The following is a 54,165-nucleotide window of genomic DNA, read 5'->3' as shown; positions in this document are numbered from 1 at the left end:
GCTGAGTGAAACGCGCTCATCAGGAGATACATCGGCACCATCCCGTCCATCGACAGCCCGTGTCCGGCGTTGCAGAGCATGTCCGCCGAGCCGCCGCTGAAGACGGCTGTCAACACGGCCATCACCGCGAAGGTCGGCGTGGCCGCCAGACCCAGCCATCGGACGAGATGGGATGCGGCCTCGCGGCCATCGCGGCCGACGCCGGCGGGATGGACGTCGCTCACTGCGCACCCGGCGTGCGGAGCGCGATCTCGCCGGCATCCGAGACCTCGACCCACTTCTTGTCGGGCGCCGCGCCATCCTCGTAGCTGTCGTGCCAGTTCCACCATTTGTAGGTCGGCGTCTGCGGATAGCCGGAGGGCGAATCCTCCCAGACCTCCTGGCGGCCGAGCGGTGTGATGTCGAGATAGTTCCAGGTGCCGCCCATCTGCTCGTCGCCGCGGCTCTTGATCAGATAGGTGCGGAAAATACGCTCCCCATCGCGGAAGAAGACGTTGGTGCCGTGCCACTCGCCGACGCCGAAATCGGCATCGAAACTGTCGGTGATGGTGACCCACGGCATGGTCCAGCCCATCCGCGCCTTCAGCCGTGCGATGTCCGCCTGCGGCGCCCGCGAGGCGAACATCAGCGTGGTGTCGCGGGCGTTCAGATGCGAGACATGGGCGACCTGGTCGGCCACCATGGAGCAGCCGCGGCAGGCATGGTCGGGCCAGCCGAACACGCCGGGCTCGAAGAAGGCGCGGTAAACGATCAGCTGGCGCCGGCCCAGGAACAGATCGAGCAGACTGGCCTTGCCCGAGGGCGTCTCGAATGCGTAGGTTTTGTCCACGGCCATCCACGGCATGCGCCGGCGTTCGGCGGCGAGGGCGTCGCGGGCGCGGGTATGCGCCTTTTCCTTCACGAGCAGCTGCTGGCGGGCTGCTTCCCACTCCTGCGCCGACACCACCGGCGGTGTTTGCATGGCAATCTGTCCATTGGTCGCTGCTTTGTTTACTGAATTCATCATGGCTCTCCAGATCTCTCGCTTACCGCCCATTGTCGGCCGCTGGCGATTTCTGGCACCAAGCGGTGGCGCGGTGGGAGTAACAAGTGTGGCGGGATTTTCATGGAGTCGCTGATCATTGCCGCCGCGCGTGCGCTGGAGGCCGGCGATCCGCTCGGCGCCCTCAACCGCGTCGCCTTGCGCAATGACGCACCCTCGCTGGCGCTGCGCGGCATCGCGATGGCGCAGCTCGGCGATCTCGCCAAAGCCAAGACGCTGCTGCGGAGCGCCGCGCGCGCCTTCGGTCCGCGGGAAGCCGTCGCCCGCGCCAGATGCGTGGTCGCCGAGGCCGAGATCGCACTGGTCTCGCGCGAGCTGAACTGGCCGCCCAAGGCGCTCGCGGCCGCGCGGACGACGCTCGCAAGCCACGGCGATCTCGCCAATGCCGCGCATGCGGGCCATATCGAAGCGCGCCGCCTGCTCCTGCTCGGCCGGATCGACGAGGCCGAGCGCACGCTGGCCGAGATCGGCGCCGCCCCGCTCCCGCCCGCGTCTCTCGTCGTCCGCGAGCTGGTCCTCGCCGGCATCGCGATCAGGCGGCTGAAGACACAGGAGGCGCGCGCCGCGCTCGACCGCGCAGGCAAGGCCGCGCGACAGGCCGGCATCGCAGCACTCGTCGCCGAGGTCGAGAGCGCGAACCTGATCCTGAACACGCCGGCCGCGCGCCTGATCGCGCGCGGCAGCGAGCACCCCCTGCTGCTCGGCGAGGTCGAGCGGCTCGCGACCTCGACCGCGCTCGTCGTCGACACCTTCCATCATGTCGTGCGCAAGCAAGGCGTTGCCATATCGCTGGGCACGCGGCCCGTGCTGTTCGCGCTCGCCCGCCTGCTGGCCCAGGCCTGGCCCGCCGATGTCTCGCGCGAGGCATTGATAGCGGGTGCGTTTCAGGCGAGGCACGCCGATGAATCCCACCGCGCGCGCTTGCGCGTCGAGATCGGGCGGCTCCGCACCCAGCTCGAGCCGCTCGCCAAGATCAGCGCGACCAAGCAGGGGTTTGAGCTCGCGCCGCGCAAGACAAACGACGTCCTGGTGCTGGCCCGCCCGGTCGAGGAGAAGCACGCCGCCGTGCTCGCCATTCTCGCCGATGGCGAGCCGTGGTCGAGCTCGGCGCTCGCGCTCGCGCTTCAAATGAGCGCACGCTCGGTGCAGCGGGCTCTCGACGAGCTGGCGCGATCGAACAAGGTTCAGTCATTCGGACACGGCCGCGCGCGGCGCTGGATGACCCCGCCCGTGCCGGGATTCCCGACAGGCTTGTTACTCCCCACGCCGCTGCTGAAGGCGTAGGCTAAAGCATGATCCGGAAAAGTGCGCAGCGGTTTTCCGAGAAGATCATGCGCAAGCAATGAAGTCGCATCACAGGATCGAGCAGATGAAGCGTTCCGCGGCAGAGATCGTCACCGAGTACGGGCCCTTCCCCGGCGTCGAGGCCGTGCATGGCGTCAGCTATGACGGCACCCATCTCTGGTTCGCATCGGGCGACAGGCTGAACGCCGTCGACCCCGCGAACGGCAAGATCGCGCGCTCGCTCGACGTCGCCGCACATGCGGGCACGGCGTTCGACGGCCGGCACCTGTTCCAGATCGCGGAGGATCGCATCCAGAAGATCGACGCGGCAAGCGGCGCCGTCATCGGCACGATCCCCGCCCCTGGTGGAGGCGGCGACTCCGGATTGGCCTGGGCCGAAGGCTCGCTCTGGGTCGGGCAATATCGCGACCGCAGGATCCATCAGATCGATCCCGACACCGGCAAGATTCTCCGCACCATCGAGAGCAAGCGTTTCGTGACGGGGGTGACCTGGGTCGACGGCGAGCTCTGGCATGGCACCTGGGAAGGCGAGGACAGCGACATCAGGCGAATCGATCCTGACACGGGCAAGGTGCTGGAGCAGCTCGATATGCCTGAGGGCACGATGGTTTCAGGGCTGGAATCCGACGGCGGCGATCGCCTGTTCTGCGGCGGCGGCGCTTCCGGCAAGGTGAGAGCGGTGCGGCGCCCGAAGCGCAGCTAGTTTTGATAAGCTGTTTGACGGCGCCATTCCTCGCCGGGAGAACCAAATGACCGAAACTGGGCTGACCACCTTGCTCGAGGGCGGCAAATATTACGAAGCCCCACGCTGGCATGACGGGCGGCTCTGGTTCGTCGATTGCCTGGCGCGGACGCTGCTGAGCATCGACCCATCCGGCGAATGCCGCACGCATGCGACGTTTGAAGACGATACGCCGTGCGGCACCGGCGTCCTGCCGGACGGCAGGCTGGTGATCCTGACCATGTTCCTCAAGCGTCTATTCGTGTTCGAGGCGAGCAAACTCGTGCCCTACGCCGATCTGTCGCGCGTCGCGGCCGGCGTGATCGATGACATGATCGTCGACGGGCTCGGGCGCGCCTACGTCGGCGATCTCGGCTTCAAACTTCCGCCGCCGCCGGATCGCGGCGCCGACGGGCGCATCATCCTGGTAATGCCGGACGGAACCGCGCGTGTCGTCGCCGAAGGACTGCGCTTTCCCAACGGCATCGCCATTTCGGCCGATCATCGCCGTCTCGTCGTTGCAGAGATGGACGGCGAATGTGTCGCCGACTATGAGATCGCGCCCGATGGCGATCTCAGGCTGCTCCGGAGGCTGCCATGCGGGCGCGAGCCGGATGGTATCTGCCTCGACAGTGAAGGAGCGGTCTGGATTGCGGTCTATGCCGAGGATGCCTTCATTCGGATCGACGCCCATGGGAGGGAAGTAGAGCGCATCCACGTGCCTGGCCGCCGTGCGATTGCGTGCGCGCTCGGGGGAGCCGAGCGGCGCACCTTGTTCTGCCTCAGCGCAGCGACCTCACACGAGGACCTCGGGCGCGGCAAGTCGTCGGCCCGGATCGACGTCGTAACCGTCGTGACACCCGGTGCAGGCTACCCGTGACTTGTCGCAGCCGTTAACCCGTTTGCCGCAATTCCACCCCATCGGTACGCTCTAGCGCCCTGCTCGCCAGCCCTGTAAAATCCGTGCCGGGGCGGCTTGGGGGATTGATGCGTCTGACGCTGAACTTGAAGACTGTGCTGATCGCCGTTGCGGTGCTCGCGGCGTCGTTTTTCATCAGCCTGAAGGTGATGGACTTCCTGTCGCCGCGCGCGACCAATTCGGCACCGCCGGTTGCGGAGCTGCCGCCGCTGCCGCCCGCGTCGAAAAGCTCGATCGTGGTGGCGCCGGTGGCGATCGCACTGTCGGCGATCCGGGAGCAGGCCGAGAAGGCCGCACCGCGCAATTTTGCCGGCAAGGCCGAGAACCCGATCTCGCAGATCCTCGAAAATGCCGATATCGGCTGGACCGCCGCCCGCGGGCCGATGGCGGCGACCGGCGACAAGGACGTGCTGACGCTGTCGATGCCGATCACCGGCAAGCTGAACGTGACGGGATCGTTGTCATCCAAAGCCACCGGCGCGCTCGGCGATGCGCTGAGCAGCGTGCTCGGCGGCGACGCGGCGAAACGGATCGGCGCGGTCAACATCAAGAATCTGAATGCCAGCGCCGAGATCAAGGGCAACGTGGTCGTCACCTCGCGCCCCAAGCTGGCGGCCGCCTGGCATCTCGAGCCCAATCTCGGCGCACAGGTCAATCTCGGCGACACCAACGTCAATGTCGCTGGCGCCAAGGTCAACGTGCCCGCGCAAGTGAAGCCGCTGATCGACAAGACGGTCGGCGATCAGCTCAACATCGTCGCCGAGCGCATCCGCAACGATCCCAGCCTGCGCGAGAACGCGAAGCTGCAATGGGCCAAGGCCTGTCGCTCGATCCCGCTGCAAGGCGGTGCGTCGACAGCGCTGCCCCCGCTCTGGCTCGAGATGAAGCCGACCCGCGCCATCGCGGCGCAGCCGCGCGTCGACGCACAGGCCGTGACGCTGCTGCTCGGCCTCGAGGCCGAGACGCGCGTGACCTCGACGCCGACCAAGCCGGACTGCCCGTTCCCCGACAAGATCTCGATCGTGCCGCCGACCGGCACCGGCGTAAATATCGGCGTTCCCATCGACGTGCCCTTCACCGAGATCAACAAGCTGATCGCGGCGCAAATGGTCGGCCACACCTATCCCGAGGACGGCTCCGGTCCGGTCGAAGTCACCGTGAAGAGCGTCAACGTGGTCCCGTCGGGCGAGCGGCTGCTGATCTCGCTGCTGGTGCGTGCGAAGGAAAAGAAGAGCTGGCTCGGGCTCGGCGCCGAGGCCACCGTGCACATCTGGGGCCGGCCGATGCTCGACCAGGAGCAGCAGACGCTGCGGCTCGCCGACATCCAGCTCGCGGTGGAGTCCGAGGCGGCGTTCGGCCTGCTCGGCGCCGCAGCCCGCGCGGTGGTGCCGCAGATGCAGCAGGCGCTGGTACGGAAGGCGACACTCGATTTGAAGCCGATCGCCGCCAACGCGCGCGAAAAGATCGCAGCCGCGATCGCCGACTACCAGAAGAGCGAGGACGGCCTCAAGGTCGACGCGAATATCAGCAGCCTCACGCTGGCCGACATCGCCTTCGATTCCAAGACGCTGCGCGTGGTCGCGGAGGCTGGCGGCACACTGAACGTATACGTGACCAAGCTGTCGGGGATGTAGCGCGCTTTCATGCACGAAATCCGCGCAGCCTCTTGTGGCTTGCGCTGCTGGCATTCTCGTTGCAGGCTGCTAAGCTGATCGTCGCAACCTCCAACGAGGTGCCGACGGCATCGTAGGGGACACAGCGAGGATAACATGGAAGCCGGCATGGTCACGCCTGCGCCGGCATTGGTGCGCTTTTCCGGCATTCAGAAGACCTATGATGGCGAGCACCTCGTGGTGAAGAACCTCGATCTCGACATCAGAAAGGGCGAGTTCATCACCCTGCTCGGCCCGTCGGGCTCGGGCAAGACCACCACGCTGATGATGCTGGCCGGATTCGAGGTTCCGACCCAGGGCGAGATCTACCTCGCGGACCGTCCGATCAAGAACATGCCGCCGCACAAGCGCGACATCGGCATGGTGTTCCAGAACTACGCCCTGTTTCCGCACCTGACGATCGAGGAGAACGTCGCCTTCCCGCTGTCCGTTCGCAAGACGAGCAAGGCGGAAACGCAGGAGCGCGTCAAGGCGGCGCTGCGAATGATCAAGATGGAGACCCTGGCGCAGCGGCGGCCCGGACAGCTGTCAGGCGGCCAGCAGCAACGTGTGGCGCTGGCCCGCGCGCTGGTCTTCAACCCGCAACTCGTGCTGATGGACGAGCCGCTGGGCGCCCTCGACAAGCGCCTGCGCGAGCAGATGCAGCTCGAGATCAAGCAGCTGCACGAGACCATGGGCATCACGATCGTCTACGTCACCCACGACCAGAGCGAAGCGCTCACCATGTCGGATCGCATCGCCGTGTTCAACGACGGTATCGTGCAGCAGGTCGACAGGCCCGACGCACTGTACGAGCGTCCGGTGAACAGCTTCGTCGCCAATTTCGTCGGCGAGAACAACGTGCTCTCAGGCACCGTGGAGACAGTCGACAAGGATTATTGCCGCGTCGCGCTGGCGGCCGGCGGCACCGTCACGGCGCGGGCGGCGAATGTAGCGGGCGCGGGCGCGGCGACATCCCTGTCGGTGCGGCCGGAGCGGATCGCCATCATCGCGGATGGCAACGCCAGCGACGGTCCGAACCGGCTGCCGGCCAAGGTGCAGAGCACGATCTATCTCGGCGATCACGCACTGGCCGTGCTCGATGTCGCCGGGAATGCCGAATTCATGGTCAAGCTCCAGCCGGGAGCGCATGAAAGCCTGAAGCACGGCGAAAGCGTCTCCATCACCTTCCGCCCCGAGGACTGCCTGGCCCTCGACCCCGCCTGATCCGATCGATCAACCTCAACGCAATGCACATGAAGAAGGAAAAACGACCATGCTGAAGCGCAACATTGCTCTGGGTTTCGCCGCGGCGTTCAGCGCCAGCGCTGCGCTGGTTACGGTGGCGCAGGCGCGTGACCTCACTGTCGTGTCGTGGGGCGGCGCGTATCAGGAGGCCCAGAAGAAGGTCTATTTCGAGCCGTTCAAGAAAGCGACCGGCATCGCCATGAACGACGAGTCCTGGGACGGCGGCATCGGCGTGCTGCGCGCCAAGGTGCAGGGTGGCGCCGCCACCTGGGACGTCGTCCAGGTCGAGAGCGACGAGCTCGCGGTCGGCTGCGACGAAGGCCTGTTCGAGAAGATGGATTATTCCAAGATCGGCGGCGAAGGCGCCTATATCCCGCCGTCGGTCAATCCTTGCGGCGTCGGCGCCATCCTCTACGATTTCGTGCTCGGCTACGACAAGGACAAGCTGAAGGACGCCCCCAAAGGCTGGGCCGACTTCTTCGACACCAAGAAGATTCCGGGCAAGCGCGCCTTGCGCCAGGGCCCGAAGACCACGCTCGAAATCGCGCTGATGGCCGATGGCGTCGCGCCGAAGGACGTCTACAAGGTGCTGGCGACCGACGAGGGCGTCGAGCGCGCCTTCAAGAAGCTCGACACCATCAAGAACGATATCGTCTGGTGGAAGGCCGGCGCCCAGCCCCCGCAACTGCTCGCCTCCGGCGAGGTGGTGATGACATCGGTCTACAATGGCCGCATCGACACCGCGAACAAGAACGAGAAGAAGAATTTCGGCATGGTGTGGGACGGCGCGCTGTTCACCCTCGACAGCTGGGTCATCCTGAAGGGCAGCCCGAACAAGGACGCCGCCTACAAGTTCCTGGACTTCGCCGGCAAGGCGGAGAACCAGGCAAAACTGTCGGAGAACATCGCTTACGGCACCTCGAACAAGGACGCTGCCGGCCTGTTACAGCCCGCCGTCCTGAAGGACCTGCCGACCGCCCCTGACAACATCAAGAACGCGGTCGAGATCAACGTCGCCTTCTGGCTCGAGAACATCGACCGTCTGACCGAGCGCTTCAACAAATGGGCCGCGAAGTAACGCGCGATCAAATCGGTCTATGGCGCGGGCGGACGGGCGAGAGCCCGTCGCCTGTGTCCCGTCTCATACGCGAAGTAGCCGCCCCATGACAGCTGCCTCCCTGACCGGCGCGGATGCCGAGACCAAGATGCCGCTCAAGCGGCGCCTGAAGCAGGCCGAGCGTGCGCGGCAGATCAAGGCTCTGGCGCTGGTTCTGCCGCTTCTGCTGTTTCTGCTGTTCACCTTCGCCGGGCCCATCGCCGGCATGCTGTGGCGCGCGATCGATGACCCGGAGGTACGCCATGTGCTGCCTCAAACCATCACCGCACTTGCCGAGTGGGACGGCAAGGATCTGCCGGACGAGAAGGCCTATGCGGCGCTGGCAAGCGACCTCCAGGCCGCGCGCGCCGCCGGCACCGTTGCCATCGCAGCCAAGCGGCTCAACTATGCCCTGAACGGTTTTCGCACCATCCTCACCAGCACGGCACGCAATCTGAAGACGCTGCCGGAGCCCGGCACGGCCAAGGAGACCTTGGGCAGGATCAACCCCGCCTGGCGCGACCGCACCACCTGGACCACGATCAAGAATGCGAGTGGCCCGGTGACCGGCTTCTACCTGCTGGCGGCGCTCGACCTCGTCAGGAACGCGGACGGCGCGATCGTCGCAGCCGCGCCAGATCAGGCGATCTACCGCGAAATTTTCGCGCGCACCTTCCTCATCAGCCTCGGCGTCACGGCCCTCTGCCTGATCCTGGGCTTTCCGGTCGCCTATCTGCTCGCTTCGTTGCCGCCCGGCCGGTCGAACCTGCTGATGATCTTCGTGCTGCTGCCGTTCTGGACCTCGCTGCTGGTCCGCACCTGCGCCTGGATCGTTCTGCTGCAGAGCAAGGGCGTGGTGAATGACGGCCTGCACTGGCTCGGCATCATCGACGAGCCGTTGCGGCTGATCTACAACCGCTTCGGCGTCTGCGTGGCCATGACCCACGTGCTGCTGCCCTTCATGATCCTGCCGCTGTACAGCAGCATGAAGGCGATCTCGCCGGCCTATATGCGCGCCGCCGCCTCGCTCGGTGCGCCGCCTCTCACCGCCTTCCTGCGCATCTATCTGCCGCAAACCCTGCCCGGCATCGGCGCCGGAAGCCTGCTCGTCTTCATCCTGGCGCTCGGCTACTACATCACGCCGGCCCTCGTCGGCGGCGCCGCCGACCAGATGATCAGCTATTTCATCGCGCTCTACACCACCGAAACAGCCAATTGGGGCCTTGCTTCAGCACTCGGCGCCGTACTGCTGCTGGCGACCGTCCTGCTCGCCCTTGTCTACGGCAAGCTGGTGCAGGGTCAGCAAGTCACCGGAGGGATGAAGAATTGAGCGACGCTCCTTCCCTCCGCACGCCGAGCCAGCGCATCGCCTGGACCACGACCATCGTGATTTCCACGCTGGTGTTCATCTTCCTGATTGCGCCGATCCTTGCGATCATGCCGCTGTCCTTCAGCTCGGGCTCCTACCTCACCTATCCGCTGCCCGGCCTCTCCCTGCGCTGGTACGACGATTTCATCAATTCGCCGCGCTGGATGAACTCGCTCAAGAACAGCATGATCATCGGCGTCGCTTCGACGGCGTTGTCGATGGCGCTCGGCACGCTCGCAGCTCTTGGGCTGGCGCAGTGGAAGAGCCGGTTCAAACCGCTCGTGCTGGCGTTCGTGCTGTCGCCGGTCGTCGTGCCCGGCGTCATCACCGCGGTGGGCCTCTATTTCTTCTTCGCGCCGATTGGCCTCACCGGCAGCTATCTCGGCCTGATCCTGGCTCACACCGCGCTCGCGACGCCCTTCGTTGTCATCACCGTCGGCGCGACGCTGCAAAGCTTCGACACCAATCTCGCGCGCGCCGCCGCTTCCCTCGGCGCCTCGCCGCTTGAAGCGTTCCGCCGCGTGATCCTGCCGCTGATCCTGCCGGGGCTGGCGTCGGGTGCGCTGTTCGCCTTCGCAACCAGCTTCGACGAGGTGGTGATCGTATTGTTCATGGCCGGCCCCGAGCAGCGGACTTTGCCGCGCGAAATGTTCAGCGGCATCCGCGAGAATATCAGCCCGACCATCACGGCAGCCGCAGTGATCCTGACCACGGTCTCGGTCATCCTCCTCGCCACCCTGGAAGCCCTGCGCCGCCGCAACGAGCGGCTCAAGGGCGGCCAAGGCGGATGATCCTCCGTCATTCCGGGGCGCGCATAGCGCGAACCCGGAATCCATCGGTCCGCAGGAAAGATGGATGAATGGATTCCGGGCTCGCGCCCCGGAATGACGATGATAACAGCATGCCTCCTCTGCTTTGCGATCCCGGCTGTTTGTCGCTAGAACAGCGCCGCAACAACACCCAAACAACAACACACAGGGAGAACAACAGCCATGCAGAAATTCATCGCCGCCCTCGCGGCCGGCCTTGCCCTCGCCGCCACGTCAGGCGCGGCGCAGGCGCAGATTTCCGACAATGTCGTCAAGCTCGGCGTGCTCACGGACATGTCGAGCCTGTATGCCGACGCGACCGGCAAGGGCTCGCTCGCCGCCGTCGAGATGGCCGTCGCCGATTACGGCGGCAAGGTTGCCGGCGTCCCGATCCAGGTCGTGTCCGCCGATCACCAGAACAAGCCCGATGTCGGCGTCAACATCGCCCGCAACTGGTACGACAACGAGAAGGTGGACGCGGTCCTCGACGTGCCGACCTCCTCGGTCGCGTTGCCGGTCTCGGCGCTGACGCGCGAGAAGAACAAGATCAACATCAATTCCGGCGGCGGCTCCTCCGACATCACCGGCACCGCCTGCTCGCCCAACACGGTGCACTGGACCTACGACACCTACGCGCTGTCGAATGTCGCCGGCAAGGCGATGGTGAAGCGCGGCGAGGACACCTGGTTCTTCGTCACCGCCGACTACGCCTTCGGCATGGCGCTCGAGCGTGATGCCGCCAACGTGGTCAAGGAGAGCGGCGGCAAGGTGCTCGGCGACGTTCGCCATCCGCTCAACTCGTCGGACTTCTCGTCCTTCCTGCTGCAGGCCCAGGCTTCGAAGGCCAAGGTGGTTGCGCTGGCGAATGCCGGCGGCGATACTACCAATGCGCTGAAGCAGGCGGCCGAGTTCGGCCTGACCCAAGGGGGTCAGAAGATGATCGCGCTGCTCATGGAAATCACCGACGTTCATTCGCTCGGAATCAAGGCGACGCAAGGGCTGATCATCACCGACGCCTTCTATTGGGACTCGAACGACGAGACCCGCGCCTTCTCCAAGCGATTCAACGAGAAGGTCGGCCACATGCCGACCATGATCCAGGCCGGACTCTATTCGGCGACGATGCATTACCTGAAGGCGATCGAGGCCATCAAGACCGACGAGGCGCCGAAGGTGATGGAGCAGATGCGCAAGACGCCGGTCAACGATTTCTTCGCCAAGAACGGCAAGATCCGCATCGACGGCCGCATGGTCCACGACATGCATCTGTTCGAGGTGAAGAAGCCGGAAGAATCCAAGGGGGAATGGGACCTTTACAAGCTGATCGCCACCGTTCCCGGCGACGAAGCCTTCCGCCCGCTCGACAAAGGCGGCTGTCCGCTGGTGAAGTGAGGCTCGCTCTATCCTCCGTCATGGCGGGCGCAGCGAAGCAATGAAGGCTCCCTCGCAATCACAACAGACACGACAGCGCGCCCGGTGAAAACCGGGCGCGCTTCGTTTAGGCACTCACGCGATCCGCATTACTCCGAGTACTTGAACTCGGGCATGCTCTTCAGCTGGTCCTTGGTCGCATTGAACACGGCGTGGTCCGGATACCATTTCGACGAGGACGAGCTGGTCGTGGTCGCTGTCTTGTCGGTGCCGGTCGCAGCGCCGGTCGTCGTGGTCGCGGCGGGCTTGGCGTTCGGATTTGCCGGGTTCGCGCCGGTGCCGGTATAGGCCACGGCTTCGTTGACGAATTTCAGCTTCTCATAGGGCACCGCGACGAGATGCTCGCCCATGCCGAGGAAGCCGCCGACGCCGATCACGGCGATCTTGACCGCGCCGCTCTTGTCCATCAGCAGATCGTTGATCGAGCCGATATTCTCGTTGGCCTCGTTATAGACCTTGACGCCTGCCATCTTCGAGGCGCGCCATTCGCCCGACGCGCTGGTCGTCGTCGCACTAGCCGCAGGCGCCGACTTGTCGGTGGTGGTGGTCGGATTTTGCGCGAACGCAACGGTCGCAAGCAGAGCCGTGCCGGCGAGGCCGGCGGCGATCGATTTCATCAACATTTTCGTCCTCTCCTTCAGCAGAAAACTCGTGCGGAAAGAACCCTTACGTGCAGCTGCAGTTCCTTGCGTGCGGCAATTTCGCTGCGCCATTGCGGCGCTGCAATGCGACGAAGGTTCCTGAGGCGAGGAACGTGCGGGGTGCACCGTTCCCCGCCGACGACCATGCGCCCTGGGATGAAGCACGATCGTGGCGAGGAACGCCGACCTGGCGTCGCCTCAGGTCAGCTCGTAAATCCGAAGGTCCCGATGCGCGCATCGCGCCATTGGCTCCGTAGGACGGATCCGGGCTGTCCCGGCCGAGCCGCTCGTAAGAAGTGTGGTTAACGGGCTTAACGAGATCTTGCCGTAGGAGTACCTGGTCGTTGCGTGGCGTTGCGGACCTGCCTATGGAAACAAATCGAAACAAAAATCTTCGCCTTTTGGCCCGAATCTTGGACAAACAAGGCTCATGGCCATCCCCTCTCCCAACATCCTGGTCGTCGAGGACGACCGCGAAACCCGGACGTTGATTGCGAAATATTTGCGCAACAACTCCTGCAACGTGACCGCTGTGAGCGACGGCCGCGAGATGTCGCGCGCCATGGCCGAGCACCGCGTTGATCTCATCATTCTCGACGTCATGCTGCCCGGCGAGGACGGTCTCAGCCTGTGCCGCAAGGTGCGCTCGGAAGCGCAGACGCCGATCATCATGCTGACCGCGCGCGGCGAGGATGTCGACCGCATCGTCGGGCTCGAGATGGGCGCGGACGATTACCTGCCGAAACCGTTCAACCCGCGCGAGCTGCTCGCCCGCATCAACGCAGTGCTGCGGCGCCAGGCCTCGGCACAGGCCGCAAGCTCGATCGAGGGCGCCTCGACGCTGGCCTTCGACGGCTGGCACATCGATTTGCGCCTGCGCGAGCTGCGCAATCCGGAAGGCGCCCGCGTCGCCGTGACCAGCGCCGAGTTCGACCTGCTCAGGACGTTCTGCGAGCGGCCCGGCCGCGTGCTGTCGCGCGACAGCCTGCTCGACCTCACGCAAGGGCGCAACACCGGCTCGTTCGAGCGCTCCATCGACGTGCTGGTCAGCCGCATCCGGCGCAAGATCGAGCCCAATCCGGCCGATCCGTCCATGATCAAGACGGTGCGCTCCGGCGGTTACCTGTTTACGCCCCGAACGGAAGCGGTTACGACGCCCCTCGGCAACTGACGGGGCTTTCGGGACGATGAGGTCGTTCGGGTTCTTCCACCTCAAGGGCATCGGCGGGCAGATCGCCGCGCTGGTGCTGGCCTCGACCGTCGCGCTGCATCTCGTCGTCACCACCGCCTTCCTGATGAGCCGGCCCGACCGCGTGGATGCGCCCCCGGATGGGGGCCATCAATTGGCGGACGCCGCACTGCTGCTTGGCTCGGCCGGGCCGAACGACCGGCCGCGCCTTCTCGCGGATCTCGCGCGCGCCTTCCCGAAGCTCGACATCGCGATATCGGCGCCCGGCACGGCAGCGATGGTGGAGGTCAGCGACAGCCAGCACCTGCGCGGGATCCGCCGCCACCTCGGTCGCGGCTACAAGGTGGTGCAACTCGCGAGTGAGGGCGACAGCCATCGCCTCGGCGTGGAATTGCCCGACGGCACCGTGATCGCAGGCCATGTCGAAAACGGGCCGCACCCGTGGTTCTGGGGCGCGCCGTGGCTGATCACGCTGATGACCGCCTTCATCTGCATCACCGTGCTCGGCCTGTGGGCGGCGCGCGCGCTGGCGGCACCCTTGTCGTCCTTTGCCAAGGCGGCCGAGAATTTCAGCCTGGACGGCGAGGCGGAGCCGCTGCCGGAGCGAGGCCCGGAGGAGATCCGCTCGGTCGCCCGCGCGCTCAACCGCATGCACGAACGGATCGCGCGGCTGATGTCGGATCGCACCAAGATGCTGGCGGCGATCAGCCACGATCTGCGCACCCCGATCACGCGGCTGCGCCTGCGCGCCGAATTCATCGAGGACGAGGGCAATCGCAAGCGCATGCTGATCGACCTCGACCAGATGCGCTCGATGCTGGAAAGCGTGCTGTCGCTCTTGCGCAACGACCGCAAAATCGAGGCGGTGACGCTGGTCGATATCGCCTCGACGCTGCAGCTCATCGCCGACCAGTTCGGCGACATGGGCCACACCGTGCACTATGAGGGGCCGCTATCTGCGACCGCCGCCGCGCGCCCCGACGATCTGCATCGCGGCGTCACCAATCTGGTCGAGAACGCCGTGCGCTTCGGCGCCGAGGTGACGATCCGCCTCGAAGTCTCAGGCACCCATCTCGTCATCGACGTCGAGGACGACGGCCCCGGCATTTCGGATGCGCGAAAGCAGGAGATGCTGGAGCCGTTCGTGCGCGGCGACGACGCCCGCACCATGGACGAGTCCACCGGCTTCGGCCTCGGCCTGTCGATCGCGCGCGCGATCGCCCTCGCCCATGGCGGCGAGCTGTCGCTGCACGACCGCCAGCCGCACGGCCTGATCGTGCGGATGCAATTGCCGGGGTGGCAGCAGCCCAAGCTGGCGAGGCAAGTCGCCGCTTAAGCCGCCAGCGGGATCGCCGCCTCGTCGTAGATCGCGATCGCCTCGAAGCGATAGCCGCAGGCCGGGCAGCTCCAGAGATAGGACACGCGTCCCTCGCCTGGCTCGATCCAGTCGGGCTGCGCGATCGGCGCCCCGCATTGGGCACACGGATTTTGGGTTGGGATGTCGCCGCTGTGGGTGTTGACCATGGTTGCTTGGGTCATGGCACCTCTCCCGTATCGGAAGGCGCTTCATACGCGCTTTCGCGTCCCTGCGCGAATAGACAGGGCTGCTGTCGCGCGTATCCGCCGTTTTCCGAACTGCTGCGCCGACATTGCGGCGCCACGACGGCTCTGCGCCGCAAAATCGTTAACCGCGTCTTGCCACATCATCGCCGCGTTCGGCAGGCCTAACGGCCGCCGGGTGCAGGTTCCTCAAGGAACATCCGGGATTGCAAATGAAGATTTTACGCATCGCCGCGCTGGTCGCGGCCGGACTGGTGTCGTCGCAGGCCGCCTTCGCGGGGCAGGCGGAATATGCCGAAATGGTCGCGATGCATGCGCGCGCCAACGGCGTGCCGGAAGCGCTGGTGCATCGCGTCATCATGCGCGAGAGCCGCTATCAACCCGGCCTCGTCGGCCATGGCGGCACGATCGGGCTGATGCAGATCAAGCTCGCGACCGCCCGCGGCCTCGGCTACACCGGCGATGCGGCCGGCCTGCGCGACCCCAACACCAACCTCACCTACGCGGTGAAATACCTCGCCGGCGCCTATCATGCCGCGAACGGCGACCACGACCGAGCCGTGCGTTATTTCGCGGGCGGCTATTACTACGTTGCAAAGCAGCAGCGCCAGCAGCAGCAACGGGCGATGCTGCAGGAAGCCAGCAACGAGCCCTGGCTGGAGCCGAACGGCAACCCGCAGCCGATGTTCGGCGCCGCGCCGCATAAAAAGCTGGCCCAGCGCGTCCGCAACGCGCGCGCGCAGGCGCCGCAATAGGCTGCAGTTCCCGCCATCAGCGTTGACCACCCCGTCCCACTCGCCTACATTAGCACCGTTCCGAGGGGTGCTCCGAGGAGGAGCTGAGATACCGCTAAATGGGCAATAACGCCCAGGACCGCGGTGACCCTTTGAACCTGATCCGGGTCATGCCGGCGAAGGGACAGGGATGTCGCAGACGAGCAAACGACCGGATTCACCGGTATCCATCATCGGCGCAGGCATTGCAGGCGCGTGGCAGGCGCTGTTGTTCGCACAGGCCGGCCATGCCGTGACGTTACACGAGCGCGGTGACGCCACCATGACCGATGCCACCAGCCACTGGGCCGGCGGCATGCTCGCGCCCTATTGCGAGGCCGAGGTTGCCGAACCCATCATCTCCCGGCTCGGCCTGCGCTCGCTCGATATCTGGCGGCGCGAGCTGCCCGATACGCCCTTCAACGGCTCGCTGGTCGTGGCCCATCCGCGCGAGCGCAACGACTTCGAGCGCTTTGCGCGCATGACCGAGGAGCACCGCCGGCTCGATGCCGCCGGCCTCGCCGAGCTCGAGCCATCGCTGGAAGGGCGTTTCCGCGATGCGCTGTTCTTCCCGAACGAGGGTCATGTCGAGCCGCGCCGCGTGCTGCCGAAGCTGCATGAGCGCATCATCGCGGCGGGCGGCACCATCAAATTCAACAGCGATGTCGCCAAGGAAGATCTCGACGGCCTCGTGATCGACTGCCGCGGCCTCTCGGCACGCGACGAGCAGCCGGACTTGCGCGGCGTCAAGGGCGAGATGATCCTGATCGAAACCAGCGAGGTGCAGCTTGCGCGCCCTGTGCGCCTGATCCATCCGCGCTGGCCGCTCTACGTGATCCCGCGCGAGGACAATCTGTTCATGCTCGGCGCGACCTCGATCGAGGCCGAGGACACAGGCGTGAGCGTGCGCTCGGCGCTGGAGCTCTTGGGCGCGGCCTACACCGTGCACCCGGCCTTCGGCGAAGCGCGCATCGTCGAGTTCGGCTCCGGCCTGCGTCCCGCCTTTCCGGACAATCTGCCGCGCATCGGCATCCGCGGCGGCAAGATCAGCATCAACGGTCTCTACCGCCACGGCTTCCTGATCGCCCCCGCGCTGGCCGAGCTGACGCTCAATTACGTCGAGCGCGGCCAGATCGACAACGAGGTGATGCAATGCTTGTGATCGTCAACGGCGAGCAGCGCGAGGTGGCTTCAGTCAGCGTGGACGCGCTGCTCTCCGAGCTGGATTACGAAGGCACCCATTTCGCCATCGCGCTCAATTACGACGTCGTGCCGAAGAGCCGCTGGGCCGAAACCCGCCTGAAGGCCGGCGACGAGATCGAGATCATCACGCCGCGGCAGGGAGGGTGATGGTGATGCTCTCACCACAAACTCCGCTGTCATCGCCCGGCTTGACCGGGCGATCCAGTACGCCGCGGCGTCTCGTTTCCAGCCGCGCTGCCGCGGAGTACTGGATCCCCGCTTTCGCGGGGATGACACCGTCATTCAAGGAGACACCTCCCACATGGTGACCTTCTACGGCAAAACCTTCGCCTCCCGCCTCTTGATCGGCAGCGCGCTCTATCCCTCGCCTGCGATCATGCAGTCAGCGATCCGCACCTCAGGCGCCAACATCGTCACGGTGTCGCTGCGGCGGGAATCCGCCGGCGGCAAGACTGGAGACGCGTTCTGGAAGCTGATCCGCGAGCTCGACGTCTCGGTGCTGCCGAACACCGCCGGTTGCCGCAGCGTGCGCGAAGCCGTGACCACGGCCAAGCTCGCGCGCGAATTGTTCGGCACATCCTGGATCAAGCTGGAAGTGATCGCCGACAACGACACGCTGCAGCCCGACGTCGTCGGCCTGGTCGAAGCCGCCGCCATCCTGATCAAGGACGGCTTCGAAGTGTTCCCCTATTGCACCGAGGATCTCTCCGTCGCGAACCGCCTGGTCGACGCCGGCTGCAAGGTGGTGATGCCGTGGGCAGCGCCGATCGGCAGCGCCAAAGGCATCACCAACCGCGACGCCTTGAGGCTGTTGCGCGAGCGGCTGCCCGACATCACGCTGGTGGTCGACGCCGGCCTGGGCGCACCGAGCCATGCCGCCGAAGCGCTCGAGCTCGGCTATGACGCCGTGCTGCTCAACACCGCCATCGCCAAGGCCGCCGATCCCGTCGCGATGGCCAACGCCTTCCGCCTCGGCTGCGAGGCCGGCCGCACCGCATACGAGGCCGGGCTGATGAACGCCCGCGACTTCGCCTCCCCGTCAACCCCTGTCGTTGGGACCCCGTTCTGGCATGCCGTTTCCTGATCGATTCTATCCCGTCGTCGACAGCATCAAGTGGGTCGAACGCCTGACCAAGCTCGGCGTCGGCACCATCCAGCTGCGCGCCAAGGATCTCGACGACGCGCAGGCACTGCAGATCGTCACCGACGCGCTGGCGATCACCAGGGACACGCAAGCCAAGCTGGTCGTGAACGACTACTGGCGCGCGGCCGTCGTCGCCGGCGCGAAATATCTTCATCTCGGCCAGGAGGATCTGGCCGAGGCCGACCTCAAGGCGATCCGCGAGGCGGGCCTTTCCCTCGGCATCTCCACCCATGACGATGCGGAGCTCGCAACCGCGCTCGAAGCCAAGCCTGACTACGTCGCGCTCGGTCCGATCTTCTTCACCACGCTCAAATCGATGCGCTTCGAGCCGCAGGGCATTCCGAAGATCACCGAGTGGAAGAAGCGTATCGGCAACATCCCGCTGGTCGCGATCGGCGGCATCAAGTTCGAGCACGCCGCGGAGATCTTCGCCGCCGGCGCGGATTCGATTGCCGTGGTGTCCGACGTCACACAAAACCCCGATCCCGACGCCCGCGTGCGGCAGTGGCTCGGGCTGTCGAAGGAGGCGGCGTGATGCACACGCTCTCTCCAAACACACCACTGTCATCGCCCGGCTTGACCGGGCGATCCAGTACGCCGCGACTTCACCGTATCTCACCACGGTCTCTGGAATACTGGATCCCCGCCCCCCGTGCGCAATTGCGCACTAGGCGGGGATGACAGCTGTAATCGACGCTCGCGCAGCGAAACTAACGAATTGAAGGAGGATCCCATGAACATCCGCTCCAACCCCGACAAGACCATCCCCGCCGTCACCACCGGCCCGCTGCCCTCCTCGCGCAAGATCTTCGCATCCCCGGATGCCGCGCCCGATCTGCGCGTGCCGCTGCGCGAGATCATGCTGTCCGAAGGCGCCGGCGAGCCGAACCTGCCGGTCTACGACACCTCCGGCCCCTACACCGACCCCAGCGTCACCATCGACGTCAACGCCGGCCTGCCGCGGGGCCGCAAGCAATGGGTGCTGGAGCGCGGCGGCGTCGAGGAATATGAGGGCCGGCAGATCAAGCCGGAGGACAATGGCAGCGTCTCCACCGACAACGCCGCGCGCGCCTTCTCGGCCTATCACAAGCCGCTGCGCGGCCTCGACGGCCACAAGATCACCCAGCTCGAATTCGCCCGCGCCGGCATCATCACCAAGGAGATGATCTACGTCGCCGCGCGCGAAAATCTTGGGCGCAAGCAGCAACTCGAGCGCGCCGAAGCCGCCCTTGCCGACGGCGAGAGCTTCGGCGCCTCCGTCCCCGCCTTCATCACGCCGGAATTCGTCCGCGACGAGATCGCGCGCGGCCGCGCCATCATCCCCTCCAACATCAACCACAGCGAACTCGAGCCGATGATCATCGGCCGCAACTTCCTGACCAAGATCAACGCCAATATCGGCAACTCGGCGGTGACCTCGTCGGTCGAGGAAGAGGTCGAGAAGATGGTGTGGGCGATCCGCTGGGGCGCCGACACCGTGATGGACCTCTCCACAGGGCGCAACATCCACACCACGCGCGAATGGATTTTGCGCAACGCGCCGGTGCCGATCGGCACCGTTCCCATTTATCAGGCGCTGGAGAAGTGCAACGGCGATCCCGTCAAGCTGACCTGGGAGCTCTACAAGGACACCCTGATCGAGCAGTGCGAGCAGGGCGTCGACTATTTCACCATCCACGCCGGCGTGCGCCTGCAATATATCCACCTCACCGCGAGCCGCGTCACCGGCATCGTCTCGCGCGGCGGCTCGATCATGGCGAAGTGGTGCCTGGCGCATCACAAGGAGAGCTTCCTCTACACGCATTTTGACGAGATCTGCGACCTCATGCGCAAATATGACGTCTCGTTCTCGCTCGGCGACGGCCTGCGTCCCGGCTCGATCGCAGATGCCAACGACCGCGCGCAGTTCGCGGAGCTGGAGACGCTCGGCGAACTCACGAAGATCGCGTGGGACAAGGGCTGCCAGGTCATGATCGAGGGCCCCGGCCACGTGCCGATGCACAAGATCAAGATCAACATGGACAAGCAGCTCAAGGAATGTGGCGAAGCGCCGTTCTACACGCTTGGACCGCTGACCACCGACATCGCGCCGGGCTACGACCACATCACCTCAGGCATCGGTGCGGCCATGATCGGCTGGTTCGGCTGCGCCATGCTGTGCTACGTCACGCCGAAGGAGCATCTCGGCCTGCCCGACCGCAACGACGTCAAGACCGGCGTCATCACCTACAAGATCGCCGCCCACGCCGCCGACCTCGCCAAGGGCCACCCCGCCGCGCAACTGCGCGACGACGCCCTCTCGCGCGCGCGGTTCGAATTCCGCTGGACCGACCAGTTCAACCTCGGCCTCGATCCTGATACCGCCAAGAGCTTCCACGACGAGACGCTGCCGAAGGAAGCCCACAAGGTCGCGCATTTCTGCTCGATGTGCGGACCGAAGTTCTGCTCGATGAAGATCACGCAGGACGTGCGGGATTATGCCGCGACGCTGAACGACCCGAACAGCGTGGGCATGTCGATGAGCGGCACCGCCGAGGACGGCATGGCCAGGATGAGCGCGAAGTTCAAGGAGATGGGAAGCAGCGTTTATCTGGATGCGGAGAAGGTGAAGGAGAGTAACCGGGTGTTGTGAGATTCGGGGCCCAGTGTGAATACAAGAAATTCATCGATTGAGAAGTTTGACGCGTTATTCGATCAAAGCGTCGAGCTTCTCGATGATGAGCTGCCGGATTTTCTCTCTTCGATTTTTGCGGGAATAAACTGGAAAGGATCGCACATTTCATTCATATTCCGGAATCTTCTGGGCCTTGACACGCTTTGTTGGATGCTATGAACGCCTTTCCACACTCTACGAGGGCTATATAGCGAGCAAGTCAGATGAATTGTGTTACGAAGCCGCACTAGAAATTGAACATTTCCTGATAAGGCTTAGAGTTTTGATTGATGAGCTCGCGTACGCCCTGCGTAGGTGTATGCCAGACACGATCGGAGGGCTTGTCCAACCTGAGGGGCCCGGGCCACTTGAATATCGACAATTTCGGTCAAGAAGTTTCTGGTCTTCGTCCAAAAAAATCCTGACTTCTCTGTTGCTCTCACGAAGCTCCTTGAGGGCAATCGCGAGGAGATCGAGCGATTTATCTCCCACCGCGACGCCATTGTTCATTTCCGCGCAAAGGCAATAATTTTCAGAGCGGACACAATGCGCGTAGGCTTCCTAGATAGCCGCCTGTCAGCTAACGACAAGCCAGTCCAGCACACGGATGTTCGAGAGTTGATTCAATCGGCTCTCGTCTGGATGTGGCGCTTTATGCAGACTGATCTCGTTCGCTACTTTCGCGAGGAAATATACGCCGGCTCGCTTGAGTTCGGCAGTATCGGCGTAGGTCCACATAAGATCTCGATGCCAGGGGGAGCCCGTCTACAGCAGCTATTGAACGGGAAGCGTGGCCAGACGAACGAATCGAAGGCCGGGATTGATACTTGACTCCGAATGTCGCTACCTTTTGCGAAGCGTCAGCAAGCAAACCAATCGATGAACAGCTAATTCATCCGGGGCCACAACGTCTTCCCATGGCTCTGCTTCAACTCTCGGCCGTCGTGTGAGCGCCAGGGCAGCCCTTCCTGGACATTTAAGCCGTGTCACAACCTGGCAGAATGTATCTACTACCAGGGCCGACTAGTAGGGCTTCTGCGCTAGTGATCAAATCCTAACTATTGTTTTTACCGGCATCGCCGTTATGCTCGCCATGGTTGCGCAAACTGGTGGGGACACGGATGGAACGACAATTGGGACCGCACGAAGTTGACGTCCAGGCAACTCAAGTCTTGAACGGCCTTCAGGAACTGACTCAACTGCTTGAGGAGCCGGAGACAGAGGAAGCGCTTGATCTAGCAAAAAACGCTCGAACAACCGAGCAGTACAATGTGCTCAGAAGACTCACAAAGAGCCTAACTCAATATCTCGAGCGAGAGGGTGACCTGTACTACGTAGGGCTAGTGGGCCACTTTTCGTCAGGCAAGTCGAGCACGATAAATTCAATCCTTGAAATTTGGGAGAGCGACCACGAACGCGCAACAGATCTGAATCCAACGGACACAACCATTACGCTTATAACATCTGAAGAGAACGCTAAATCACTCCTGGGCGTCATAAGAGAAGGCCACGTGACGATCCGGCATGAAGCCGTCGAAAGCGACTTGTTACGGCAAGTAGTTTTGGCCGATACACCGGGCAGCGGCGACACTCAATTCGTCGAAGAGGTTGCACGCGACTTTCTGCCAATTTGCGATGTCATTCTCTTTTTCTTTTCTGCGACGAGTCCCCTAGACAAGACCGACCTTCCACTTCTTACAGAGATCCATAGGCGGCTAGCATTTATTCCGATTAGATTCATTGTAACCCGAGCGGATGAGTTCAGAATCGATCGAGCGAAACCGGTATCGAACTCGAACATCGACAACTTAAGAAAAGATCGATTTCTCGGCGACGTCTTGACGAGGCTGAACAAGCTCCTCTCGCCAATGATGTACACAGATGAGCAATTTATTCTGATCGACAACAAGCCCCCACGATATAACATCGAACAACTGGTAGACCTCATTCGCACAAAATGTGACCCGAGCAATCCCAACGCAAGGATAGTGATGCATGGTCATAAGCTGCGTTATTTCCAGACCGCAGCAAGAGAATTGAGAACGTTCTTCGCCAACTTCATAGACGAAAAACTCAAGCAGTTGAGCAAAGTCGTTGATACGGCAGAACAAAATATTCAGCTGTACAACGAAAATGTAATCATCTCGAACAGCAACTTGACCAAGAGCTGGCTCGATCAACTTACTTCGGTTCGAAGTACGCGCGAACGCACAATAAAGAGTCTGGCTAATGCCGATTTTCTTCCACAGATCGTTGACGGCTTCACTCAGGTGGCTCGGCGACGCTCAGAGGTACGAAAATCTTTGAATAATGACGCCATCTTTATTGCCAGGAACATTGGCCTAAAGGCACGATTAGACATATCACAAAATTTGCGAGCACGAGTCGAACAGCTGAAGCTCTGGGAATTGACGGCGGCCAGTGGCAGCCTTGACGCCCCCTCAAGCTTGATCGACCTAAAACCGGATGTTCTACTGCCAATAACTCCAGCGTCTCTGGCCGCTGACTGGACATCCACGCGAGAAGTCAAGGCCCAAGCTCTTCGTGACGCAGCGGCCGACCTAAGACGATTGACTGCCGAGCTGGCTATTCTGGTCGAAAATCAGACTCCGATCCGAGAATGCGAAATCGAAGTCAACAACGCACAACGCTCTCTCACAATTGACCTAAATCAATTTTTCAAGAACGCTGAACTCTATCGAGACGGCGTGTTCTCTCACACAACCAAAGAATCCATTTCGACGTTAGGAATCGGAGCCCGCTTGGATGCACTAGAATCTGAGTTTACGAAAAACGATACCATGGCGTTCACCAACGAAACAATGCAACTTCTTTTCCCCGACTTCAATGAGGTAAGCACAAAGGGGCTTACCCAACTGGCTGCTCTTCAGGACCAAGTCCGGCCCTTAATCAACGAACTCGGCGAACTTAAGATCCCATCACCAACTTCAGGAGCCAGAGAGATTGCACCACAGATAGAAGCAGAAAAAGCCGATCTCCTTTCACATGTTGCATCAAGATTGAGGGACGACACCCAAAATTTAACTGGACGCCTGTCTATCCGCTTATCAGGGGCCGTCGCCGAAGGACGTCGCCAATACGAAGTTGATATTAGCGCAGCCCGACGCAGACGAATATGGCGCTACATCACGATGATAGTGGGCTCAGCGATACTGGCTTTTCTTGGATACGTCTTCTACAGATTCATTAACAGAGACGTCCCGCAAGATATCGCAAATGCGATTATCTGGAATCTTGTGGCAACGCTTCTATCAGGCTCCGCAGGCGCTTTCTATGCGAAGTGGCGAGATGATTTTCCACGCACGACCAGCCGCATTCAAAGCGACTCACAGGCCATCGTGAGAGAGCGAGTTCTGGGGATTGTTGAGGAAGAATTCAAAGCACATGAATTTACCGCCCTTGATGAGAACATTTTGTCAAAGAAGCTCAGCGAAGCTTACGACCGCGTAGTCGACTTCGACCCCGATGGATGGAATCCAATCGCATCTGAACGGCTCGAGGTTTTGCGAAAGTACGACGCTGAGTTTCGACGCTTGAGAGGAGAGTACGAGCGCACTTCCGAAGATGTCTTTACTCATACTTCGTCTTACTTTAGCGACGCTAGCAAGAATTTGGAGCGCTTAAACGGGGTCGCTGCACGGGTTAAGGCCCGCGCGATAGAACCTTCTTTTAAGCTCCTTGCGGAAACTCGCAATTCGCTTGACGAGGTGAAGAACCAAATTCACAGGGTCGAATTTAGCCACTAGCTGCCAATTTTGAACGAACGCACTATCCGGCAGGCTGTTTCCGCGTATTGCTCCGCTCATACGGCTCTGGCCGCGGATGATTAGCGTGTCGAACACTTCCTTCCACCGCCTCCCCGACCAGCTCCGCCCCAACCTCCGCCTCGTCTTCGTCGGCACCGCCGCCTCGACGCGCTCGGCCGAGCTCGGGCATTACTACGCCCATCCCGGCAACCGCTTCTGGCGTGCGCTGCATGAAGCCGGGATCACGCCGCGGCGCTATCAGCCGGGCGAGTTCGCTTCCCTGATCGAGCTCGGCATCGGCTTCACCGATCTCTCCAAGTCGGGGGCCGGAATGGATCACCAGATCGCGGCGGAGACGATCGACGTGCCCGGCTTCAGGGCGAAGATGGAGAAGTACCGGCCGCGAACGATCGCGTTCACGAGCAAGAAGGCGGCGAGCTTGTTTTATGGCAGGCCGTCGAGCGGGATCGTGCTGGGACGGCAACCAACCGAGAGCGGCTTTCCCCACGTCTTCGTGCTGGCTTCGCCATCGGGAACAGCCTCCGGCAGCTGGACACTGGCGCCGTGGCAGGACCTCGCGCAATGGATCAACAGCGCGTATGATGGCTAGAGCGCATCAAGCAAAACTGGAAATCATGCGGAATTTCGTCATCCTGCTACTCTCCTTCGTCCTCTTCAACACGGGTGTTGTCCAATCGCTGGCACAAAGCCAGCCCACTGCAATGCCGATGCCGGCGAACTATCGCGATTACATCGCGACCTATCTCGGCGAACGCAATCACTACGTGGTGCGCGATGCAAAGATCACGAAGCCTTACGAGCAATGGGGCGGCCTGCTCAGGGGCGGCAGGTTTTCCGTAGTCTGCGTTGCCGTCTTTCGCGACAACCCTCTCGGGATCGTCGTCCAGGACAATTGGGCATTCGAGAACGACGGCGGTCGGGTCAAGCCGGTCGAATTGGGGATGGGCAGCTGCAAGCCGCTCTATCCTTTTCCCGAACTCATGAAGGCCCTGGCAGCCCGACCCACAGGCCGATAAATTCGCAGTCCCGTAGGGTGGGCAAGGGCGCGTCAGCCCCGTGCCCACGATTTCTCCGTGATGGATAGAGAACGTGGGCACGTCGCGCGAGGACGCGCGCCTTTGCCTACCCTACGAGAGCATGCCTAAAGCTACAGATCGAAATTCGTCGGCATCATCACGACGTCGCGGATGGTCATGCCGCGCGGCCGCGTCAGCATGAACATCACGACTTCGGCGACTTGGCTGGCCTCGAGGAGGCTTCCGGAGTCCCTTGCGTCCTGCAGCTTCTCCGCCGGCCAGTCCGCGAGCAGCGCGGTGACGACAGGGCCGGGCGAGATCGAACCGACGCGAATGCCGTGCTTGAAGACCTGGCGCCGTACTGTCTGGACGAAGCAGTTGATCGCCCATTTCGACGAGGCATAGACCGGCTCCCACGGCGTCGGGAAATGCGCCGCCAGCGAGCTCGTGACGATGATGTCGCCGCTGCCGCGCGCGATCATGTGCGGCAGCACGTCGTGCACGTTCTTCATCACGACGTTGACGTTGAGGTTCAGCATCCGGTCGATCGCGGTGGTGTCGGCATCGACCAGGTCGCCGCCGACATAGCTGCCCGCATTCGCATGCAGGATGTCGAGCTGCCCTGCCGTCTGCAGAATACGCGGCAGCAGCGTTGCGCAGTCTTGGGGATCGAGAAGGTCGACGACCAGCGGGATCGCGGCCTCGCCATGCTTGTGGCTGAGCGCCTGCAGCGCGGCCTCGTCGCGGTCGACCAGCACCACGCGCGCGCCGGCGGCCAGCATCGCTTCAGTGCTCGCCAGCCCGATGCCCGAGGCGGCCCCGGTCACGGCAGCCACCTTGCCTTTCAATTCGTTTCCCATGAGATCACCATTTCAGATCACCATTTCGCTGATGTCAGGCAGTATAACGACGGAAAGCAACGTCGCGCAGGGACTATTGCAAGCGCGTGACGGCAGGGATACGACTTTGAGTGGAACAGCTTCGCGCCGGACATCAACCGGCTCACATCAATTCGAGGAAGCCGCCAATTTGAGCGACGATCTCTCCGGTGTCTGGGACGGCACTTACATCCAGCCTGGCACGGGAATGGTCACGTTCACGGCGACCCTGATCGAGGCCGGCGGTGCGCTGAGCGGCAGCATCAGCGAGCCCTGCTCCAATCCGCACTGCCCGATACGAACCCACAGCGCCTCGATCTCGGGCCATCGCGCCGGCAGCGTCGTGTCCTTCGTCAAACGCTACGAGCCGCCGGGCTACGGCTTCGACACCGTCCAGTACGACGGCATCATGAACGGCGAGGCGACCGAGATCGACGGGCGCTGGCGGCTGCCTGGCGCCTCGGGATCGTTCCTGATGATCCGCTCGGGAAAACGCGCGCAGGCGAGCATGACTGACGACAAGGCCAAGCAGCCGGCACGCCTTACGGGCGGGTGCATGCGATGGTGAGTGGGTAATCCTTCTCGTCATTGCGAGCCAACGGGTCCGCGCAAAGCGCGGCCCGATGACAGGCTCCGCGAAGCAATCCAGGAGTTGTTCCGCGGAGGGATTCCGGATTGCTTTGCTGCGCTCGCAATGACGGTGTTGATGCAGCGTGCCTTACCGCATCGTGATCGCAAGTCCGCTCAGATCCGCGTTCGCCATCAGGCCGACCTGGGTGCCGGTCAGCTCCAGCACCGCGCCCTTCTGGTTGGTCAGCACGATGGCGCGCGCGCCGCGGCCGACGGCAAGGCCCGCACCGGCGGCACCGTAGACGCCGGCGACGTCCGAGGGACGATAGATGTTGGAGACGCGGCCGCGAAGCACGGTCTTGGAGCCGCCGAAGACGAGACCGTAATCGAGCCCGCCGGTCGAGAGGCCATAGGAGCGGCCGTGGAAGTTCAGAACGCCCGAGCCGCCGGAGCCGCCGATGATCCAGCCCGCCTTGTAGATCGTCAGCACCACGGTGCCGTCGTCGGCCCGCGCCGCGGTCGAGAGGCCGGCCAGCGCGGCAAGGACGACGAGCGCGGCACGCAAGGTGGAAGCAATCTTCATGGGGCGTCTCCGAGGGCTATTTTTCAAGGGAGGGAAAACGAATCCGACGCCGCAATTTATCCGATCGAACGCGGCGGCAACATGATGAGGGTACGGGTGCGAGGGGCAAGATGCAGCTCCGCATTCAACTGTCATCGCCCGGCTCGACCGGGCGATCCAGTACGCCGAGACGGCTATGATTGAACCGACAGGCCGCGGCGTACTGGATGCCCCGGTCAAGCCGGGGCATGACAGCGGCGTTCGACGCTGCATGGGTCGCACCCGCACTTTACAACCATGCCATCCTGCACCTGTTTTGCCCGACGGGTCAACAAAAATTTCCGACTTCCCGAATTCGAATTTTGCCAATCGTTTCTACTGTGCATGGGGTTGTTTTCACGATTTCCGTTGCTGATGACCGTCGCGGCATTGCCGATGCTGACGAATGAGCCTGTGTGTCCTGCGGGGCACGCAAGCAAACCAAGTGGCCGCGCCGGTCTGACATGTCCGTGAAAGCCGGCGCGCCGGCTTGCAAAGGGGCTGTTTTTACCGCACGAATTTTCCGCTCACCCTTCCCCACCAGGAGATATTTCATGCGTCGCGTTCTCGCCCTTTGTGCCGTTGCCGGCATCGCCAGTTCCGTCTTCGCCGTGCCCGCGTCCGCGAAGACAGGCTATTACGTGATCCGCTGGGACAACACGGGGATCTGCCAGGTCTGGAACGAGGACCTGAAGTACAAGCCGTTCCAGTGGGGCGCCTCGACCTACAAGGTCGTCAGCAAGCCGCTCCCGACCTTCACGCAGGCGTCCGACCTGCAGATCAAGATGCGCGCCGAGCACCGCTGCACGCTCTGAGCTGTCACGACGATCCACTGCCGGAGGGCGGGCCTGCGCGAGCAGCCCGCCTTTTTCTTTTGCATCGGCCCACAGGCGCGATTTGAACCTGATCGGCGCATGGAACTACTCACCCCTTGTCCGGGGCGCACGCTTAAGGAGCGTCCCGCACTCCCCTCCCCGCATTGCCGGGAGGCGCATCACATCTTTCAATTTGAGGAGCTGATCCATGCGTCGTATTTCCATGCTCTGCGCGGCCGCCGGTCTCGCCGCCGCCGCCTTCGTCGCCGCGAGCCCGGCCGAAGCCGGCTATCACCTGATCCGCTGGCACGACAGCGGCGTGTGCCAGATCTGGGACGAGAGCATCCCGACCACGCCGTGGCCGGCCGGCTATCACCGCGCCAGCGCCTCGGTGCCGACCTTCCTCGACGCGCTCGCGCTGAAGGACCACGCGCTGAAGGCCGGTCACTGCAGCTGGTAACAATTCGATCGGCGGACGACAGGGCCGGGCAAGGATGCGGTGCTAGCATCCTTGCCCGGTCGTTTTTCATTTCGCGGATTGGAGCCGGTCGATGCGCGTGATCACAGCCTCAGCCCTCGCGGCTTCGCTCCTGCTCGCGGTGGCGGCGCAGGCCCAGGCGCCGCAATCCTTCCGCGTGATCTCGCCGATCTTCGGCCAGCTCGTCTCTTTCGCGATGCCATCGAATTTCACCGTGGTGTTCGAGAACACCAAGGGCGGTCATTACATCCGCGAAGCCGTGCTGAGCGGCGAGACGCCCGAGCGCTGGACGCAGATGATCACGGTCAGCGGCGAGAAGGGCATGGCCTTGACGCCAGGCCACTCGCCGCAAGTTTTTGCGAGCACGATCGCCGCCGGCTTCAAGTCGGCCTGTCCCGACAGTTTCGCGGCGAGGGCTGTGGGCGAGACGACATTCGGCCGCTTCGAGGGCTTCGTCGCGGTGATCGGTTGCGGCCGCATCGACAGCGGCCCGACCCGGCACAGCGAGACGACGCTCCTGATCACGCTCAAGGGCGCGACCGATTATTACACCATCCAATGGGCTGAGCGCGGCCCCGAAAGCGACGAGCCGCCCATCCACGACACCAGCTGGGACGCGCGCCTCCGCGATCTCGGCCCGATCGATCTCTGTCCGATCGTCGCGGGCGAAGATGCGCCCTATCCGAGCTGCGTCGACAAGAGCTGAGCGCCCTCAAGCGTCCTTGTGCGCGCCGGGATGAATCAACACATCGCGCGCGGCGGAGAGGTCGATGAAGGCCTGCGCGCTGCCGCCCTGGTCGGGATGCATCCCCTTGGCGGCGCGGCGATAGGCCTGGTTGATGTCGTCGCAGGTGAGCTGCACCGCGAGCGGCAGGCCCAGCATCTTGCGGGCGCGATCCTCGCTGGACAGCTTCTTCGGCGTCGCATTGCGTCGGCCGAAGCGCGGCGCGGTCAGATCATGGACGACATCGAGGATCACGCCGACGCGGCGCCGGGCGGCCAGCGTGACGCCGTGATCGTCATTGTCCGCGGCCTGGCGGAGGACGGGCAGCGCCTGCTCGGCGGCCTGCCGCAACGTGGCATCCGTGCTCATCCTGACGATTTCGGCCACGAGCCGGCCGGCCTCGGCCCAATCGGCATCAACCGCCGACCGCAGGCGCTCCAGCGCCAGTTTCCAGGATTCAAGTCGTTCCATCATGCGCGCAACGTTTAGCAATGAAGACGAGTATGCCAAGGCGGCCGTTTCCGACCCCTTAATTTCGGGTTAGCCTTTCATGAAACTTAGAAACGAATCCGGAAGGAAACCGTCATGGCATTGCTCGCAAACCACGTCGCCGTCGTCACGGGCGCAGGCTCCGGCATCGGCCGGGCGATCGCCGCCGGCTACGCCCGCGAGGGCGCGCAAGTGGTGCTGCTGGACGTCAATGCCGAGACGGTCGCGGAGGCCGCCCGAGAGATCCGAAAATCGGGCGGCAAGGCCGAGAGCTTTGCGCTCGACGTGACCAGGCGCGAGGATTGCTTCGCGCTGGCCAAACAGGTGGCCGACAAGGTCGGGCAGGTCTCGATCCTCGTCAACAACGCCGGTATCACCCGCCGCAACGCCTTCACCGCGGAAACGGAAACCGTGGCGAAGGACTGGAACGACATCATCTCGCTGAACCTCAACGGCGTCTTCAACATGACGCAGGCGTTCCTCGCGCCCTTGCGCGCAAGCAAGGGCCGGATCGTCAATATCGGCTCGATCCAGTCTTTCGTGCATCTGCGCACGCCGAGCTCGGCGGCGTACACCACGTCAAAACACGGCGTGCTCGGCTTCACCAAAGCGCTCGCGGTCGAGCTCGGCAAGGAGGGCGTGCGCGTCAACGCGATCGGGCCAGGCTTCATCGAGACCAACATCAACGCCAATGTACGCGCCACCAATCCCGCATTGGTGCAGGCCTTCGTCGACCACACTCCGCTCGCGCGCACCGGCAAGCCCGAGGACATCGTGGGCCCCGCGATCTTCCTCGCCTCGGACCTGTCGTCTTACGTCACAGGAACGATCGTGATGGTGGACGGCGGATATCGCACGGTGTGAGCAAGTTAGGCCCGCTTCACGACGCATCTCGTGCCAATCGCGGCAACGCGGCGGCATTCCCAAGGTCAATTCGTGCGCTCGCGCGGAATTAACCTTTCATTAACCAAATCCGCCGACCGTAGATCTACGGCTTGGGGTCGTTTGTTCTCGATCCGCTTCCAACGATGGAAGCGGGCGTTGATCGGGGAGTGTGTTGATGACCACTGTTCATGTCGCGGCGCCCGAGCGGGGCGCGCAGTTCCTTGCACCCAACGAGATCGTTCCACTGCTGATCGGCGCAACTGTCGGCGAGGTCGAGCGCGAGCTCGTGCTGCAGACCCTCGCACGCTGCGACGGCAACCGCACGCGCGCCTCGCGCGTGCTCGGCCTGTCAGTGCGGACGCTGCGCAACAAGATCAGGCTCTATGCGGCTTCCGGCATCGAGGTGCCGGCCTATCATGACTAGCGCGTGACGGTGCGATCGTTCCGCGCGCTATCTGCGCGGAAGACCATCTGATGAAGCTTGCTGCCGACGAGCACCGACAACGTGATGATCGCGACCCAGGCTGCGGTCAGCGCGATTGCGCGTAGCGCAAAGGCCGTCAGGATCGCCCATGAGGCCTGCGGCTCTTCGGCGTAGCCGACCGGCACGACATCCGGCACGAGCAGATGAGCGAGGCCGATCGCCGCCGCGAGCACGATTGCCGCCAGACAAAAGACTTTCCACGCCGCGCGCATCGGTCGCTCCTCGCAAGGATTGTGGCCGCGACATCAATCACACGGCGCACCCTGTCGCGGATTGATGTTGATCAAGCCCGGCATGATGTGCGGGCGGAATTGCTGCTGTCGCCAAACGCCGCTAAGTAGCTTGCGTGCGCAGAAGGAGCAGCGGCGTGGCAGACGAACAGGGACGGCCGGGACCTCAGGGTCCGCGCGGACGACAGGGCGAGCCGGGACGGCCGGGACCGCAGGGGCATCCCGGCAAGCGCGGCCCGGATGGCGCACGCGGCAAGCCGGGACCGCAGGGCAAGCCAGGTCCGGCCGGAAAGGCTGGCCCGCAGGGTAAGCCTGGCGTGCCGGGCAAGCCAGGGGAAGCAGGTCCGCGGGGAGCAGCGGGACCACAGGGCCCCGCCGGTCCGCAAGGACCCGTTGGTCCGCAGGGACCCGCCGGTCCTCAAGGCCCGCGCGGCGAAGCGGGTCCGCCGGGCCAATTGCCGTCGATCGAGCAGGTGCTGCCGTGGCTCGAGCAGTTGTTCGATGCCTGGGACGAACGCCGCCGCCGGCGTGAGCAGGAGGCCGCCGAACGCGCGGCACTCGAAGCCGCCGTGCACGAGGCCGGCGATGCCTCCTCCGATGAAGGTGGCGAGAGCGACGAAGGCGAAGGCGGCGAGCGCAAGAAGAAGAAAAAGAAGAAGCACGGCCACAAAGACTAGCCGGTCTACTTGGCCTGATCCTCAGGCCCCGGCAACATGCCCATGCGCTCGAATTGCCAGCGCATGGCGCGATACCAGAGATAGCCGACCGCTGTCCCGCAGAAGGCGAGGATCACGACATTCGCGCTCGAGAACGAGCCGCTCCACCACATCATCCACGCGGTCCACAACAGCGTGAAAACGATGGCACCTGCTTTCAGCGGAATAAGGGGGCGGTTCATGGTCCTGCTCCGGGTTGTCAAAACCCCGGCGCACATCATCGCGCATGAGCGCCCCCCGCTTCCGTGAGTCAGGTCACGGTGGAGCTTGCCGCCCTCTAGCCGAAGCGCAGCCGCGAACGCTCCCTTGCCTTCTCCGCCTCGACCTCGCGGTCGCGCGCCGGCGCGTGGGTATGCAGCGAGGTCAGCAGCCGCCGAGCTGCCTCCGAGACCTCAGCCACCGCGCGCTCGAATGCGGCCTCGTTGGCCTGCGACGGCTTGTTGAAGCCGGAGAGCTTTCGCACGAACTGGAGCGCGCTGGCATGAATCTCGTCTTCGGTCGCCGGCGGCTCGAAATTGAACAGCGTCTTGATGTTGCGGCACATAGTTCCTCCTGGAAGGCGATCCTGCTCAAGGACGATCGGCGGCCGCCGAATGCTACATGCGGGATCTGCCAGTGTCACCGTCATCCGGCGCGGCTTCAGAACGGAATTGAAACGCCGAGCCGTTCGAAGAACGCCCGGCCCCTCGGGGTAAGACGGAGCGCGCGTGGAACGCGGTGCGGCGCCAGCGCATGCGTCGCAATCAGCCGCTTCAGGATCGCATTGGCGAACGGTCCTGCCAGATGCGGCACACGCTCGGTCCAATCGTTGCAGAGCCGCAAAGGTGCATCACGACCCGGCTTGAAGTCGACGGCCTCCGCACGACACCAGGCGAGTCCCTCGTCGGTGATGAAAGCCTCGCGCCCGCGCAGAGCTATCAGCTTCCTGGCCAGCAACCCGTGTCTCAGCGCCACGCCGAGCTGGCCGGCGAGATGGCAATAGCAGGTCCGCGACTGACGGAGCGGCATCGGCACGCCTCGCGCACGTTCCGCATGCTCGGTCCTGGCCGCGACATTAACGAGATTTTCGATCAGCCCCGCGACCTCATCGTCCGCGATCCGGTAGTAGCGGAACCGACCCTGCTGCCACACCGAGAGCAGACGCGCCTCGGTCAGCTTTGAAGATGCGCGCTGGCGCTTTGCGGCGATACGCCGGCAAGCAGTGCCAGCTCGCCTGCGGGTAGCGCCTTGCCGCCGAACAGAGCACTCACCATGGCCTCGCGCGCGGGATCGCTCAAGGCATCGGTAAGCCGCGAAAACCCCGAGTGTACCGATTGTCTGGCTGCGCCCATCAAAACCTCCCGCCCATGTGGACCTGCCGCCACGTCATCGCATCGTTCCAGAGCCGGACATTTCAGAATTCAATGAAACTTCAAGGCCGCGTTCTTTGCGATCTCCCGAGATACCGTCCCAAATCCAGAGGAGTACAACAATGGTCTACGAAGCCCACCGGAGCGATGCAGAACGCATCTGCAGACTCTGGGATGAAGCCCTCGGCAACAAGGACCTCGAGGCGTCGCTCGCACTTTATGCCGATGACGCATCCATCGAAAGCCCGTTGGTCCAGCATCTCATGAACACTCCCACCGGGATCGTCCAGGGCAGGGACAATCTGCGTGTCTTCATTACGCGCGTGTTCCAGACCAATCCGCCGCAGCGAAAGCGCTTCAAGCAGGGCTTCTTCACCGATGGCCGGATCGTCACCTGGGAATATCCACGCGTCGCTCCCGATGGCGAGCAGATGGAGCTGGTCGAGATCATGGAGATCGACAATGGACTGATCCAGCGTCACAGAGTCTACTGGGGCTGGTATGCGCTTGGTTTGCTCCGGGAGCATTAGGCCGCCAGCCTCGCCGCCTCCAGATATTCCCCTTGCGCGACGCATCAATTGCGAAAAGTTTTGGCTGCGGACAGCACATCGGCACTCGATCATCCGAGTGAGGCTGATAATATCGAGTGCGAAGCGGCCGGATGGCCGCAGCGGGGAGGAAACTCATGAAGTTCTCGAGCGCGCTGCTTGCCGCAGCCTTGCTGTCGTTCTCGATTCCGGCGCTGGCAACCGATTACCCTGCGCCGAAGCAAGGCGACTGGATCGCGAAAGATTTCAAATTCCACACCGGCGAGGTCATGCCGGACCTGAAGCTCCATTACACCACCATCGGTGACCCAAGCGGACAACCGGTGCTGGTGCTGCACGGCACCGGCGGCTCGGGTGCGAGCATGCTGACGCCCGCCTTCGCGGGCGAGATGTTCGGTGCCGGACAGCCGCTCGATGCTTCCAAATATTATATCATCCTTCCCGATGCGATCGGCCATGGCAAATCGTCAAAGCCGTCCGATGGGATGAAGACGAGCTTTCCCAAATACGATTACGACGACATGGTCGAGGCTCAGCATCGTCTCGTGACTGAAGGACTCGGCATCAAGCACCTGCGCCTCGTGATCGGCAACTCCATGGGCGGCATGCAGACCTGGCTGTGGGGCGAGAAATATCCCAAGGACATGGACGCGCTGGTGCCGATGGCCTCACAGCCGACCGAGATGGCATCGCGCAACTGGATGATGCGGCGGATCATGCTCGACACCATCCGCAACGATCCCGACTACAATGGCGGCAATTACACCAGCCAGCCGCGCATGATGAAATACGCCATCACGGCCTATGGCATCGCCAGCATCGGCGGCACGCTCGCTTATCAGCAGCAGGCGCCGACCGCGGCTAAGGCCGACAAGATCGTCGACGAGCGGCTGGGGACGCCGATCACGGCGGACGCCAACGACTACGTCTACCAGTGGGAGTCCTCGCACGACTACAACGCCGGCGACAAATTGGAGCAGATCGAGGCAACGCTGCTGCTGATCAATTCCGCCGATGATGAGCGCAATCCGCCGGAAACCGGCATCACGGACGCGGCAATGAAGCGGGTCAAGAACGGCAAACTGTATCTCATCCCTGCAAGCACCGAGACGCGCGGCCACGGCACCACCGGGAATGCGAAGTTCTACAGCGAGCAGGTCCGCCAATTGCTGCAAACCGCGCCGCAGCGCACGATGTAGGCCGGATTCATCGCGCTGCGATCCTCATCAGCTACTTTCGGCACCTGTCTGGCATGGCTTCCATGCTGGAGACCGGCCGATCGGGTACTTTGCCCCAAACCAATACGGAGGTACGCCGTTGACCGACCTTTGCGCTGAAGAGCTCGCCACCATTTATGCAAAGCCGACGGCGCGTGTGATCGCGAAGGCGCGCCCCGCGATCGATGCGCATGCGAGGAAGTTCATCGAGATGTCGCCATTCTGCGTGCTTGCGACGTCAGGCATCGACGGCAGCGTCGACGCCTCACCGCGCGGCGGCAGCGTTGGCTTCGTCCATGTCACCGGCCCTAATCAGTTGCGGATGCCGGACCGTGCCGGCAACAACCGCATCGACAGCTTTCGCAACGTCGTCGAGGGGTCGGGCTTCGTGCACCTGTTGTTCTTCGTGCCCGGGATCGACGAGACACTGCGCGTCGGCGGACGCGGCACGCTTTCGGCCGATCCGGATCTGCTCGCCTCGATGGTGGAGTTCGGCAAGCCTCCGCGCGCGGTGCTGAACGTTGCCGTCAGCGAAGTTTATTTCCACTGCGGCAAAGCGCTGATGCGCTCAAAGCTGTGGTCGCCAGAGAAAGTGCAGCGCTCGGTGATGCCGAGCATCAGCCAAGTCATCCACGACCAGACCAGCCTCGGCGAGCCGGAGAGCCAGGAGATTGTGGAAGAACGCTACAAGGCGCAGCTATAGCTCGCGCCCAAATAAAAATGTCGTCCCGGAAAGCCGGGACGACATCGAGGCGTGCTGCTGATGTTGGCGCTGAGCTTAGTGCCCCTCGCCCTCGAGCCCGCCGACATGCTTCTGGGTGTAGAGTTCAAGACCGATCCGGCCGATCAGGTCGAGCTGGGTTTCGAGGAAGTCGATGTGGTGCTCCTCGTCGCTCATCAGCTTCTCGAACAGGTCGCGAGTGACGTAATCCTTGGCGCCGTGGCAATAGGTCGCCGCTTCCTGGTAGAGCGCCCGAGCGCTCATTTCAGCGGCGAGATCGCATTCGATGATCTCCTTGACGTTCTGGCCGATGCGCAGCGGATCGAGCACCTGCATGTTCGGGAAGCCGTCGAGAAACAGGATGCGTGCGGTGAGCTTGTCGGCGTGCTCCATCTCCTCGATGGACTCCTTGCGCCAGACCTTGGCCATGTCGAGGAGGCCCCAATTGTCGAGGAAGCGATAATGCAGCCAGTACTGGTTGATCGCAGTCAGCTCATGACGCAGCGCCTTGTTGAGATAGTCGATGACTTTTGCGTCGCCCTGCATAGTTCACTCCAGCTCTTGCAGTTCAAATGGGCCGTGTCCGATTTTAGAAAGTTTCTAAGTCAGGTCAAATACGGGGGCAAGCGGCTACGGGGACGCAGCCGGGGAAAAGCTCAGCCAATGGCGTGAAATTCAGCAGGCCGCGAGGGCGAACTGGACGGGCTCAGCGATCTCGTCGTTCGCAGCCACCGTGTGGCTGTGCGGGCAACCGGCGCAGCAGGACTGCGCACAGGGGCCAAGCGCTTCGTCGATGATGGTCTTGATGGTGCGCGCGCAACGGCCGCATTCGGCGCTACAGCCCAAACATCCATAGACCTGCTTGGCATGACGCACGGCATCGTCGGACTCGGCGACGGCGGCGCGGATGTCGTCATCACTCAGCACGTTACAGGAACAAACGATCATGAAGTGGTAGGCCCTTCGGTGATGCGCCATCATCGATATTGAACGGGCCGGCCCGATGCAAAAGGAAAAACCGGTATTTGAAGCTATTCCAAACTGGCCCGTTCATAGCCTAGAACGGCTCTAAAACAGGGCGTTGCGCTGGATCAAGGGGATACCCTGATCGGTCCTAGTCGCCGCCACCGCCTCCTCCACCGTCGCCGCCTCCGCCGCAATCGCCGCCCACGCTGCTATCGCTGGACGAGCAGCTGCTGCCCTCGGCCGCGCTCCCGGAACTGTCGCTGGAAAACCAGCTTCCCAGCGAGAAACCGTCGTTCGGCGTATCTGAATAGGTGTCACCGCCTCCGCCGTCGCCGCCTGCTCTGGCGCGCGGGCGCGGCGCTCGGCTCTGCAAATGGGTCATCAGGGCATAGCCGATCACGCCGACGGCCCCGAAGGCGATCAGGGCATCGGTGAGGATGTTCATCGTCGTCTCCTGGGCAAAAAGCCGTGACTTCCAGCATTTGGTCGCACCCGGCCCACGAACCGTTCATTGATCGTTCAAGCGAAATATGGAACTTTAGCCGCAAGAGTTCCGCGTTCGCTGTGAAAGGTCGCTCCGATGAAGAAGATGCTTACGGCAGTCGCTGCCACCGCAACCCTGGTCCTGACGGCGGGAACGCCGGCCCATGCACAGCGCGGTGTCGCTGCCGGCGTGGCCGCGGGGATCATCGGCGGCGCCATCGTCGGCGGTGCGCTGGCGTCTCCGTATTATTACGGACCTGGACCGGGCTATTATGAACCCGGCTACTACCCGCCCCGCTACTACGCGCCGGGTCCCGGCTATGTCGCTGACGACTATTATGGCGGTGGCTGTGTCTGGCAGAAACAGCGCTTCTGGGACGGCTATGCCTGGCGCATCCGCCGCGTCCGGGTCTGCGGCTGAGTCCGTAGAGGGCCGGTTCACTACGGAGGGGCCGTTCATCTCAGGGCCCGAAAAAGACCGCTTTTTCTCGTCACAGCTCCGTGTGCGTTTACCGTGGATTGACCATTTGCGCGCTTCCTAGCCACAAGGCCAATTCCATCAAAGTCTGCGTGAACCTTTGAACCCCGGACGCTCCTAACAAGGGACGTCCTTCTCCCAGGAGAGCCAAGAGCATGAAGAAGACTATTGTTGCCGCCCTCACGGTTGCGACGATCGCCGGTTCGCTGGTGACCGCCACGCCGTCCGCCCAGGCCCACGACGGCGTCGGTGCCGGCATCGCAGCCGGCCTGCTTGGCGGCGCGATCATTGGCGGCGCCATCGCCTCGAGCCGTCCCGCCTATGGCGGCCCGGTTTACGTCGCCGAGCCCGGCCCGCCGCCCCCGCCCTGCTACTGGCAGCGCCAGCGCTATTGGGACGGCTATGGCTGGGTCATCCGCCCGGTTCGCGTTTGCTACTGATCTGATCGCACGGCGCTTTTGAGCGCCCCGATCGAAGCCCGGTCGAGCACCCTCGACCGGGCTTTTCTTTTGGTCCCGCGCTATCGCGCAGCCTGGATCGAACGCAGCACCTCTTCGCTGGGCCAGCAATCGACCTTGAGACCTGCCGACTTCTGATAGGCACCGAGCGCCGCACGGGTCTGCATGCCGGCCTTGCCGTCGACCTTGTCCTTGTAGAGCCCGACGCGCGTGAGCCCGCGCTGCATGGCCTCAACATCCAGAGTGCGCAATTGCTTCGATGCCGACCAGGGCGTCGCAAAGGGCAGCGGGCTCGTCATGCGGTCACTGAGATGGCCGACGAACAGCACATAGAGGTCGGAGAAGTTGTATTCCTTGATGACGAAGTAGTTCTTCGTCGCCAGGAACGACGGACCATAGATGCCTTCCGGCTGCAGCAACGAGGCCGGCTCCGCCTGCTCCGCGGCACTGAGCTTTTGCCCGCGCACCGGCACGAAGCCATCGCGCAACCACTGGCCGATCGGCTTCGTCACCTCCGGCACGCCCATCGTGCAATCGACCTTCGCCGGCGCCTGTACCTCGTAGGCCCAGCGCACCCCGCTCTGCCAGCCCTTGTTCACGAGCTGCTGCGCCGCGGACGCCAGCGCATCCGGCACCGAGTGCCAGATGTCGATGCGACCGTCGCCGTCGAAATCGACGCCGTGCTTGTAATATTCGGACGGCAGGAACTGCGTGAGCCCGGTGGCGCCGGCCCAGGATGAGGTCAAGTCCTTGCGCGTGACCACACCCTCGCTGAGAATCTTCAGCGCGAGGATGAATTCATTGCGATAGGTATCCTTGCGCCGGCCGACATAGGCCTGCGTCGCGAGCACCCGGACGAGATCGTAAGGCAGTTTATAGCGGCCGTAATCGGTCTCGCGCCCCCAGATCGCGAGCATCACGGTGGCAGGCACGCCGGAACTCTTCTCGATTTTCGCCAGCGCGGCGCCGTATTTCTGCAGCAGCCGTTGCCCCTCACCCGCGAGCCGCGCGATCGAAGCTTCCTTGATGTAGTCGGCCGGCACCTGCACGAACTCGGCCTGCGACGGCGCGCCTGTCGCGGGCCGTCCCGGCAGGGTCAGGTCAGGCAGCTTGTAATCCGGTTCGAGCCCGCGCGTTTGCTCTTCGAACGCCGCGCGCGAGACACCCGCGGCCTGCGCTTCCGGCCAGAGCGAGGCAATGAACTGGGTGAACGCGGCATCGGCGGCGTGCGCGGACGACCAGCCGCAGGTGACCACGATCACCGCAGCGATGAGCGTCCGCCGCATCATGCCGCAATCACCGCGTCAGCTTCTTGTACTTCACGCGGTGCGGGATGATGCTGTCCTGGCCGAGCCGGCGCATCTTATCCTTTTCGTAGTCCTGGAAGTTGCCTTCAAACCATTCAACGTGGCTGTCGCCTTCGAAGGCCAGAATGTGAGTCGCGATGCGGTCGAGAAACCAGCGATCGTGGCTGATGATGACGGCGCAGCCGGCGAAATCCTCCAGTGCCTCTTCGAGCGCGCGCAGCGTGTCGACGTCGAGGTCATTGGTCGGTTCGTCGAGCAGCAGCACGTTGGCGCCCGACTTCAGCATCTTGGCGAGGTGCACGCGGTTGCGTTCACCGCCCGAGAGCGCGCCGACCTTCTTTTGCTGGTCCGCGCCCTTGAAGTTGAATGCCGAGCAATAGCCGCGCGAGTTCACTTCCTTCTTGCCGAGCAGGATCAGCTCGTTGCCGCCTGAAATTTCCTCCCACACGGTCTTCTTGCCGTCGAGCGCATCGCGCGACTGGTCGACATAGCCGAGATGAACAGTCTCGCCGACCGTGATCGTACCGGCGTCGGGCTTTTCCTGGCCGGTGATCATCCTGAACAACGTGGTCTTGCCGGCGCCGTTGGGGCCGATCACACCGACGATGCCGCCGGGCGGCAGCTTGAAGGTGAGATTGTCGATCAGGAGACGATCGCCGAAGCCCTTGCTGAGGCCTTCGAAGTCGACGACGTTGGCGCCGAGCCGCTCGGCGACCGGGATGATGATCTGCGCGGTCTGGGTCTGCTTCTCGCTCGCCTTCTTGAGCAGCTCTTCATAGCGCTGGTAGCGCGCCTTGGATTTGGCCTGGCGTGCCTTCGGCGAGGATGCGACCCATTCCTGCTCGCGGGCCAGCGTCTTCTGGTGTGCGGCGTCCTCGCGGCCCTCCTGCTCCAGGCGCTTCTGTTTCTGCACCAGCCAGGACGAGTAATTGCCCTCGTAGGGGATGCCACGGCCGCGATCGAGCTCGAGGATCCAGCCCGTGACGTTGTCGAGGAAGTAGCGATCGTGGGTGACGATCAGAATGGCGCCGGGATAGTTGCGCAGATGGCCTTCGAGCCACGACACGGATTCGGCGTCGAGATGGTTGGTCGGCTCGTCCAGCAGCAGCAGCTCGGGCTGGTCGAGCAAGAGCCGGCACAAGGCGACGCGGCGGCGCTCGCCACCGGAAAGTTTCGTCACGTCGGCATCGTCTGAAGGGCAGCGCAGCGCATCCATCGCCTGGTCGACCTTGCTGTCGAGATCCCAGAGGCCCTGGGCCTCGATCTCATCCTGCAGCTTGGTCATCTCGTCGGCGGTCTCGTCCGAATAGTTGACCGCAAGCTCGTTGTAGCGGTCGAGAATCGCCTTCTGCTTGGCGACGCCCTGCATGACATTCTCACGCACGGACAGCTTGGGATCGAGCTGCGGCTCCTGCTCGAGGTAACCGACGCGGGCGCCCTCGGCGACCCAGGCCTCGCCGGTGTACTCCTTGTCGAGCCCGGCCATGATCCTGAGCAGCGTCGATTTACCCGAGCCGTTGACGCCGAGTACGCCGATCTTGGCGTCCGGGTAGAAGCTCAGATGGATGTTATCGAGCACCTTCCGGGTCGGATAGCTCTTGGTCAGGCCCTGCATGAAATAGATGAACTGGCGCGCCATCGGTCCCGTGAAACCTTCGATTTGAGGAAATTTGCTTGCCGCCGATGTAGCGATCCCGCCCTGAAAGGGCAACGTTTTCCGTCCGTTCACCACGGATGAATACGGAACGGACACCATCCGGCCGCCGATCCGGACAATTGAAACCATCTTTTAATAAATCAAGCCAAAGCTCGGTTTCGCGCGGAAACAGCGCCACCCGCTCAGAATGACCGGGAGCACAGCGAGGCCGCATCATGGCTCTGATCGAGACCACCTCTCATCACGTTCCGGTAGAAGCCGGGCACGTCTCCGGGTTCGTCGCGGAGGTCAAGGGCTTCTGGAAGCGCTTCTTCACCACCGCCTTCAGCCCCTACCGGCCCGAACTGCACTACATGCGCGGCCCCGGCCCCGCCTGGCGCGCCAAGCACGGCATGGATGCGCCGATCCGGCTCAAGCCCCGCGACCGCTAGGCGCCGGCTGCCGGATTTTTGAAGACGCAAGCTGCTTGCGCGCAGCCCCCAATGCGCGCAACCATGGCCCCGGTCCGACGGTGGCGCCCGCACGCGCCTTCACCCCTCGCCATGGATGAACGCTGATGAGCCGGCTGCGCTGTGCAATTCTCGACGACTATTTCAACCTCGCCCTCGACGTCGCCGAGTGGTCGAAGCTGTCCGACCGCGTCGACATCACCGTGTTCACCCACTCCTTCGCCTCCGAGCAGGCTACGGCCGGCGCGCTGGCGGATTTCGAGATCATCTGCGCGATGCGTGAGCGCACCGCGTTCCCCAAAGGCCTGTTCGACAAGCTGCCGAAGCTGAAGCTGCTGCTCACGTCAGGCATGCGCAATGCCGCGATCGACATGGAGGCCGCCAAGGCAAAGGGCGTCGCGATCGGCGGCACGCAATACTCGCGCGACCCCACCGCGCCGCTGACCATGGGCCTGATCCTTGAACTGACCCGCGGCATCGGCCGCGAGAACGCGCGCATGCATGCCGGCGAGCACTGGCAGACCTTTGCCGGCGTCGAGATCGAGGGCATGACGCTCGGCATCGTCGGCCTCGGCAAGCTCGGCACCAAGATGGCCGGCATTGCCAAGGCCTTCGGCATGAACGTGATCGCCTGGAGCCCGAACCTGACACCGGAGAAGTGTGCGGGCGCGGGTGTCGGCTACGCCACCAAGGAGGAGCTGTTCGCCAAGGCCGACATCATCACCATCCATGTGGTGCTGAGTGAGCGTTCGCGGGGCCTGGTCAGCCGTGCGGATCTCGCGCGGATGAAGCCGACGGCCTTCCTCGTCAACACCGCGCGCGGGCCGATCGTCGACGAGCAGGCGCTGCTCGAGGCCTTGCAACAGAAGAAGATCGCCGGAGCCAGCCTTGACGTGTTCTCAGTCGAACCGCTGCCGGTGGATCATCCCTTCCGCAAGCTCGACAATCTCGTGCTGACGCCACATCTCGGCTACGCGACCGAAGACGGGCTGCGCATGCACTACGCCCAGATGGTCGAGGCGATCGACGCCTGGACCAAGGGCGGTGAGCTGCCGCGCAAGCTCGCCTGAAACGACGAAGGGCGCGCCGACGGCACGCCCTTCGCAATCTCAATGATCTCCGCGCTCAGCGCACGGTGACCGGCGCGGGCAACGGCGGCACCACGGTCGGCTGGGTCCCTGGAACCGGGCCGGCCTGGGCGGCCATCGGAGCCGGACCAGCAGCGCCCGGCGTCGGCGCCGCGGAAGCCGTCGCCGTTCCCGGCGCCGGACCACCCGGCAACACCACCACGCGGGTGCCGACCTTGACGCGATCGAACAGGTCCGAGACGTCTTCGTTCAGCATGCCGATACAGCCCGACGACACGAACTTGCCGATGGTCGAGGGCTGGTTGGTGCCGTGGATACGGTAGACGGTCGAGCCGAGATACATGGCGCGCGCGCCGAGCGGATTGCCTTCGCCGCCGGCCATGAAGCGCGGCAGATAGGGCTGGCGCTCGATCATTTCCGCCGGCGGATGCCAATCCGGCCACTCGGCCTTGCGGGTGATCTTCTGCACGCCGGTCCAAGTGAAGCCGTCGCGGCCGACACGGACGCCGTAGCGGATCGCGCGGCCATTGCCGAGGACGTAATAGAGGTAGGTGTTCGGCGTATCGACCACGATGGTGCCGGCGGGCTCCTTGGTTTGGAACGCGACTTCCTGGCGGCGCAGGTTCGGAGACAGCTGCGCGGGCGCAGCGTCGGGCTGCTCCTCGGGCGGCAGCGAAGCAACCGACATCGGCCGGCCACCGGCGCCGGGTTGCGGCGAGACCGCTCCGGTCGCAGCCGGGCCGCTAACGGCCTCGGGCGGACGCATGCCGTCGTTAGCCGGCGCCTGGCCCGGACGGTCGGCATAGATCACCGGAGGCGGAGCCGCGGGGCGGCCGTAACGGGGATCGTCGGGCGACATCACCGGCCCTTGCGGCGGCGCGGCGGAATAAACCGGCGGCGCGCCAGCCGGACGGCCGTAGCGAGGATCATCCGGCGACATCACGGGGCCCTGCGGCGGGGCAGCGGAGTAGACCGGGGGAGCACCGGCCGGGCGCCCGTAGCGCGGATCGTCCGGCGATGTGATCGGGCCGTTCGGCCCCGGCGGCGGCAGCGCAGCCTGCGGCGCCGCGTCGTCATCATCTTCCAGCGCGTCGAAATTCGGCGTGCGGTCACCGGGCCGGTATTCAGCGGGGGCGCCGTAACTCGGCGCCTGCTGGACCGGATAGCTCTGGGCCTGCACAAGCGAGGTTCCCGCCGCAGCGACCGTTGCGGCAGCGCATATCGTCAGAAAATGTTTGATCATCATCGCTCTTGTGTCGTCCCCGGGCCCCGTCCAGGCCGTCATGGGCCAGATGACCGAAGATAGCGGCACATTCAAGACACAACAGGCTGATTTGTGCCTGATTTTGCGATTTGTGATGCAATCGCACACAGTTGCCCCGTTGCATCACGGGGCGGAAATCGCATCACGCCGTAGAATGCCGGAGTTCTCCACCCCGTTTTTTACGGAACGGCGCGGAGACGTTGCGATATGTTCGAATCAGCCTGATTCGCCACCGCTTTGAGCTCGAATCCCCCGCGTGGCGAACGCGGCAAGCAGTACCGTCACCGCGTTCAGATGGCTCATGGGCCCCGGCCATACGCCGCCGGGGCGGAAATTCGTAACCCTTCGATGCTTCCCGGCTTCCGCTTCCTGCTTGGCGCGATCCTGCTGTCTACCTCCATCCTGGTGTTCGGCTTGGGCGCCGCCTCGCTGCTCCGGGCGACCCACGAGCAGTATGTCAATAACCCGGCCTGGCGGAACGGTCCGCAGGAGCAGGTGTTCGCGCAAGCGCCCGAACCGGCCCGGCCGGTGCTCGCAGCGTTGCGCGTTGAGCCGGTCGCGCAGGTCCCCGATGAGGCGACATCTGCGATGCAGGACCAGATCCCGAGCATCGCCCTGCCCGCCATCGAGACCGATCCCGCGCAGATGGCGGCGGTGACGCTCGAATCCCAGCCCGAGGCCCAGGTTTCAACGCAGGTCGCGGCGATCGCGCCGGCTGTGGAGACGGCGCCGCCCGCCACCGAAGCACCGGTCCCCGAGCCGGCCAAGACTGAGGCTGCTTCTCCCGCGCCGACCGACACGCTCACCACGGCCGACACGACCGTTTCCATCGCCGCGCCGCCGGCCCCGGCAATATCCGCCACCGACGTGCCGCGAACCGCGACACCGGCATTGGCCTCGCGCGTGAACGACATGGCCGCGGCCCGCTTAGCTGCGCTGAACGAGCTTGCGGCCACGGCCAGCAAGGATCCGCCGGCGAGGCCCAAGGCCGACAGCGTTAGACCAGAAAGCAAGCCGCGCGCGCACAAGCCGAAGAAGCGTCACCGCGTCGTTCGGCGCCCACCGCCGCAGCAGATCCAGCAGGCACTCGACCCGTTCGGCCAGCCACAGCAGACGCTCGCCACGACGGCCACTCGCGCGCGCTGACCTTACGCCGGCCCTGTCGCGATCGGCGGGCCCTTCTCCTGGCCCCATTCCGACCATGAGCCGTCGTAGAGCGCGGTGTCGGAGACCCCTAGGCGATAGAGCGCGAGCGTCAACACGCCGGCCGAGACGCCGGAGCCGCAGCTCGTCACGATCGGTGCATCGAGCTTGACGCCGGCATTCACGAAGGCTGCGCGGAGATCCTCGAGCGGCTTCATGATGCCGGTCGCGGCATCGAACAGCAGATTGTACGGTACGTTGCGCGCGCCGGGGATGTGGCCGGAACGGATGCCTGCACGCGGCTCGGGCGCGCGGCCTTCGAAACGATCGGCGGCGCGGGCGTCGATCACCTGCTCGGCAGGGCTTTCGAGATTCGCAATCAGCTGCTGCATGCTGCGCACGCGCCTCGGATCGAAGCTCGCCTTGAAGCTTGCGGGCTTCGGCTTCACTTCGCCGCCCTCGACAGGGCGGCCCTCGGCACGCCACTTCTTCAAGCCGCCGTTGAGGATGCGCACATTGCTGTGGCCGAAGGCCAGGAACATCCACCACGCACGCGGCGCGGCGACCCAGCCGCCGGCATCGTAGATAACGACGGTATCTGTGTTGGAGATGCCGAGATTGCCGACATCGCGGCCGAACTGCTCGGCGCTCGGATACATGTGCGGCAGGGGGTTGGAATGGTCCGACACCGCATCGACGTCGAAGAACACGGCGCCCGGCAGATGCGCGGCGAGATAGTCATCCTTCGGCAGCGGCAGCACGCCCGGCAGCTTGAAGCTGGCGTCGAGCACCCGAACGTTGGCATCGTTGATGTGGGCGGCGAGCCATTCGGTGGAAACGAGGGGATCGGTGGTCATGCTACGTCTTTCTTGTCATTTCGGGACGTGCGCAGCACGAGCCCGGAATCCATCGTGCGGCAGCGTTGGTAGATGAATGGATTCCGGGCTCGCGACCTCGTCGCGCCCCGGAATGACGAGTGGAGAGAGCGAGGCCCTCACCCCTTCTTCTTCGGCTCCCACTTCTCCGTCGGGCCGCCGGCATCGCGCCAGGCGGCGTAGCCGCCGGCGATGTGGGCGACGGGCTTGAGGCCCATGTCCTGCGCAGTCTTGGCCGCAAGCGCGGAGCGCAGGCCGCCGGCGCAGTGGAACACGAACTTCTTGTCTTCCTGGAAGATCGGCTTTGCATACGGGCTCTGCGGATCGATCCAGAATTCGAGCATGCCGCGGGTGCAGGAGAACGCGCCGGGAATGCGGCCGTCGCGCTCGATCTCGCGGGGGTCTCTAATATCGACGATGACGACGTCGCCGTTCTTGGCGATCTCGATGGCCTCCTTGGCGGAGAGCGTCTCGATCTCGGCATTGGCCTCGTCGATCAGCGCCTTGATGCCGCGGGTGATGTTTTGGGACATATGGCTCTCCCTCTTGTCGGCCGCGCGTGGAGCTAGTGCGTCAATTCTTTCATCGCATTCTCCAGACCCTCGATCGTGATCGGGTACATGCGATTGGCGAAAATACGTTTGATGATCGTGGTGGATTCCGAATAGTCCCAGTGCTTCTGGGCAACCGGATTGAGCCACACCGTGTGCGGATAGGTGCGGATGATGCGATCGAGCCAGACCGAGCCCGGCTCCTCGTTGACGTGCTCGACCGAGCCGCCGGGCACCATGATCTCGTAGGGCGACATCGAGGCGTCACCGACGAACACGACCTTGTAGTCGTGCGGGTATTTGTGCAGCACGTCCCAGGTCGGCGTGCGGTCGGTGAAGCGGCGCTTGTTCTGCTTCCACACGCCCTCGTAGAGGCAGTTGTGGAAGTAGAAATACTCCATGTGCTTGAACTCGCTCTTCGCCGCCGAGAACAGCTCCTCGACCTGTTCGATATGCGAATCCATGGAGCCGCCGATGTCGAAGAACACCAAGAGCTTCACCGCATTGCGCCGCTCGGGGCGCATGTGGACGTCGAGATAGCCGTGATTGGCAGTCTCGCGAATGGTGGTGTCGAGATCGAGCTCGTCGGGCGCACCGGTGCGCGCGAACTTGCGCAGGCGGCGCAGCGCCACCTTGATGTTGCGAATGCCGAGCTCGACATTGCCGTCGAGATCTTTGAACTCGCGTTTGTCCCACACCTTCACGGCGCGGTTGTTGCGGTTCTTCTCCTGACCGATGCGCACGCCTTCGGGATTGTAGCCATGCGCGCCGAACGGCGAGGTGCCGGCGGTGCCGATCCATTTCGAGCCGCCCTGGTGTCGGCCCTTCTGTTCCTCGAGGCGCTTCTTCAACGTCTCCATGAGCTTGTCCCAGCCCATCGCCTCGATCTGCTTCTTCTCCTCCTCGCTGAGATATTTCTCGGCGAGCTTCTTCAGCCACTCCTCGGGGATCTCCGCCTTCTCCATGGCATCGAGCAGGCTTTCCAGACCCTTGAACACCGTACCGAAGACGCGATCGAACTTGTCGAGATTGCGCTCGTCCTTCACCAGCGAGGCGCGCGACAGATAGTAGAAATTCTCGACCGAATAGTCGCCGAGGTCAGCGTCGAGCGCCTCCATCAGCGTGAGGTATTCGCGCAGCGTCACGGGGACCTGCGCATCGCGCAGAGAAGTGAAGAATTGCAGGAACATAGCTGACAGATTGCCCGTCGGGTGGCGAACGTCAAGGGGCGCCCTTCACCTCTCCCATCGGGAAAGGTCGCGCCGAAGGCGCGGGTGAGGGGTTTCGCTCTCTCCTGAGGTCGGCGCCCCCTCACCCGGATCGCAAGGGCGATCCGACCTCTCCCCGTCGGGGAGAGGTGAAGCGAGATCGCGACTGCAGCGATTCAGCGTGGACCCAATGACATTTTCCTCTAGAATTGCCCGCTTCAAGGGGATGTTTGGGGGACGTTTGCAATGGGAATTATCGCAGCACTGATCATCGGCGCGATCGCCGGCTGGCTTGCCGGCAAGATTGTCCACGGGGCGGGATTTGGGCTGATCGGCAACATCGTGGTCGGCATCATCGGCGCGCTGGTGGCGAGCTGGGTGCTGCCCCAGCTGCACATCGAGCTCGCCACCGGCACGTTCGGCGCCATCGTCGATGCCACGATCGGCGCGGTGATTGTGCTGGTGATCCTTTCGCTGATAAGACGGGTCTGAAAGCCTGACCGAACCAGGAACGGCCGCCATGCGCGGCCGTTCCCTTGTCGCGACCGGGACAGAGCTCCGGACGACGACCAACAAGGACGCGAAATGAAATTTACGGGCACCAAGGATTATGTTGCGACCGACGATCTCAAGGTCGCCGTCAACGCCTCGATCGTGCTGGAGCGCCCGCTCCTGGTGAAGGGCGAGCCCGGCACCGGCAAGACGGTGCTGGCGGAGGAAGTGGCGAAAGCGCTGAACGCGCCGCTGCTGACTTGGCACATCAAGTCCACCACCAAGGCGCAGCAGGGCCTCTACGAATACGATGCCGTGTCGCGCCTGCGCGACAGCCAGCTCGGCGACAGCAGGGTGTCCGACATCAAGAACTACATCAAGCGCGGCAAGCTGTGGGAAGCCTTCACCGCCGAGCAGCGTCCAGTGCTCTTGATCGACGAGATCGACAAGGCCGACATCGAATTCCCGAACGATCTCCTGCTCGAGCTCGACCGCATGGAATTCCATGTCTACGAGACCGGCGAGACCATCAAGGCCAAGCAGCGCCCGATCATGATGATCACCTCCAACAACGAGAAGGAGCTGCCGGACGCCTTCCTGCGCCGCTGCTTCTTCCACTACATCAAGTTCCCCGACGCCGACACGATGGGCCGCATCGTCGACGTCCACTTCCCCGGCATCAAGAAGCGCCTGGTGGAGGAAGCGCTGCGCATCTTCTTCGAGGTGCGCGAGGTGCCCGGCTTGAAGAAGAAGCCATCGACGTCGGAGCTGCTCGACTGGCTCAAGCTGCTGCTCAACGAAGACATGAGCGTCGAGCAACTGCGCGAACGCGACCCGCGCAAACTGATCCCGCCGCTGCACGGCGCGCTGCTCAAGAACGAGCAGGACGTGCACCTGTTCGAGCGGCTGGCGTTCTTGAGCCGACGGGAAGTTTGAGGCACGCGGCTAGTCACACTGCCGGTGTCGTCCTGGCGAAAGCCAGGACCCATGCCGCATGATCTATCGATTGCTGATCGTCGGAGTACCGAACAGTTTTCGCAAAACCCCTCCCTGGGTAACGGGTCCTGGCTTTCGCCAGGACGACGCCAGAGAAGCATTCGCGGCTCTGTTTACATCGTCATTGCCGAGGGGCGACGGCGTCGCTCTCCGACTCGCGTGCTCATGTGACTACGACGTCTTAGGGTGGGTTTGGGTCAGCCTTACCCACCCTACCAAGTGCCCTACGCCACCGCGGCGTCCGGAATTCTTGCGGCTTCCATCGGTGCCTTGCCACGGATGAGGTCCGAGGCGCGGTCGGCGATCATCATGGTGGAGGCGTTGAGGTTGGCCGAGATCATGCGGGGCATGACCGAGGCGTCGATCACCCGCAACCCTTCGAGGCCGTGGACGCGGAGCTGGTCGTCGACGACGGCCCAGGTCGAATCCGCCGGGCCCATGCGGCAGGTACAGCCGGGGTGGAAGGTGGTGGTGCCGCGCTCGGTGGCGGCGTGCAGGAATTCGTCATCGCTGTTGACGTTGGGGCCGGGGAAATCCTCGTAGGCGTAATAGGGCGACAGCGGTGCGGACTTCAAAAGGCGCCGCGCGAGCTTCATGCCGCCGACGATGACGCGGCGATCGAGCTCGGCATCGAGATAGTTGGTCTGGATGATCGGTGGCGCGAACGGATCGTTGGAGCGGATACGGACATAGCCGCGGCTCTCCGGGCGTTGCTGCCAGGAGGCGACCGTCATGCCGGGCTCGTCCTCGAGCTGGCCCTGCACGCCTTCCTTGTAAGAAGCCGGCGTGAAGGTGAGCTGCAGGTCGGAGCTCTCGGCGCTCTCGCCTGAGTGCCAGAAGCAATAGACCATGGTCGGCGACAGCGAGAGCAGGCCCTTGCGCTGGGTCGCCCATTTCATCGCCTCGACCCAGAGACGCCAGCCGCGGCGAAGCTCGTTGATGGTCTTGATATCCTTGACCCGCGCCACGGTGCGCGGCGCATAGTGGTCCTGCAGCCCTTCGCCGACCGGCAGCGCGTGGCGCACCGCGATCCCGTGCTGCTGCAACAGATCGGGCGAGCCGATGCCGGAGAGTTGCAAGAGCTGGGGCGAATTATAGGTGCCGCCGGAGAGGATCACTTCCTTGTTGGCACGCACTTCGACAGGGGTTCCGCCGCGGCCGCCCTTCATGTAGCGCACGCCGACGGCGCGCTTGCCCTCGAAGATGATCTCGGTCGCGTGCGCATGGGTGTGCACATGCACGTTCGGCCGCTTCATCGCGGGCTTGAGGAACGCGGTTGCTCCGGAGACGCGGAGGCCGTTGTTGATGGTGCGCTGGCAGTAAGACACCCCCTCTTGCGTCTTGCCGTTGTAGTCGGGATTGCGCGGGATGCCGAGCGAGACCGCGCCTTCCATGAAGGCCTCGCAGAGCGGATCGCGCCAGTCCATGGTGGTGACGGTGAGGCTGCCCTCGCGGCCGCGATAGAGCGCCTCACCCTCGCCGACCCGCTTCTCCAGCCGCCGGAAGTAGGGCAGCACGTCGGCATAGCTCCAGCCGCGATTGCCCATCTGCGCCCAGGTGTCGAAATCCATGCGCTGGCCGCGATTGTAGATGTGACCGTTGATCGAGGACGAGCCGCCGAGCGTCTTGCCGCGCGGCGCGTAGATGCTGCGCCCGCCGGTGTAGGGGCCCGGCTCCTGCTGGTAAGCCCAGTTGATGCTCTTCATGTGGAAGGTCTTGATGAAACCTGCCGGCAGATGGATGTAGGGGTGCCAGTCGGAAGGCCCCGCCTCCAGCACGCAGACGCTGACATCAGGATCTTCGCTGAGCCTGGAGGTGAGAATGCAACCGGCAGAGCCCGCGCCGATGATCACATAGTCAAATCTATCCATTCGTTCGCCCCCGGCGTGTCGTGAGATCAAGTGAATCGCCGCCGCGGATGCCGACACCTCTCCCCACCGGGGAGAGGTCGATTTGCGCAGCAAATCGGGTGAGGGGGATCACGTTCCACGCGAGACCCCTCCCCTCACCCGCGCCTTTGGCGCGACCTCTCCCTATGGGAGAGGTGATCGAGCTCGCGGCAAGTTCGGTGCGCATCATCTTCAGCGCGGCTTGTCGTTGAGTTGATATTCCAGATGCGCCTTCACTGTCGGCCATTCGGCCGCGGTGATGCTGTATACGACGGTGTCGCGCAGGGTGCCGTTCGGCGCGACCTGGTGACTGCGCAGGATGCCGTCCTGCTTGGCGCCCAGGCGCTCGATGGCGCGGCGGCTCTGGTGGTTGAAGAAATGCGTGCGGAATTCCACCGCGATGCAATTCAGCGTCTCGAAGGCGTGCCGCAGCAGGAGCAGCTTGCACTGAGTGTTGAGCGGGCCGCGCTGCGCACTCTTGCCGTACCAGGTCGAGCCGATCTCGACGCGGCGGTTGTTGGCGTCGATGTTCATATAAGTCGTCATGCCGACGATGTTGCCGCCGACGTCGAACACCGTGAACGGCAGCATGGAGCCTGCGGCCTGCAGGCCCAGGCGGCGGTCGATCTCCTTGCCCATGTTCTCCGGCAGCGGGATTGCCGTGTACCAGAGCTTTGACAGCTCGCCGTCCTTCACCGCCTCCGTCAGGCCCGAAAGATGCTCTTTCGACAGCGGCTCGAGACGAGCGTGCTGTCCGCGCAGGGTGATGGGATCAGGCCAGGGCATTGAAGTCTCTCTCCGTTGTCATGGCGAGCGAAGCGAAGCAATCCAGACTATCTCCGCAGAGGCATTCCTGGATTGCTTCGCTCCGCTCGCAATGACGGTCACTAGCACCGTTTACTTGTTTAGGAAATTGAGAGGTAAACCACTGCGCGGCCAATCCATGGCGACGAGCTCGCCCTTGCCCGACAGCGTGATATAAGCGGTTTTGAGCTCGGGGCCGCCGAAGGCGATGTTGGTGGTGACGCGATCGCCGGTCGGGACCTGCTCGACCAGGGTGCCGTCGGGTGCGATCACCGAGATGCAGCCTGAGACCAGCGTGGCGACGCAGACATTGCCGTTCGCCTCGACCGCGAGCGAGTCGAACATCTGGTAACCGCCGAGGCCGCAGATCGGCTTGCCGCGTTCGCCGCGATAGATCACGTCGCGCGGCTTCAGCGTGCCGGGCGCGGAGAGCTCATAGGCCCAGAGCCGGCCGGTCGGCGTCTCCGCGATGTAGACGGTGTTCTCGTCCGGCGAGAGGCCAATGCCGTTGGCCGGCAATATGCCGTGCACGACCTCGACGATCTCGGTCATGCCGGGCTTGAGATAGTACATGCCGCCGACATCCATCTCGCGCGCCCGGCGCTTGCCGAGATCGGAGAACCACAGGCCGCCTTGCTTGTCGAACACGAGATCATTCGGCCCGCGCAGATCGTGCTCGCCGCATCTGGTGACGATGGTCTCGACCTTGCCCGTTTGCAGATCGACGCGCTGGATCGAGCCGCCGAGATAATCCTCCGGCTGCGGGCCCGGCATGATCATGTTGCGGGTCGGGATCCAGGAGAAACCGCCGTTGTTGCAGATGTAGATCTTGCCGTCAGGTCCGAGCGCGGCGCCGTTCGGTCCGCCCGGCACCTTCGCGACGATCTCCTTGCGACCGTCGGGATAAACGCGGGTCAGGCGCTGTCCCCGGATTTCCACCAGCACCACCGAACCATCGGGCATCACGACCGGCCCTTCGGGAAATTCGAGGTCGGTCGCGAGAACGCGGACGTTGGGCGTTGCAGTGGACATTGGGCCCCTCCCGGCTTGCTTGTTATGGCTTGCGCGGGATGTCCGGCACGGGCCCCGCTGGCAAGGTTTGCCAGCGGTTATGACAAAGTCGCTTCCGCTTGCCAAGCAAGCGGGACGGTATGCCAGCGTTGCGCGTTACTCTCGCACCGGCAACCAGATTTCAAGCCCGCCATTGCCGGTCACAGGATCGAACGTCTCGTCGTAGCGCTCGAAGTTCGGCGCGTCCGCGGCGTTCAGGCCGGAGGCCGGCAACCACTGATTCCAGATTGCGCTGACCGTGCGGCGGATCGAGGAGATATGCTCCGAATGGGTGAAGACCGCATAGCGCTGCTCGAGAATGCGGATACGGCCGAAGCGGCGCGGCAGGCCGGAGAAATCGGCGACCTCGACGCCCGCGATGTAATCTAGATTTCCGGCATCGTCGCCATTGCAACAGACGCCGTAGGCGAGCTTGCCGATGCGCGCGGGGATATCGGCGACCTCCTGGTGGAAGCGCTGCCACAGGCCGGGAATGGCCGCGCCGTTGTCGCAGGAGATGCGCTCGGCGGGGCCGGCAACGAGGAAAGCCTTGGCAGTTTCGAAACGCGGGGCTTTGAGATTGTCTGACATGGTGGAGTCCATGAGGATCGGCTCCTGCAGCTTGAGATGACCGGTGCATTTCGCGGCCCTGACCGCTTCGGGCGTGGTGCCGAACTGGTCGCGGAACGCGCGGGTGAATGCCTCGTGCGAGCCGTAATCCGCCTCCAGCGCGATGCTCAGGA

At 63.7% G+C, this 54,165-nt stretch carries 63 protein-coding genes and 1 riboswitch (1 of these 64 only partly in view); of the genes, 38 read left to right on the top strand and 25 right to left on the bottom strand.

Annotated features, from left to right (window positions below):
• Together IF809_RS26100 and IF809_RS26095 are read right to left on the bottom strand one after the other, a co-directional pair.
• Window positions 1–224 carry the 5' portion of a hypothetical protein gene (locus IF809_RS26100; protein WP_128964662.1) on the bottom strand. Its footprint begins 37 nt before the window's first position, so the window shows 224 of its 261 coding nt (coding positions 1–224); its start codon is at window positions 222–224; its stop codon lies beyond the left edge, outside the window.
• Entirely contained in the window at window positions 221–1,006 is a 786-nt protein-coding gene (locus IF809_RS26095; RefSeq protein WP_128964661.1) for a DUF899 domain-containing protein, read from the bottom strand. The genes IF809_RS26100 and IF809_RS26095 overlap by 4 nt, the downstream gene beginning before the upstream one ends.
• Before the next feature lie 99 nt (window positions 1,007–1,105).
• Between IF809_RS26095 and IF809_RS26090 the strand changes: the two genes are divergently transcribed.
• From IF809_RS26090 to IF809_RS26050, 9 genes are all read left to right on the top strand, one after another.
• The gene (locus IF809_RS26090) at window positions 1,106–2,326 is read left to right on the top strand and encodes a helix-turn-helix domain-containing protein (RefSeq protein WP_128964660.1); all 1,221 of its coding nucleotides are present in this window, start codon (window positions 1,106–1,108) and stop codon (window positions 2,324–2,326) included.
• Between the two features lie 85 nt (window positions 2,327–2,411).
• Window positions 2,412–3,050, top strand: coding sequence for a Vgb family protein (locus IF809_RS26085; RefSeq protein WP_453995941.1), 639 nt, complete (start codon window positions 2,412–2,414; stop codon window positions 3,048–3,050).
• 46 nt (window positions 3,051–3,096) lie between these two features.
• On the top strand, window positions 3,097–3,948 hold the full coding sequence (locus IF809_RS26080) for an SMP-30/gluconolactonase/LRE family protein (RefSeq protein WP_453982374.1): 852 nt from the start codon (window positions 3,097–3,099) through the stop codon (window positions 3,946–3,948).
• A 107-nt stretch (window positions 3,949–4,055) separates the two neighbouring features.
• Entirely contained in the window at window positions 4,056–5,621 is a 1,566-nt protein-coding gene (locus tag IF809_RS26075; protein ID WP_462838942.1) for a DUF4403 family protein, read from the top strand.
• Window positions 5,622–5,756: 135 nt separating this feature from the next.
• Window positions 5,757–6,866 (top strand): ABC transporter ATP-binding protein, encoded by a 1,110-nt coding sequence (locus IF809_RS26070; protein WP_462838941.1) that lies wholly within the window; start codon window positions 5,757–5,759, stop codon window positions 6,864–6,866.
• A 49-nt stretch (window positions 6,867–6,915) separates the two neighbouring features.
• On the top strand, window positions 6,916–7,965 hold the full coding sequence (locus IF809_RS26065; RefSeq protein WP_453995935.1) for an ABC transporter substrate-binding protein: 1,050 nt from the start codon (window positions 6,916–6,918) through the stop codon (window positions 7,963–7,965).
• An 85-nt stretch (window positions 7,966–8,050) separates the two neighbouring features.
• Window positions 8,051–9,313, top strand: a complete 1,263-nt coding sequence (locus IF809_RS26060; protein WP_462838940.1) for an ABC transporter permease — start codon at window positions 8,051–8,053, stop codon at window positions 9,311–9,313.
• Window positions 9,310–10,143: an ABC transporter permease gene (locus IF809_RS26055; protein ID WP_453995931.1), complete on the top strand. Its 834-nt coding sequence runs from the start codon at window positions 9,310–9,312 to the stop codon at window positions 10,141–10,143. Before IF809_RS26060 ends, IF809_RS26055 begins: the two co-directional genes overlap by 4 nt.
• A gap of 201 nt (window positions 10,144–10,344) precedes the next feature.
• A complete protein-coding gene (locus IF809_RS26050; RefSeq protein WP_462838939.1) occupies window positions 10,345–11,553 on the top strand; it encodes an ABC transporter substrate-binding protein in 1,209 nt (402 codons plus the stop codon).
• Window positions 11,554–11,681: 128 nt separating this feature from the next.
• On the opposite strand, the gene IF809_RS26045 is transcribed toward IF809_RS26050, so the two are convergent.
• Window positions 11,682–12,215, bottom strand: coding sequence for a PRC-barrel domain-containing protein (locus IF809_RS26045; protein WP_128964653.1), 534 nt, complete (start codon window positions 12,213–12,215; stop codon window positions 11,682–11,684).
• Window positions 12,216–12,663: 448 nt separating this feature from the next.
• Between IF809_RS26045 and IF809_RS26040 the strand changes: the two genes are divergently transcribed.
• Together IF809_RS26040 and IF809_RS26035 are read left to right on the top strand one after the other, a co-directional pair.
• Window positions 12,664–13,404 (top strand): response regulator, encoded by a 741-nt coding sequence (locus tag IF809_RS26040; RefSeq protein ID WP_462838938.1) that lies wholly within the window; start codon window positions 12,664–12,666, stop codon window positions 13,402–13,404.
• 16 nt (window positions 13,405–13,420) lie between these two features.
• On the top strand, window positions 13,421–14,758 hold the full coding sequence (locus IF809_RS26035; protein ID WP_462838937.1) for an ATP-binding protein: 1,338 nt from the start codon (window positions 13,421–13,423) through the stop codon (window positions 14,756–14,758).
• On the opposite strand, the gene IF809_RS26030 is transcribed toward IF809_RS26035, so the two are convergent.
• The gene (locus IF809_RS26030) at window positions 14,755–14,961 is read right to left on the bottom strand and encodes a hypothetical protein (protein WP_128964650.1); all 207 of its coding nucleotides are present in this window, start codon (window positions 14,959–14,961) and stop codon (window positions 14,755–14,757) included. The genes IF809_RS26035 and IF809_RS26030 overlap by 4 nt on opposite strands.
• A 233-nt stretch (window positions 14,962–15,194) precedes the next feature.
• On the opposite strand from IF809_RS26030, the gene IF809_RS26025 reads away from it, so the two are divergent.
• The 9 genes from IF809_RS26025 (at window position 15,195) to IF809_RS25985 (ending at window position 25,559) form a co-directional block, all read left to right on the top strand.
• A complete protein-coding gene (locus IF809_RS26025; RefSeq protein WP_462838936.1) occupies window positions 15,195–15,737 on the top strand; it encodes a transglycosylase SLT domain-containing protein in 543 nt (180 codons plus the stop codon).
• Window positions 15,738–15,790: 53 nt separating this feature from the next.
• A riboswitch (TPP riboswitch) is annotated at window positions 15,791–15,919 on the top strand.
• The gene (locus tag IF809_RS26020) at window positions 15,907–16,917 is read left to right on the top strand and encodes an FAD-dependent oxidoreductase (protein WP_462838935.1); all 1,011 of its coding nucleotides are present in this window, start codon (window positions 15,907–15,909) and stop codon (window positions 16,915–16,917) included. Its footprint overlaps the riboswitch before it by 13 nt.
• Window positions 16,908–17,105: a sulfur carrier protein ThiS gene (gene thiS, locus IF809_RS26015; protein ID WP_128964647.1), complete on the top strand. Its 198-nt coding sequence runs from the start codon at window positions 16,908–16,910 to the stop codon at window positions 17,103–17,105. Before IF809_RS26020 ends, thiS begins: the two co-directional genes overlap by 10 nt.
• A gap of 154 nt (window positions 17,106–17,259) precedes the next feature.
• Window positions 17,260–18,042, top strand: coding sequence for a thiazole synthase (locus tag IF809_RS26010; protein WP_462838934.1), 783 nt, complete (start codon window positions 17,260–17,262; stop codon window positions 18,040–18,042).
• Window positions 18,029–18,637: a thiamine phosphate synthase gene (locus IF809_RS26005; protein WP_462838933.1), complete on the top strand. Its 609-nt coding sequence runs from the start codon at window positions 18,029–18,031 to the stop codon at window positions 18,635–18,637. Before IF809_RS26010 ends, IF809_RS26005 begins: the two co-directional genes overlap by 14 nt.
• A 198-nt stretch (window positions 18,638–18,835) precedes the next feature.
• Window positions 18,836–20,734 (top strand): phosphomethylpyrimidine synthase ThiC, encoded by a 1,899-nt coding sequence (gene thiC / locus IF809_RS26000; RefSeq protein ID WP_462838932.1) that lies wholly within the window; start codon window positions 18,836–18,838, stop codon window positions 20,732–20,734.
• Between the two features lie 1,142 nt (window positions 20,735–21,876).
• Entirely contained in the window at window positions 21,877–24,522 is a 2,646-nt protein-coding gene (locus IF809_RS25995; protein ID WP_462838931.1) for a GTPase, read from the top strand.
• Between the two features lie 76 nt (window positions 24,523–24,598).
• Window positions 24,599–25,132, top strand: coding sequence for a mismatch-specific DNA-glycosylase (locus IF809_RS25990; protein ID WP_462838930.1), 534 nt, complete (start codon window positions 24,599–24,601; stop codon window positions 25,130–25,132).
• Between the two features lie 25 nt (window positions 25,133–25,157).
• A complete protein-coding gene (locus IF809_RS25985) occupies window positions 25,158–25,559 on the top strand; it encodes a hypothetical protein (protein WP_462838929.1) in 402 nt (133 codons plus the stop codon).
• A 131-nt stretch (window positions 25,560–25,690) separates the two neighbouring features.
• Here IF809_RS25985 and IF809_RS25980 read toward each other — a convergent pair whose 3' ends face one another.
• Entirely contained in the window at window positions 25,691–26,419 is a 729-nt protein-coding gene (locus IF809_RS25980; protein WP_453982354.1) for an SDR family oxidoreductase, read from the bottom strand.
• Window positions 26,420–26,588: 169 nt separating this feature from the next.
• On the opposite strand from IF809_RS25980, the gene IF809_RS25975 reads away from it, so the two are divergent.
• Window positions 26,589–27,005: a hypothetical protein gene (locus IF809_RS25975; protein ID WP_462838928.1), complete on the top strand. Its 417-nt coding sequence runs from the start codon at window positions 26,589–26,591 to the stop codon at window positions 27,003–27,005.
• Between the two features lie 150 nt (window positions 27,006–27,155).
• Here IF809_RS25975 and IF809_RS25970 read toward each other — a convergent pair whose 3' ends face one another.
• Window positions 27,156–27,590 (bottom strand): hypothetical protein, encoded by a 435-nt coding sequence (locus IF809_RS25970; protein WP_128964636.1) that lies wholly within the window; start codon window positions 27,588–27,590, stop codon window positions 27,156–27,158.
• 227 nt (window positions 27,591–27,817) lie between these two features.
• Between IF809_RS25970 and IF809_RS25965 the strand changes: the two genes are divergently transcribed.
• From IF809_RS25965 to IF809_RS25950, 4 genes are all read left to right on the top strand, one after another.
• Window positions 27,818–28,018 (top strand): hypothetical protein, encoded by a 201-nt coding sequence (locus tag IF809_RS25965; RefSeq protein WP_462838927.1) that lies wholly within the window; start codon window positions 27,818–27,820, stop codon window positions 28,016–28,018.
• A gap of 144 nt (window positions 28,019–28,162) precedes the next feature.
• Window positions 28,163–28,423 carry a hypothetical protein gene (locus IF809_RS25960; RefSeq protein WP_164938494.1) on the top strand — a complete coding sequence of 87 codons (261 nt, stop codon included), beginning with the start codon at window positions 28,163–28,165 and terminating at the stop codon, window positions 28,421–28,423.
• Between the two features lie 208 nt (window positions 28,424–28,631).
• Window positions 28,632–28,883, top strand: coding sequence for a hypothetical protein (locus tag IF809_RS25955; RefSeq protein ID WP_453982351.1), 252 nt, complete (start codon window positions 28,632–28,634; stop codon window positions 28,881–28,883).
• A 91-nt stretch (window positions 28,884–28,974) separates the two neighbouring features.
• Window positions 28,975–29,607 (top strand): hypothetical protein, encoded by a 633-nt coding sequence (locus IF809_RS25950; protein ID WP_453982350.1) that lies wholly within the window; start codon window positions 28,975–28,977, stop codon window positions 29,605–29,607.
• Between the two features lie 6 nt (window positions 29,608–29,613).
• Here IF809_RS25950 and IF809_RS25945 read toward each other — a convergent pair whose 3' ends face one another.
• On the bottom strand, window positions 29,614–30,099 hold the full coding sequence (locus tag IF809_RS25945; protein ID WP_128964632.1) for a J domain-containing protein: 486 nt from the start codon (window positions 30,097–30,099) through the stop codon (window positions 29,614–29,616).
• A 111-nt stretch (window positions 30,100–30,210) separates the two neighbouring features.
• On the opposite strand from IF809_RS25945, the gene IF809_RS25940 reads away from it, so the two are divergent.
• Together IF809_RS25940 and IF809_RS25935 are read left to right on the top strand one after the other, a co-directional pair.
• A complete protein-coding gene (locus IF809_RS25940; RefSeq protein WP_462838926.1) occupies window positions 30,211–30,978 on the top strand; it encodes an SDR family NAD(P)-dependent oxidoreductase in 768 nt (255 codons plus the stop codon).
• A gap of 196 nt (window positions 30,979–31,174) precedes the next feature.
• Window positions 31,175–31,423 (top strand): helix-turn-helix domain-containing protein, encoded by a 249-nt coding sequence (locus IF809_RS25935; protein ID WP_128964630.1) that lies wholly within the window; start codon window positions 31,175–31,177, stop codon window positions 31,421–31,423.
• Here IF809_RS25935 and IF809_RS25930 read toward each other — a convergent pair.
• Entirely contained in the window at window positions 31,420–31,695 is a 276-nt protein-coding gene (locus IF809_RS25930) for a hypothetical protein (protein WP_128964629.1), read from the bottom strand. The two genes, IF809_RS25935 and IF809_RS25930, sit on opposite strands and share 4 nt — an antisense overlap.
• Before the next feature lie 155 nt (window positions 31,696–31,850).
• Here IF809_RS25930 and IF809_RS25925 point away from each other — a divergent pair, with 155 nt between their 5' ends.
• A complete protein-coding gene (locus IF809_RS25925) occupies window positions 31,851–32,390 on the top strand; it encodes a collagen-like protein (RefSeq protein ID WP_462838925.1) in 540 nt (179 codons plus the stop codon).
• Between the two features lie 5 nt (window positions 32,391–32,395).
• On the opposite strand, the gene IF809_RS25920 is transcribed toward IF809_RS25925, so the two are convergent.
• The 4 genes from IF809_RS25920 to IF809_RS25905 form a co-directional block, all read right to left on the bottom strand.
• Window positions 32,396–32,611: a hypothetical protein gene (locus IF809_RS25920; RefSeq protein WP_128964627.1), complete on the bottom strand. Its 216-nt coding sequence runs from the start codon at window positions 32,609–32,611 to the stop codon at window positions 32,396–32,398.
• Between the two features lie 95 nt (window positions 32,612–32,706).
• The gene (locus tag IF809_RS25915) at window positions 32,707–32,973 is read right to left on the bottom strand and encodes a DUF2277 domain-containing protein (RefSeq protein WP_128964626.1); all 267 of its coding nucleotides are present in this window, start codon (window positions 32,971–32,973) and stop codon (window positions 32,707–32,709) included.
• Window positions 32,974–33,068: 95 nt separating this feature from the next.
• Window positions 33,069–33,560 carry a hypothetical protein gene (locus tag IF809_RS25910; protein ID WP_462838924.1) on the bottom strand — a complete coding sequence of 164 codons (492 nt, stop codon included), beginning with the start codon at window positions 33,558–33,560 and terminating at the stop codon, window positions 33,069–33,071.
• A 20-nt stretch (window positions 33,561–33,580) separates the two neighbouring features.
• Window positions 33,581–33,760 (bottom strand): hypothetical protein, encoded by a 180-nt coding sequence (locus tag IF809_RS25905; protein ID WP_462838923.1) that lies wholly within the window; start codon window positions 33,758–33,760, stop codon window positions 33,581–33,583.
• A 140-nt stretch (window positions 33,761–33,900) separates the two neighbouring features.
• Here IF809_RS25905 and IF809_RS25900 point away from each other — a divergent pair, with 140 nt between their 5' ends.
• The 3 genes from IF809_RS25900 (at window position 33,901) to IF809_RS25890 (ending at window position 36,246) form a co-directional block, all read left to right on the top strand.
• Complete coding sequence (locus IF809_RS25900) at window positions 33,901–34,308, top strand: nuclear transport factor 2 family protein (RefSeq protein ID WP_128964624.1); 408 nt, start codon at window positions 33,901–33,903, stop codon at window positions 34,306–34,308.
• A gap of 155 nt (window positions 34,309–34,463) precedes the next feature.
• Window positions 34,464–35,525, top strand: coding sequence for an alpha/beta fold hydrolase (locus IF809_RS25895; RefSeq protein ID WP_128964623.1), 1,062 nt, complete (start codon window positions 34,464–34,466; stop codon window positions 35,523–35,525).
• A 118-nt stretch (window positions 35,526–35,643) separates the two neighbouring features.
• A complete protein-coding gene (locus IF809_RS25890; protein WP_128964622.1) occupies window positions 35,644–36,246 on the top strand; it encodes an MSMEG_1061 family FMN-dependent PPOX-type flavoprotein in 603 nt (200 codons plus the stop codon).
• Between the two features lie 75 nt (window positions 36,247–36,321).
• On the opposite strand, the gene bfr is transcribed toward IF809_RS25890, so the two are convergent.
• The 3 genes from bfr to IF809_RS25875 form a co-directional block, all read right to left on the bottom strand.
• Window positions 36,322–36,810 (bottom strand): bacterioferritin, encoded by a 489-nt coding sequence (gene bfr / locus IF809_RS25885; protein WP_024339472.1) that lies wholly within the window; start codon window positions 36,808–36,810, stop codon window positions 36,322–36,324.
• A gap of 129 nt (window positions 36,811–36,939) precedes the next feature.
• Complete coding sequence (locus tag IF809_RS25880) at window positions 36,940–37,212, bottom strand: (2Fe-2S)-binding protein (protein ID WP_128964621.1); 273 nt, start codon at window positions 37,210–37,212, stop codon at window positions 36,940–36,942.
• A gap of 166 nt (window positions 37,213–37,378) precedes the next feature.
• Window positions 37,379–37,675 carry a hypothetical protein gene (locus tag IF809_RS25875; RefSeq protein ID WP_453982341.1) on the bottom strand — a complete coding sequence of 99 codons (297 nt, stop codon included), beginning with the start codon at window positions 37,673–37,675 and terminating at the stop codon, window positions 37,379–37,381.
• Window positions 37,676–37,810: 135 nt separating this feature from the next.
• On the opposite strand from IF809_RS25875, the gene IF809_RS25870 reads away from it, so the two are divergent.
• Together IF809_RS25870 and IF809_RS25865 are read left to right on the top strand one after the other, a co-directional pair.
• Entirely contained in the window at window positions 37,811–38,134 is a 324-nt protein-coding gene (locus IF809_RS25870; protein ID WP_462838922.1) for a hypothetical protein, read from the top strand.
• 212 nt (window positions 38,135–38,346) lie between these two features.
• Window positions 38,347–38,631, top strand: coding sequence for a hypothetical protein (locus tag IF809_RS25865; RefSeq protein WP_128964618.1), 285 nt, complete (start codon window positions 38,347–38,349; stop codon window positions 38,629–38,631).
• 80 nt (window positions 38,632–38,711) lie between these two features.
• Here the strand turns inward: IF809_RS25865 and IF809_RS25860 are convergent, their stop codons facing one another.
• Together IF809_RS25860 and ettA are read right to left on the bottom strand one after the other, a co-directional pair.
• The gene (locus IF809_RS25860) at window positions 38,712–39,938 is read right to left on the bottom strand and encodes a lytic murein transglycosylase (protein ID WP_462838921.1); all 1,227 of its coding nucleotides are present in this window, start codon (window positions 39,936–39,938) and stop codon (window positions 38,712–38,714) included.
• A 7-nt stretch (window positions 39,939–39,945) separates the two neighbouring features.
• Window positions 39,946–41,595 carry an energy-dependent translational throttle protein EttA gene (gene ettA / locus IF809_RS25855; RefSeq protein WP_128964616.1) on the bottom strand — a complete coding sequence of 550 codons (1,650 nt, stop codon included), beginning with the start codon at window positions 41,593–41,595 and terminating at the stop codon, window positions 39,946–39,948.
• 233 nt (window positions 41,596–41,828) lie between these two features.
• Between ettA and IF809_RS25850 the strand changes: the two genes are divergently transcribed.
• Together IF809_RS25850 and IF809_RS25845 are read left to right on the top strand one after the other, a co-directional pair.
• Window positions 41,829–42,044 (top strand): hypothetical protein, encoded by a 216-nt coding sequence (locus tag IF809_RS25850; protein WP_128964615.1) that lies wholly within the window; start codon window positions 41,829–41,831, stop codon window positions 42,042–42,044.
• A gap of 125 nt (window positions 42,045–42,169) precedes the next feature.
• Window positions 42,170–43,132 (top strand): D-2-hydroxyacid dehydrogenase family protein, encoded by a 963-nt coding sequence (locus tag IF809_RS25845; RefSeq protein WP_462838920.1) that lies wholly within the window; start codon window positions 42,170–42,172, stop codon window positions 43,130–43,132.
• A 55-nt stretch (window positions 43,133–43,187) separates the two neighbouring features.
• Here the strand turns inward: IF809_RS25845 and IF809_RS25840 are convergent, their stop codons facing one another.
• Window positions 43,188–44,393, bottom strand: a complete 1,206-nt coding sequence (locus IF809_RS25840; protein ID WP_453983589.1) for a L,D-transpeptidase — start codon at window positions 44,391–44,393, stop codon at window positions 43,188–43,190.
• A gap of 369 nt (window positions 44,394–44,762) precedes the next feature.
• Here IF809_RS25840 and IF809_RS25835 point away from each other — a divergent pair, with 369 nt between their 5' ends.
• Window positions 44,763–45,560, top strand: coding sequence for a hypothetical protein (locus tag IF809_RS25835; RefSeq protein ID WP_462838919.1), 798 nt, complete (start codon window positions 44,763–44,765; stop codon window positions 45,558–45,560).
• A 2-nt stretch (window positions 45,561–45,562) separates the two neighbouring features.
• Here the strand turns inward: IF809_RS25835 and sseA are convergent, their stop codons facing one another.
• From sseA to IF809_RS25820, 3 genes are all read right to left on the bottom strand, one after another.
• Window positions 45,563–46,414 carry a 3-mercaptopyruvate sulfurtransferase gene (sseA, locus tag IF809_RS25830; protein ID WP_453995870.1) on the bottom strand — a complete coding sequence of 284 codons (852 nt, stop codon included), beginning with the start codon at window positions 46,412–46,414 and terminating at the stop codon, window positions 45,563–45,565.
• Window positions 46,415–46,551: 137 nt separating this feature from the next.
• Window positions 46,552–46,965, bottom strand: coding sequence for a rhodanese-like domain-containing protein (locus IF809_RS25825; RefSeq protein WP_462838918.1), 414 nt, complete (start codon window positions 46,963–46,965; stop codon window positions 46,552–46,554).
• Window positions 46,966–46,997: 32 nt separating this feature from the next.
• Window positions 46,998–48,173 (bottom strand): vWA domain-containing protein, encoded by a 1,176-nt coding sequence (locus IF809_RS25820; RefSeq protein WP_128964609.1) that lies wholly within the window; start codon window positions 48,171–48,173, stop codon window positions 46,998–47,000.
• A gap of 264 nt (window positions 48,174–48,437) precedes the next feature.
• Between IF809_RS25820 and IF809_RS25815 the strand changes: the two genes are divergently transcribed.
• The gene (locus IF809_RS25815; protein WP_092297730.1) at window positions 48,438–48,683 is read left to right on the top strand and encodes a GlsB/YeaQ/YmgE family stress response membrane protein; all 246 of its coding nucleotides are present in this window, start codon (window positions 48,438–48,440) and stop codon (window positions 48,681–48,683) included.
• A gap of 93 nt (window positions 48,684–48,776) precedes the next feature.
• Window positions 48,777–49,619 (top strand): AAA family ATPase, encoded by an 843-nt coding sequence (locus IF809_RS25810; RefSeq protein WP_061027206.1) that lies wholly within the window; start codon window positions 48,777–48,779, stop codon window positions 49,617–49,619.
• A gap of 284 nt (window positions 49,620–49,903) precedes the next feature.
• On the opposite strand, the gene IF809_RS25805 is transcribed toward IF809_RS25810, so the two are convergent.
• From IF809_RS25805 to IF809_RS25790, 4 genes are all read right to left on the bottom strand, one after another.
• Window positions 49,904–51,550 carry a GMC family oxidoreductase gene (locus IF809_RS25805; RefSeq protein ID WP_462838917.1) on the bottom strand — a complete coding sequence of 549 codons (1,647 nt, stop codon included), beginning with the start codon at window positions 51,548–51,550 and terminating at the stop codon, window positions 49,904–49,906.
• 210 nt (window positions 51,551–51,760) lie between these two features.
• Complete coding sequence (locus IF809_RS25800; RefSeq protein ID WP_462838916.1) at window positions 51,761–52,354, bottom strand: GNAT family N-acetyltransferase; 594 nt, start codon at window positions 52,352–52,354, stop codon at window positions 51,761–51,763.
• Window positions 52,355–52,465: 111 nt separating this feature from the next.
• Window positions 52,466–53,404 (bottom strand): SMP-30/gluconolactonase/LRE family protein, encoded by a 939-nt coding sequence (locus IF809_RS25795; protein ID WP_453982333.1) that lies wholly within the window; start codon window positions 53,402–53,404, stop codon window positions 52,466–52,468.
• A 135-nt stretch (window positions 53,405–53,539) separates the two neighbouring features.
• The coding region (locus IF809_RS25790; RefSeq protein WP_462838915.1) for a GyrI-like domain-containing protein at window positions 53,540–54,165 on the bottom strand (626 nt) is incomplete at its 5' end.

This window comes from Bradyrhizobium sp. UFLA06-24 (assembly GCF_054967145.1).
The sequence above is the reverse complement of the archived record's forward strand: the minus strand, read 5'-3'. Positions and strand labels throughout refer to the sequence as shown.

Coding starts and splice junctions, on each gene's coding strand:
- IF809_RS26095 (WP_128964661.1), bottom strand. CDS start 1,006: ATGATGAATTCAGTAAACAAAGCAGCGACCAATGGACAGATTGCCATG.
- IF809_RS26090 (WP_128964660.1), top strand. CDS start 1,106: ATGGAGTCGCTGATCATTGCCGCCGCGCGTGCGCTGGAGGCCGGCGAT.
- IF809_RS26085 (WP_453995941.1), top strand. CDS start 2,412: ATGAAGCGTTCCGCGGCAGAGATCGTCACCGAGTACGGGCCCTTCCCC.
- IF809_RS26080 (WP_453982374.1), top strand. CDS start 3,097: ATGACCGAAACTGGGCTGACCACCTTGCTCGAGGGCGGCAAATATTAC.
- IF809_RS26075 (WP_462838942.1), top strand. CDS start 4,056: ATGCGTCTGACGCTGAACTTGAAGACTGTGCTGATCGCCGTTGCGGTG.
- IF809_RS26070 (WP_462838941.1), top strand. CDS start 5,757: ATGGAAGCCGGCATGGTCACGCCTGCGCCGGCATTGGTGCGCTTTTCC.
- IF809_RS26065 (WP_453995935.1), top strand. CDS start 6,916: ATGCTGAAGCGCAACATTGCTCTGGGTTTCGCCGCGGCGTTCAGCGCC.
- IF809_RS26060 (WP_462838940.1), top strand. CDS start 8,051: ATGACAGCTGCCTCCCTGACCGGCGCGGATGCCGAGACCAAGATGCCG.
- IF809_RS26050 (WP_462838939.1), top strand. CDS start 10,345: ATGCAGAAATTCATCGCCGCCCTCGCGGCCGGCCTTGCCCTCGCCGCC.
- IF809_RS26045 (WP_128964653.1), bottom strand. CDS start 12,215: ATGTTGATGAAATCGATCGCCGCCGGCCTCGCCGGCACGGCTCTGCTT.
- IF809_RS26040 (WP_462838938.1), top strand. CDS start 12,664: ATGGCCATCCCCTCTCCCAACATCCTGGTCGTCGAGGACGACCGCGAA.
- IF809_RS26035 (WP_462838937.1), top strand. CDS start 13,421: ATGAGGTCGTTCGGGTTCTTCCACCTCAAGGGCATCGGCGGGCAGATC.
- IF809_RS26030 (WP_128964650.1), bottom strand. CDS start 14,961: ATGACCCAAGCAACCATGGTCAACACCCACAGCGGCGACATCCCAACC.
- IF809_RS26025 (WP_462838936.1), top strand. CDS start 15,195: ATGAAGATTTTACGCATCGCCGCGCTGGTCGCGGCCGGACTGGTGTCG.
- IF809_RS26020 (WP_462838935.1), top strand. CDS start 15,907: ATGTCGCAGACGAGCAAACGACCGGATTCACCGGTATCCATCATCGGC.
- thiS (WP_128964647.1), top strand. CDS start 16,908: ATGCTTGTGATCGTCAACGGCGAGCAGCGCGAGGTGGCTTCAGTCAGC.
- IF809_RS26010 (WP_462838934.1), top strand. CDS start 17,260: ATGGTGACCTTCTACGGCAAAACCTTCGCCTCCCGCCTCTTGATCGGC.
- IF809_RS26005 (WP_462838933.1), top strand. CDS start 18,029: ATGCCGTTTCCTGATCGATTCTATCCCGTCGTCGACAGCATCAAGTGG.
- thiC (WP_462838932.1), top strand. CDS start 18,836: ATGAACATCCGCTCCAACCCCGACAAGACCATCCCCGCCGTCACCACC.
- IF809_RS25995 (WP_462838931.1), top strand. CDS start 21,877: ATGGAACGACAATTGGGACCGCACGAAGTTGACGTCCAGGCAACTCAA.
- IF809_RS25990 (WP_462838930.1), top strand. CDS start 24,599: ATGATTAGCGTGTCGAACACTTCCTTCCACCGCCTCCCCGACCAGCTC.
- IF809_RS25985 (WP_462838929.1), top strand. CDS start 25,158: ATGCGGAATTTCGTCATCCTGCTACTCTCCTTCGTCCTCTTCAACACG.
- IF809_RS25980 (WP_453982354.1), bottom strand. CDS start 26,419: ATGGGAAACGAATTGAAAGGCAAGGTGGCTGCCGTGACCGGGGCCGCC.
- IF809_RS25970 (WP_128964636.1), bottom strand. CDS start 27,590: ATGAAGATTGCTTCCACCTTGCGTGCCGCGCTCGTCGTCCTTGCCGCG.
- IF809_RS25965 (WP_462838927.1), top strand. CDS start 27,818: ATGACAGCGGCGTTCGACGCTGCATGGGTCGCACCCGCACTTTACAAC.
- IF809_RS25960 (WP_164938494.1), top strand. CDS start 28,163: ATGCGTCGCGTTCTCGCCCTTTGTGCCGTTGCCGGCATCGCCAGTTCC.
- IF809_RS25955 (WP_453982351.1), top strand. CDS start 28,632: ATGCGTCGTATTTCCATGCTCTGCGCGGCCGCCGGTCTCGCCGCCGCC.
- IF809_RS25950 (WP_453982350.1), top strand. CDS start 28,975: ATGCGCGTGATCACAGCCTCAGCCCTCGCGGCTTCGCTCCTGCTCGCG.
- IF809_RS25945 (WP_128964632.1), bottom strand. CDS start 30,099: ATGATGGAACGACTTGAATCCTGGAAACTGGCGCTGGAGCGCCTGCGG.
- IF809_RS25940 (WP_462838926.1), top strand. CDS start 30,211: ATGGCATTGCTCGCAAACCACGTCGCCGTCGTCACGGGCGCAGGCTCC.
- IF809_RS25935 (WP_128964630.1), top strand. CDS start 31,175: ATGACCACTGTTCATGTCGCGGCGCCCGAGCGGGGCGCGCAGTTCCTT.
- IF809_RS25930 (WP_128964629.1), bottom strand. CDS start 31,695: ATGCGCGCGGCGTGGAAAGTCTTTTGTCTGGCGGCAATCGTGCTCGCG.
- IF809_RS25920 (WP_128964627.1), bottom strand. CDS start 32,611: ATGAACCGCCCCCTTATTCCGCTGAAAGCAGGTGCCATCGTTTTCACG.
- IF809_RS25915 (WP_128964626.1), bottom strand. CDS start 32,973: ATGTGCCGCAACATCAAGACGCTGTTCAATTTCGAGCCGCCGGCGACC.
- IF809_RS25905 (WP_462838923.1), bottom strand. CDS start 33,760: ATGGGCGCAGCCAGACAATCGGTACACTCGGGGTTTTCGCGGCTTACC.
- IF809_RS25900 (WP_128964624.1), top strand. CDS start 33,901: ATGGTCTACGAAGCCCACCGGAGCGATGCAGAACGCATCTGCAGACTC.
- IF809_RS25895 (WP_128964623.1), top strand. CDS start 34,464: ATGAAGTTCTCGAGCGCGCTGCTTGCCGCAGCCTTGCTGTCGTTCTCG.
- bfr (WP_024339472.1), bottom strand. CDS start 36,810: ATGCAGGGCGACGCAAAAGTCATCGACTATCTCAACAAGGCGCTGCGT.
- IF809_RS25880 (WP_128964621.1), bottom strand. CDS start 37,212: ATGATCGTTTGTTCCTGTAACGTGCTGAGTGATGACGACATCCGCGCC.
- IF809_RS25875 (WP_453982341.1), bottom strand. CDS start 37,675: ATGAACATCCTCACCGATGCCCTGATCGCCTTCGGGGCCGTCGGCGTG.
- IF809_RS25870 (WP_462838922.1), top strand. CDS start 37,811: ATGAAGAAGATGCTTACGGCAGTCGCTGCCACCGCAACCCTGGTCCTG.
- IF809_RS25865 (WP_128964618.1), top strand. CDS start 38,347: ATGAAGAAGACTATTGTTGCCGCCCTCACGGTTGCGACGATCGCCGGT.
- IF809_RS25860 (WP_462838921.1), bottom strand. CDS start 39,938: ATGATGCGGCGGACGCTCATCGCTGCGGTGATCGTGGTCACCTGCGGC.
- ettA (WP_128964616.1), bottom strand. CDS start 41,595: ATGGCGCGCCAGTTCATCTATTTCATGCAGGGCCTGACCAAGAGCTAT.
- IF809_RS25850 (WP_128964615.1), top strand. CDS start 41,829: ATGGCTCTGATCGAGACCACCTCTCATCACGTTCCGGTAGAAGCCGGG.
- IF809_RS25845 (WP_462838920.1), top strand. CDS start 42,170: ATGAGCCGGCTGCGCTGTGCAATTCTCGACGACTATTTCAACCTCGCC.
- IF809_RS25840 (WP_453983589.1), bottom strand. CDS start 44,393: ATGATCAAACATTTTCTGACGATATGCGCTGCCGCAACGGTCGCTGCG.
- IF809_RS25835 (WP_462838919.1), top strand. CDS start 44,763: ATGCTTCCCGGCTTCCGCTTCCTGCTTGGCGCGATCCTGCTGTCTACC.
- sseA (WP_453995870.1), bottom strand. CDS start 46,414: ATGACCACCGATCCCCTCGTTTCCACCGAATGGCTCGCCGCCCACATC.
- IF809_RS25825 (WP_462838918.1), bottom strand. CDS start 46,965: ATGTCCCAAAACATCACCCGCGGCATCAAGGCGCTGATCGACGAGGCC.
- IF809_RS25820 (WP_128964609.1), bottom strand. CDS start 48,173: ATGTTCCTGCAATTCTTCACTTCTCTGCGCGATGCGCAGGTCCCCGTG.
- IF809_RS25815 (WP_092297730.1), top strand. CDS start 48,438: ATGGGAATTATCGCAGCACTGATCATCGGCGCGATCGCCGGCTGGCTT.
- IF809_RS25810 (WP_061027206.1), top strand. CDS start 48,777: ATGAAATTTACGGGCACCAAGGATTATGTTGCGACCGACGATCTCAAG.
- IF809_RS25805 (WP_462838917.1), bottom strand. CDS start 51,550: ATGGATAGATTTGACTATGTGATCATCGGCGCGGGCTCTGCCGGTTGC.
- IF809_RS25800 (WP_462838916.1), bottom strand. CDS start 52,354: ATGCCCTGGCCTGATCCCATCACCCTGCGCGGACAGCACGCTCGTCTC.
- IF809_RS25795 (WP_453982333.1), bottom strand. CDS start 53,404: ATGTCCACTGCAACGCCCAACGTCCGCGTTCTCGCGACCGACCTCGAA.